The organism is Pseudoroseomonas sp. WGS1072, assembly GCF_049340465.1.
In the GTDB taxonomy this organism is placed as follows: Bacteria; Pseudomonadota; Alphaproteobacteria; order Acetobacterales; family Acetobacteraceae; genus Pseudoroseomonas.
Genome location: NZ_JBMPSU010000001.1, coordinates 2654952 through 2712622, shown reverse-complemented (window position 1 = coordinate 2712622; position 57671 = coordinate 2654952). Strand labels below are relative to the sequence as shown.

The 57671-nt window shown below is 70.7% G+C and carries 47 protein-coding genes (2 of these 47 cut by a window edge); 21 read left to right on the top strand and 26 right to left on the bottom strand.

Annotation, left to right across the window (positions count from 1 at the left end; genetic code table 11):
* Positions 1 to 203, top strand: partial view of a DUF1491 family protein gene (locus ACF3NH_RS12775; protein WP_198367432.1) — the 3' portion only. Its footprint begins 130 nt before the window's first position; 203 of the gene's 333 nt are visible here — the last part of the coding sequence; its start codon lies beyond the left edge, outside the window; the stop codon is at positions 201 to 203.
* A gap of 9 nt (positions 204 to 212) precedes the next feature.
* Here ACF3NH_RS12775 and ACF3NH_RS12770 read toward each other — a convergent pair whose 3' ends face one another.
* Both ACF3NH_RS12770 and ACF3NH_RS12765 read right to left on the bottom strand, forming a co-directional pair.
* Complete coding sequence (locus ACF3NH_RS12770; RefSeq protein WP_422923280.1) at positions 213 to 2720, bottom strand: cellulase family glycosylhydrolase; 2508 nt, start codon at positions 2718 to 2720, stop codon at positions 213 to 215.
* A 150-nt stretch (positions 2721 to 2870) separates the two neighbouring features.
* Positions 2871 to 4292, bottom strand: a complete 1422-nt coding sequence (locus ACF3NH_RS12765; RefSeq protein ID WP_422923278.1) for a M20 family metallopeptidase — start codon at positions 4290 to 4292, stop codon at positions 2871 to 2873.
* 156 nt (positions 4293 to 4448) lie between these two features.
* Between ACF3NH_RS12765 and ACF3NH_RS12760 the strand changes: the two genes are divergently transcribed.
* Both ACF3NH_RS12760 and ACF3NH_RS12755 read left to right on the top strand, forming a co-directional pair.
* Complete coding sequence (locus tag ACF3NH_RS12760) at positions 4449 to 5471, top strand: extracellular solute-binding protein (protein ID WP_422923276.1); 1023 nt, start codon at positions 4449 to 4451, stop codon at positions 5469 to 5471.
* A gap of 208 nt (positions 5472 to 5679) precedes the next feature.
* Entirely contained in the window at positions 5680 to 7341 is a 1662-nt protein-coding gene (locus ACF3NH_RS12755) for an ABC transporter permease (protein ID WP_422923274.1), read from the top strand.
* A 27-nt stretch (positions 7342 to 7368) separates the two neighbouring features.
* Here the strand turns inward: ACF3NH_RS12755 and mdoH are convergent, their stop codons facing one another.
* The 7 genes from mdoH to ACF3NH_RS12720 all read right to left on the bottom strand — a co-directional run bounded on the left by mdoH (position 7369) and on the right by ACF3NH_RS12720 (position 16814).
* On the bottom strand, positions 7369 to 9546 hold the full coding sequence (gene mdoH, locus ACF3NH_RS12750; RefSeq protein WP_422923272.1) for a glucans biosynthesis glucosyltransferase MdoH: 2178 nt from the start codon (positions 9544 to 9546) through the stop codon (positions 7369 to 7371).
* Positions 9534 to 11012: an OpgD/OpgG family glucan biosynthesis protein gene (locus tag ACF3NH_RS12745; protein WP_232477308.1), complete on the bottom strand. Its 1479-nt coding sequence runs from the start codon at positions 11010 to 11012 to the stop codon at positions 9534 to 9536. The genes mdoH and ACF3NH_RS12745 overlap by 13 nt, the downstream gene beginning before the upstream one ends.
* Before the next feature lie 251 nt (positions 11013 to 11263).
* On the bottom strand, positions 11264 to 11923 hold the full coding sequence (locus tag ACF3NH_RS12740; protein WP_198367439.1) for a carbonic anhydrase: 660 nt from the start codon (positions 11921 to 11923) through the stop codon (positions 11264 to 11266).
* An 85-nt stretch (positions 11924 to 12008) separates the two neighbouring features.
* Positions 12009 to 13106, bottom strand: a complete 1098-nt coding sequence (locus ACF3NH_RS12735; RefSeq protein WP_422923270.1) for a DUF1513 domain-containing protein — start codon at positions 13104 to 13106, stop codon at positions 12009 to 12011.
* On the bottom strand, positions 13106 to 14200 hold the full coding sequence (locus ACF3NH_RS12730) for an imelysin family protein (RefSeq protein WP_198367441.1): 1095 nt from the start codon (positions 14198 to 14200) through the stop codon (positions 13106 to 13108). The genes ACF3NH_RS12735 and ACF3NH_RS12730 overlap by 1 nt, the downstream gene beginning before the upstream one ends.
* Positions 14200 to 15546, bottom strand: coding sequence for a di-heme oxidoreductase family protein (locus ACF3NH_RS12725; RefSeq protein ID WP_422923268.1), 1347 nt, complete (start codon positions 15544 to 15546; stop codon positions 14200 to 14202). The genes ACF3NH_RS12730 and ACF3NH_RS12725 overlap by 1 nt, the downstream gene beginning before the upstream one ends.
* A complete protein-coding gene (locus ACF3NH_RS12720; protein ID WP_422923266.1) occupies positions 15543 to 16814 on the bottom strand; it encodes an imelysin family protein in 1272 nt (423 codons plus the stop codon). Before ACF3NH_RS12720 ends, ACF3NH_RS12725 begins: the two co-directional genes overlap by 4 nt.
* Before the next feature lie 194 nt (positions 16815 to 17008).
* On the opposite strand from ACF3NH_RS12720, the gene ACF3NH_RS12715 reads away from it, so the two are divergent.
* From ACF3NH_RS12715 to ACF3NH_RS12665, 11 genes are all read left to right on the top strand, one after another.
* A complete protein-coding gene (locus ACF3NH_RS12715; protein WP_422923264.1) occupies positions 17009 to 18622 on the top strand; it encodes a TonB-dependent receptor in 1614 nt (537 codons plus the stop codon).
* A gap of 46 nt (positions 18623 to 18668) precedes the next feature.
* Positions 18669 to 19745 carry an IS5 family transposase gene (locus ACF3NH_RS12710; protein ID WP_422922157.1) on the top strand — a complete coding sequence of 359 codons (1077 nt, stop codon included), beginning with the start codon at positions 18669 to 18671 and terminating at the stop codon, positions 19743 to 19745.
* A gap of 75 nt (positions 19746 to 19820) precedes the next feature.
* On the top strand, positions 19821 to 20468 hold the full coding sequence (locus tag ACF3NH_RS12705; RefSeq protein ID WP_422924792.1) for a TonB-dependent receptor domain-containing protein: 648 nt from the start codon (positions 19821 to 19823) through the stop codon (positions 20466 to 20468).
* A 92-nt stretch (positions 20469 to 20560) separates the two neighbouring features.
* Positions 20561 to 21244: a Fe2+-dependent dioxygenase gene (locus ACF3NH_RS12700; protein ID WP_422923262.1), complete on the top strand. Its 684-nt coding sequence runs from the start codon at positions 20561 to 20563 to the stop codon at positions 21242 to 21244.
* 171 nt (positions 21245 to 21415) lie between these two features.
* Positions 21416 to 23986 carry a hypothetical protein gene (locus ACF3NH_RS12695; protein WP_422923260.1) on the top strand — a complete coding sequence of 857 codons (2571 nt, stop codon included), beginning with the start codon at positions 21416 to 21418 and terminating at the stop codon, positions 23984 to 23986.
* A 120-nt stretch (positions 23987 to 24106) separates the two neighbouring features.
* The gene (gene rfbC / locus ACF3NH_RS12690; protein WP_422923258.1) at positions 24107 to 24703 is read left to right on the top strand and encodes a dTDP-4-dehydrorhamnose 3,5-epimerase; all 597 of its coding nucleotides are present in this window, start codon (positions 24107 to 24109) and stop codon (positions 24701 to 24703) included.
* A gap of 12 nt (positions 24704 to 24715) precedes the next feature.
* The gene (rfbB, locus tag ACF3NH_RS12685) at positions 24716 to 25786 is read left to right on the top strand and encodes a dTDP-glucose 4,6-dehydratase (RefSeq protein ID WP_422923256.1); all 1071 of its coding nucleotides are present in this window, start codon (positions 24716 to 24718) and stop codon (positions 25784 to 25786) included.
* 94 nt (positions 25787 to 25880) lie between these two features.
* Complete coding sequence (rfbA, locus tag ACF3NH_RS12680) at positions 25881 to 26780, top strand: glucose-1-phosphate thymidylyltransferase RfbA (protein ID WP_422923254.1); 900 nt, start codon at positions 25881 to 25883, stop codon at positions 26778 to 26780.
* 276 nt (positions 26781 to 27056) lie between these two features.
* Positions 27057 to 27263 (top strand): MoaD/ThiS family protein, encoded by a 207-nt coding sequence (locus ACF3NH_RS12675; RefSeq protein ID WP_370592051.1) that lies wholly within the window; start codon positions 27057 to 27059, stop codon positions 27261 to 27263.
* The gene (gene moeB, locus ACF3NH_RS12670) at positions 27260 to 28486 is read left to right on the top strand and encodes a molybdopterin-synthase adenylyltransferase MoeB (RefSeq protein ID WP_422923252.1); all 1227 of its coding nucleotides are present in this window, start codon (positions 27260 to 27262) and stop codon (positions 28484 to 28486) included. Before ACF3NH_RS12675 ends, moeB begins: the two co-directional genes overlap by 4 nt.
* 248 nt (positions 28487 to 28734) lie before the next feature.
* Positions 28735 to 30249: a polysaccharide biosynthesis protein gene (locus ACF3NH_RS12665; protein ID WP_422923250.1), complete on the top strand. Its 1515-nt coding sequence runs from the start codon at positions 28735 to 28737 to the stop codon at positions 30247 to 30249.
* Between the two features lie 32 nt (positions 30250 to 30281).
* Here ACF3NH_RS12665 and ACF3NH_RS12660 read toward each other — a convergent pair whose 3' ends face one another.
* The 5 genes from ACF3NH_RS12660 to ACF3NH_RS12640 all read right to left on the bottom strand — a co-directional run bounded on the left by ACF3NH_RS12660 (position 30282) and on the right by ACF3NH_RS12640 (position 37715).
* Positions 30282 to 31388 (bottom strand): ABC transporter permease, encoded by a 1107-nt coding sequence (locus ACF3NH_RS12660; protein ID WP_422923248.1) that lies wholly within the window; start codon positions 31386 to 31388, stop codon positions 30282 to 30284.
* A 5-nt stretch (positions 31389 to 31393) separates the two neighbouring features.
* Positions 31394 to 34141, bottom strand: coding sequence for a ribosome-associated ATPase/putative transporter RbbA (gene rbbA, locus ACF3NH_RS12655; RefSeq protein WP_422923246.1), 2748 nt, complete (start codon positions 34139 to 34141; stop codon positions 31394 to 31396).
* Entirely contained in the window at positions 34138 to 35124 is a 987-nt protein-coding gene (locus ACF3NH_RS12650) for an HlyD family secretion protein (RefSeq protein ID WP_422923244.1), read from the bottom strand. Before ACF3NH_RS12650 ends, rbbA begins: the two co-directional genes overlap by 4 nt.
* Before the next feature lie 96 nt (positions 35125 to 35220).
* Positions 35221 to 36258 carry an FUSC family protein gene (locus ACF3NH_RS12645; RefSeq protein WP_422923242.1) on the bottom strand — a complete coding sequence of 346 codons (1038 nt, stop codon included), beginning with the start codon at positions 36256 to 36258 and terminating at the stop codon, positions 35221 to 35223.
* A gap of 116 nt (positions 36259 to 36374) precedes the next feature.
* A complete protein-coding gene (locus tag ACF3NH_RS12640; protein ID WP_198367456.1) occupies positions 36375 to 37715 on the bottom strand; it encodes a dicarboxylate/amino acid:cation symporter in 1341 nt (446 codons plus the stop codon).
* Between the two features lie 281 nt (positions 37716 to 37996).
* On the opposite strand from ACF3NH_RS12640, the gene ACF3NH_RS12635 reads away from it, so the two are divergent.
* Positions 37997 to 39859: a sensor histidine kinase gene (locus ACF3NH_RS12635; RefSeq protein WP_422923239.1), complete on the top strand. Its 1863-nt coding sequence runs from the start codon at positions 37997 to 37999 to the stop codon at positions 39857 to 39859.
* Positions 39860 to 41197 (top strand): sigma-54-dependent transcriptional regulator, encoded by a 1338-nt coding sequence (locus ACF3NH_RS12630; protein WP_422923237.1) that lies wholly within the window; start codon positions 39860 to 39862, stop codon positions 41195 to 41197.
* A gap of 100 nt (positions 41198 to 41297) precedes the next feature.
* Here ACF3NH_RS12630 and ACF3NH_RS12625 read toward each other — a convergent pair whose 3' ends face one another.
* From ACF3NH_RS12625 to maiA, 8 genes are all read right to left on the bottom strand, one after another.
* Positions 41298 to 41762: an acyl-CoA thioesterase gene (locus tag ACF3NH_RS12625; RefSeq protein WP_422923235.1), complete on the bottom strand. Its 465-nt coding sequence runs from the start codon at positions 41760 to 41762 to the stop codon at positions 41298 to 41300.
* Positions 41763 to 42130: 368 nt separating this feature from the next.
* Positions 42131 to 43222 (bottom strand): MrcB family domain-containing protein, encoded by a 1092-nt coding sequence (locus ACF3NH_RS12620; RefSeq protein ID WP_422923233.1) that lies wholly within the window; start codon positions 43220 to 43222, stop codon positions 42131 to 42133.
* 7 nt (positions 43223 to 43229) lie between these two features.
* A complete protein-coding gene (locus ACF3NH_RS12615; RefSeq protein ID WP_422923231.1) occupies positions 43230 to 43646 on the bottom strand; it encodes a hypothetical protein in 417 nt (138 codons plus the stop codon).
* 2 nt (positions 43647 to 43648) lie between these two features.
* Positions 43649 to 44356, bottom strand: coding sequence for an RraA family protein (locus ACF3NH_RS12610; protein WP_198367461.1), 708 nt, complete (start codon positions 44354 to 44356; stop codon positions 43649 to 43651).
* Positions 44357 to 44534: 178 nt separating this feature from the next.
* Positions 44535 to 44897, bottom strand: coding sequence for a hypothetical protein (locus ACF3NH_RS12605; protein ID WP_422923229.1), 363 nt, complete (start codon positions 44895 to 44897; stop codon positions 44535 to 44537).
* Positions 44898 to 45032: 135 nt separating this feature from the next.
* A complete protein-coding gene (locus ACF3NH_RS12600; protein ID WP_422924790.1) occupies positions 45033 to 46436 on the bottom strand; it encodes a M20/M25/M40 family metallo-hydrolase in 1404 nt (467 codons plus the stop codon).
* Positions 46437 to 46608: 172 nt separating this feature from the next.
* The gene (locus ACF3NH_RS12595) at positions 46609 to 46941 is read right to left on the bottom strand and encodes a hypothetical protein (RefSeq protein ID WP_198367464.1); all 333 of its coding nucleotides are present in this window, start codon (positions 46939 to 46941) and stop codon (positions 46609 to 46611) included.
* A gap of 13 nt (positions 46942 to 46954) precedes the next feature.
* Positions 46955 to 47584 (bottom strand): maleylacetoacetate isomerase, encoded by a 630-nt coding sequence (maiA, locus tag ACF3NH_RS12590; protein WP_422923226.1) that lies wholly within the window; start codon positions 47582 to 47584, stop codon positions 46955 to 46957.
* 119 nt (positions 47585 to 47703) lie between these two features.
* On the opposite strand from maiA, the gene ACF3NH_RS12585 reads away from it, so the two are divergent.
* Complete coding sequence (locus ACF3NH_RS12585) at positions 47704 to 48156, top strand: Lrp/AsnC family transcriptional regulator (RefSeq protein WP_198367466.1); 453 nt, start codon at positions 47704 to 47706, stop codon at positions 48154 to 48156.
* A 24-nt stretch (positions 48157 to 48180) separates the two neighbouring features.
* Here the strand turns inward: ACF3NH_RS12585 and ACF3NH_RS12580 are convergent, their stop codons facing one another.
* Together ACF3NH_RS12580 and ACF3NH_RS12575 are read right to left on the bottom strand one after the other, a co-directional pair.
* Positions 48181 to 49104 carry a glycosyltransferase family 9 protein gene (locus ACF3NH_RS12580; RefSeq protein ID WP_422923224.1) on the bottom strand — a complete coding sequence of 308 codons (924 nt, stop codon included), beginning with the start codon at positions 49102 to 49104 and terminating at the stop codon, positions 48181 to 48183.
* Positions 49101 to 50243, bottom strand: coding sequence for a glycosyltransferase family 4 protein (locus ACF3NH_RS12575; RefSeq protein ID WP_422923222.1), 1143 nt, complete (start codon positions 50241 to 50243; stop codon positions 49101 to 49103). Before ACF3NH_RS12575 ends, ACF3NH_RS12580 begins: the two co-directional genes overlap by 4 nt.
* Before the next feature lie 209 nt (positions 50244 to 50452).
* Here ACF3NH_RS12575 and ACF3NH_RS12570 point away from each other — a divergent pair, with 209 nt between their 5' ends.
* Complete coding sequence (locus ACF3NH_RS12570; protein WP_422923220.1) at positions 50453 to 51637, top strand: acyltransferase family protein; 1185 nt, start codon at positions 50453 to 50455, stop codon at positions 51635 to 51637.
* A 7-nt stretch (positions 51638 to 51644) separates the two neighbouring features.
* Here ACF3NH_RS12570 and ACF3NH_RS12565 read toward each other — a convergent pair whose 3' ends face one another.
* Positions 51645 to 53108 carry a helix-turn-helix domain-containing protein gene (locus ACF3NH_RS12565; RefSeq protein WP_198367470.1) on the bottom strand — a complete coding sequence of 488 codons (1464 nt, stop codon included), beginning with the start codon at positions 53106 to 53108 and terminating at the stop codon, positions 51645 to 51647.
* 101 nt (positions 53109 to 53209) lie between these two features.
* Between ACF3NH_RS12565 and ACF3NH_RS12560 the strand changes: the two genes are divergently transcribed.
* The 3 genes from ACF3NH_RS12560 (at position 53210) to prpB (ending at position 56910) form a co-directional block, all read left to right on the top strand.
* Complete coding sequence (locus ACF3NH_RS12560; protein WP_422923217.1) at positions 53210 to 54724, top strand: MmgE/PrpD family protein; 1515 nt, start codon at positions 53210 to 53212, stop codon at positions 54722 to 54724.
* Positions 54725 to 54743: 19 nt separating this feature from the next.
* Positions 54744 to 55895, top strand: coding sequence for a bifunctional 2-methylcitrate synthase/citrate synthase (prpC, locus tag ACF3NH_RS12555; RefSeq protein ID WP_198367472.1), 1152 nt, complete (start codon positions 54744 to 54746; stop codon positions 55893 to 55895).
* 79 nt (positions 55896 to 55974) lie between these two features.
* Entirely contained in the window at positions 55975 to 56910 is a 936-nt protein-coding gene (gene prpB, locus ACF3NH_RS12550; RefSeq protein WP_422923215.1) for a methylisocitrate lyase, read from the top strand.
* 14 nt (positions 56911 to 56924) lie between these two features.
* Here prpB and ACF3NH_RS12545 read toward each other — a convergent pair whose 3' ends face one another.
* Positions 56925 to 57671, bottom strand: partial view of a carbohydrate ABC transporter permease gene (locus ACF3NH_RS12545; RefSeq protein WP_422923213.1) — the 3' portion only. It continues 72 nt past the right edge of the window; only the last 747 of its 819 coding nucleotides appear in the window; the start codon falls outside the window, past its right edge; the stop codon is at positions 56925 to 56927.

Below are 57671 nucleotides of genomic sequence, written 5' to 3'. Positions count from 1 at the left end.
GGCGCGAGGGCTGCGTCGTGCTCAGCCAGGCCCGCGACGGCGAGGGGCGCGCGGCCTGGATGCGCGGCTCCGGCCCCCGGCCGGTGCCGGAGGCGGAGGCGGATGCCTATGTGGCGCGGCAGGTGCAGCGCGATCCGGATCTCTGGGTCCTGGAATTCGACGCGCCGGACCTGTTGCCGCCCTTCGAGGCCCGGATCCTGTAGCGCCTCCGTTCAGAACAGGATGTCGATCTGGGTGGCATCCACCGTCCCGGCGCCGAGGAAGCCGAAGCTGACGGTGGCCTCGTCACCCAGGGCGCCGTTCCAGGCAACGTTGCGGATCACATAGCCCTCCGCATCGCGCGCGACGATCTCGGCATTCCAGATCTGCGTGATCTCGTAGGGCATGTCGAGGCGCAGCTGCCAGCCCTGCACCGCGGCCGGACCGTGATTGACCACGGCGACGCCACCCTGGAAGCCGGTGCTCCAGCTGCTGGTCAGGCTGAAGGCGGCCTCCAGCCCCCCCTCCCCGGGCGGCGGCGTCACGGGCGGTGTCACAGGGGGCGTCACGGGCGGGGTGGTGGTGCCATCGTCGTCCAGGATGGTCCCCGTCCCGCTCATATCGCCCGCGGTGGCGCCGCGCGGATTGGACAGGACGAGGGAGAGCGTCTCGTCCGCCTCGGCCAGGGTGTCGGCGGTGACGGCGACGGTGACGATCTTGCTGGTCTCGCCGGGCTCGAAGCGAAGCGTGCCGCTCGCCGGCGCGAAGTCGGCTGCGCCGGCGGTGCCGGCGACGGTGGCGTAATCCACCAGCACCGCGTTGTCGGACGCCGCCGAGAGGGTGACGGTGAAGCTCAGCCGGTTCGCATCGCCCGCCGTGCCGCCATCCTGCGGCAGGTCGCCCAGGTCGAACTGCAGGGGCTCCAGCCGCTCCACCTTGGCGGCGATCACCGTCGTCCAGTCGTCGGCGAGGATGCCGCCGGTATCGCCCGAATTCGGGTTCCAGGACCACCAGGTCCAGCTCATGCCCTGCTGCCCGGCGGGGATGTCGATGCTGCCGTCGGCGTCCAGATCGCCCGCGAGATAGGCGGTGATCCTGTCGAGCCAGGCGAGATCCTTGGCGTCCTGCAGCTTGCTGCCGAACTCGCCGAGGAAGACCGGCGCGATGCCCTCCCTGTAGATGTAGCCCCACATCTGGTCGAACTTGGCGGTCAGCTGCGCCTCCCAGCCGGCCTGCTGGAACCAGGGCTGGGCGAAGATCGAGTTCGGGTAGTCATGCGCGGAATAGACCAGCTTGTCCGCGACATCGAGCACGATCGGGCGGTCCCGCACCCCCATCAGATTGCCGCCCCACCAGTAGTTCTCGCCCTGGTGGCTGCCGACGCCCTCGACAAAGATCAGCCAGTCCGGATTGCTGGCCAGCACGGCGTTGCCGGCGCGCTCGGCCGCCGCCGCCCAGTCATTGGCGCCGCCGCCGCCCCAGCTTCCGTTGTACGGCTCGTTGTGCAGATCGGCGCCGATCACCGTGGCGTCGCCGGCATAGCGCGCGGCGAGCATCGTCCAGTCGGCGATCCACTGCGCCTCGGTATGGCTGCCCTCGTACCACAAGCCGCTGCCCGAGGTGCCGGCGCCGGCGCTGCTGCGGTGGTGGTCGAGGATGATGCGCAGCCCGATCTCGCCGGCGTAGTCGATGATCCGGTCCATCACCTGAAGACCGGACAGGCCCTGCAGATCGGCGTTCTTGGAGAAGTCGATGCCGTTCGGCGCCGCCGTGGTGTGCAGCAGCTCGGAGGAGAAGGGCAGGCGGATGGTGTTGAACCCCTCCGCCTTCATCTGGTCCATCATCTCCCTGTAGCCGCGCGCCCAGAGGCCATGCGGCGCGAAGTTCGTCGATTCCAGGCCGAACCAGTTGACCCCGGCGATCTTCACGGCCTGCCCCGCGGCATCGACGATCTGGTTGCCCGCGGTGCTGAGGAAGCCCTCCGCCGCGCCGCCGCCGCCAGGACCGCCATGGCCGGGATCGCCCTCGGCCACGCTGGCATCGCCCACGGAAAGGCTGGGCAGCGGCGCGGGCGGCGCCACGTCGTCGTTGCGGATCGTGCCGATCGCCTCGGCATCAGCCAGGGTGGCGCCCACCGGGGAGGAGAGGCGCAGCAGCAGGGCCTCGTCCGCCTCCACCGCCGCATCGCCGGTCACGGTGACGCGGATGGTCCGGCTGGTCTCGCCCGGCGCGAAGGTGAGTCGCCCTTGCGTCGCGACGTAATCCTGCCCGGCCAGGGCGGTGCCGTCGGCCGTCGCGTAGTCCACGGTCACGCTGCCGGCGGCGGGCCTGTCGAGCGTGACGGTGAAGACCAGCTCGCGCGTGCCCGCCTGCCCCTCCTCGATCGCGGCATCGGCCACCGTGATGGCCAGCGGCGTGGCGGGAGGCGCCGGCGGCTCGCCGCCCTGGGTCTCGCCGTTCAGCGCGAGGCCGCGCGCGGTGCTGTCCGCGCCTGCGGCCTGGAAGCCGAAGCTGGCCGTCCCGCCCGGCGGGACCGCGGCGTTCCAGCCCAGGTTGCGCAGCACGTAATGCGTGCCCACCCGGCTGACGATCTCGGCGCCCCAGAGATTGGTGATCTCGAAGCCGGCATCGAAGGCCACGGTCCAGCCGTTCAGGGCCGCGTCGTCGGCCAGCACGGCCATGTTGCCGATGAAGCCGCCATCCCAGCGGCTGGGCACGGCGTAGCTCAGGGTCGCAGGCACAATCGTCTCTCCGTGACGCCAGGGCGGTAGGGGAGACTAAGCAATTCCAAACCGTTTACGCAAAATATAAAAAGAAAATTCTACTTTTAGCTGAATTTCTTCGATGCCCCCGGGAGGAGGAGTTGCCCCGCCTCCCGGAAGGACACGGCATCAGGCCGAGGCCATCCTCACCGGCGGCACCAGATCGGCGGGCAGCGGGCAGACATAGGGCGTCTCGGCCGTACGGGCCGCCTGGTCGGCCTTGGCGCGCTCGACCAGGCCAGGATCCCGCAGGGCCTCCACGGCGACGCCGGCCATCACCTTGGCGACATGCACCATGCCCTTGTGCGCCAGGGGCGTCTTGCCCTGCGCCGTCAGCTGCCAGGAATGGCCCGGGGTGCCGATGGCATAGGTGGCGCCGCGCGCCTGCACCGTGGGCACCACCCAGGAGACATCCCCGACATCGGTCGAGCCGACCATCGCCGCGCCCTTGGCCTCCAGCGGGATGATCTCATCGGCCAGCGGCACGCCGCGGCGCACCGGCACGCCCATGCGGCGAAAGGCCGAGGCGATGTCCTCCTCCGACAGCGTCTTCTGGAACTCGGCGGCGAGCGCCCGGTCGGCCTCGTCGAAGGGCGGCGGCCCGAGGCGCTCCAGCTGGCTCTGCATCGCCCGCTCCAGCGGCAGGTTGCCGAGCAGGTTGGAGACGGCGGACACGACCCGCGTCGTCACCGTCGTCTCCGTCATCAGCGCCGCCCCGTCGGCGATCTTGCGCACGCGCGCCACCAGCGTCTGCAGCTCCGGCAGGTCGTTGGCGCGGATCAGGTAGCGCACCTTGGCCGTGCCCTGGACGACATTCGGCGCGATGCCGCCGGCATCCAGATAGGCGTAGTGGATGCGCGCGTCGCTCGGCATGTGCTCGCGCATGTAGTTGACGCCGACATTCATCAGCTCGACGGCATCGAGCGCGCTGCGGCCCAGATGCGGCGCGGCGGCGGCGTGGCTGGAACGGCCGGTGAAGCTGAAGTCGATGCGGGTATTGGCCAGCGAGCGGGCCTCGTTCACCGCCGCGAAGGGCGCGGGATGCCAGGAGATGGCGATATCGACGTCATCGAAGCAGCCCTCGCGGACCATGAAGGCCTTGGCCGCGCCACCCTCCTCGGCCGGGCAGCCGTAATAGCGCACGCGGCCCTGGATGCCCTGGGAGGCCAGCCAGTCCTTCACCGCCGTGGCCGCCAGCATGGCGCCGGCCCCAAGCAGGTTGTGGCCGCAGCCATGACCGGCGCCATCGCCCGGCAACGGCCGGTGCTCGGCCACGCCGGCTTCCTGGCTGAGGCCCGGCAGCGCGTCATACTCGCCCAGGATGGCGATGACCGGGCCGCCCTCCCCCGCCTCGCCCATCACGGCGGTCGGGATGCCGGCCAGCCGCTCGGTGACGCGGAAGCCGTGCGCCTCCAGCGCCGCCTTGTGCTCGGCGCAGGACCGCACCTCGGCATAGGCCAGTTCCGGCATCTCCCAGACCCGGTCGCTCAACGCGATGAAGGCCTGCTGGTGCTGCTCGACCAGGCGCCAGATCTCATCGGTGTTCTGCACGGACCATCCTCCATCAACAACCAGGGGCAACAACCAGGGGCGGCCAGGGTGCGGCGGCGGGGCGGAAATGTCGAGGCGAGGGTCCGGCGTCCTTGACCTGCTATTAAGTATCAGTAACGTCTCGCGCCAGAAGTTCAGGCCCGGAACCGTTAGATCATGCCCTTCCGCCCATTGCGCGCCGCCCTCGGCGCCCTGGTGCTCGCCCTCGCCGCTCCCGCAGCCCGGAGCGCGGAGGTGAACCTCTACACCACGCGCGAGCCCGGCCTGATCCGGCCGCTGCTGGACCGCTTCACCCAGGAGACCGGCACGACCGTCAACACGGTCTTCGTCCAGGGCGGCCTGGCCGAGCGGCTGGCGGCGGAAGGCGCGCGCTCCCCGGCCGACCTCGCCATGGTGGTCGATATCGGCAACCTGATGGAGCTGGTGGACCGGGATCTGGCGCAGCCGGTGCAGTCCGCCACCCTCGCGGCCGCCGTCCCCTCCGCGCTGCGGGGCGCGGACGGGCGCTGGTTCGCGCTCTCCACCCGCGCCCGCGCCCTCTATGTCTCGCGCGAGCGGGTGAGCGAGGCCGACGCGGCCAGCCTGACCTATGAGGATCTGGCCGATCCGCGCTTTCGCGGCAAGGTGTGCATCCGCTCCGGCCAGCACCCCTACAACACGGCCCTTTTCGCCGCCCTGCTGATCGAGCATGACGAAGCCTGGCTGCGCACCTACCTGACCGGCGTGAAGGCCAATCTGGCCCGCCGCGCCGCCGGCGGCGACCGCGAGGTGGCCCGCGACATCATGGCCGGCCTCTGCGACGTCGGCGTCGCCAACACCTACTACATGGGCCTGATGCTGGCCGGGCGCGGCGGCGACGAGCAGCGCCGGTGGGCGCAGGCCGTGCGGGTGGTGCTGCCGGCGGACGGTGCCATGGTGAACATCTCCGGCGCCGTGGTCGCCAGGCACGCGCCGAACCGCGCCGAGGCGGTGAAGCTGCTGGAGTTCCTGGTCTCGCCCGAGGCGCAGGCACTCTACGCCGAGATGAACTTCGAATACCCGGTCCGCGCCGACGCGCCGCTGCACCCCATCACCGCCGGCTTCGGCCCGCAGCAGGCCCTGGCCGTGTCGCTGCCCGAGATCGCGGCCAGGCGCGTGCAGGCCAGCCGCATCGTGGACGAGGTCGGCTTCGAACGCTAAGGCGGACCAGGCCCCGGCCCGCGGGGTCGTCCGGCGCGCCTGCTCGCCCGCCGGCCCTGCCGGGCCTCTCGTCCATGCGGCGGCATCGGCCCCGCTCTCCTGCTCCCTGGCGCGGACCATTCCTCGCCGTCTGGCTCCCGGTGCCGAATGCCGATCATGTCCAAGCCCGCCACCCGGCGCCACGCCTGACCATGCCGCGACTCTGACCATGCTGCGCGTCTGGGCCGCGCTGGCTGTCTCGCCCGTGCTGCTGGTGGTGATCGCGCTCGCGGTCGCCGCCGGCAGCGGCTCGGGGGATCTGTGGCCGCATCTCCTCCGCTTCGTGCTGCCGCAGGCCGTGTGGGAGACCTTGCTGCTGCTGGGCGGCATCGGCCTCTTCACCGTGGCGGCCGGCACGGGCACGGCCTGGCTCGTCACCTGCCACCGCTTCCCGCTGCGCGACCTGCTCTCCTGGGCCCTGCTGCTGCCGCTGGCGCTGCCGACCTATGTCGCCGCCTATGCCTGGCTGGATGTGATGCATCCGGCCGGCCCGGTGCAGATGGCCCTGCGTGGCGCGCTCGGCCTCACCGATCCGCGCGCCATCCCCCTGCCCGAGATCCGCTCGCTCGGCGGCTGCGTGCTGGTGATGGGGCTGGTGCTCTACCCCTATGTCTACATGGCGGCCCGCGTCGCCTTCCTGACCCAGGGGCGGGAGGTGCTGCGGGCCGGACAGGCGGCCGGCGCGGGCGGCCTGGCGCTGTTCCTGCGCATCGGCCTGCCGCTGGCGCGGCCCGCCATCGCCGCCGGTGCCGCCCTGGCCCTGATGGAGGCGCTGAACGATGTCGGCGCCAGCGAGTTCCTGGGTGTGCGCAGCCTGACCGTCTCGGTCTACGTCACCTGGATCACCCGCTCCTCATTGCCCGGCGCCGCGCAGATCGCGCTGCTGCTGCTACTGCTGGTCCTGGCCCTGCTGCTGCTGGAGCGCTGGGGGCGGCGCCACGCGGCGCATGCGGTCGCCGGCGCCGGTTCGCCGGAACTCACGCCGCTGGCGGGGCTCGCCGGGCTGTCGGCCTGTCTGGCCTGCGCCCTGCCGGTGCTGCTGGGCTTCGGCGTGCCCGCGGGCTATCTCGCCTGGGCCGCCGGGCATCGCCTCGCCGCCTTCGGCCTGCCGCCGGACTTGTGGCGCTGGATGGCGAACAGCGCCCTGCTGGCCGCCGCGGCCTGCGCCGTGGCGCTGCCCCTGGCGCTGCTGCTGGCCTTCACGGCCCGGCGGGACGGCAGCGGCCGCAAGCCCGGCTCCGCCCTGCTGAAGCTGAGCATGCTGGGCTATGCCCTGCCCGGCGGCGTGGCGGCGGTCGGCGTCATCATCGCGCTGGGCTGGCTGGATTCCCTGACCGCCGGGCTGGGGGCCCTGGCGCCGCCGCTGCTCTCGGGCAGCGCGGTGGCGGTGGTCGCGGCCTATGTCATCCGCTTCCTGGCCATTCCGGCGGGCGGGCTCGATGCGGCCTATGCCCGCCTGCCGCGCGAGGTGGACTGGTCGGCCCGCTCGCTGGGCTCGGCGGATCTGCGACTGCTGCTGCGGGTCCATCTGCCGCTGCTGCTGCCGGCGGCGGGGGGCGCGACGCTGCTGCTCTTCCTCGATGCCATGAAGGAGCTGCCGGCGACGCTGATGCTGCGGCCGATGAACATGGAGACGCTGGCGACGGCGCTCTATGCCGAGGCCTCTCGCGGGACCTACGAGGAAGGCGCCGTCGCCGCCCTGGCCCTGGCCGTCATCGGCCTGCCACCGATCCTGGTGCTGATGGCGGCGGGCCGCCGCGCGGAACGGCGGGCGGCGGCGCCGCGCGTCACGCCGGGCGGGGCCCTGGCGCCCGCGCTTCCCACCAGGTAGGGCGGATGGCGTCTTCCCGCCGCCCTCTCATCCACCGGCCAGGGCCGGCACCCCGCCGACCGCCGCGCCGCCGCCCGCCAGCCGCTGGAGCGCCGCGAGGCCCTTCGCATCCGCCAGCACCGCCGCCGTCTCGGCGGGGCTCAGCGCCGCCAGCGCCCCGTCCAGGCTTTCCGCCTCGTCGAGCTTCGCGAAACCGATGAGCAGGTTGGGGTCGAAGGGATCCTGGCGTGGCCGGCGGGGCGGCGGCAGCATGCGGCGATGCGCCTCCAGCAGCGCCGGCTCGGCCAGCAGGCGGGCCGCCCCGGACGCCGTGGCCGGCAGCGCCTGAAGCTCGGCCTGCAGGGCACGGGCGCGCAGCAGGATCGCCGGCGGCTCATGCTCCTCCGGCGTCAGCAGCAGGCCCATCCGGCGCAGCGCCACGCCCACATCCCGCCGCGCCGTCCAGGCGGCCAGCGGAATGGCGAGCGCCAGCCCCAGCACGACCGGCGACATCCAGAGCGCCAGATAGGGCGAGACGAGCCAGGCCAGGACGCCGAAGGCCAGGCCGAAGACCGTGTGCTTCCAGTAGAGGCGCGCCACCTGGCCGAAGGGCAGCGAGCCGTCGTCGCGCCGCTGGGCGTTCCAGCCGGAATCGCGCCCCATCAGGATGGCGGCGACATCCACCGACTGGGTCAGCATGGTCACCGGCGCCAGCAGGCCGGCCACCAGGGTCTCCACCAGCATGGACAGGAAGGCGCGGATGCCGCCCCCCGCGCCGCGCCGCTCCGGGCCGCGCAGCACCAGCGCGATCCAGGCCATCACCTTGGGGATCAGCAGCAGCGCCATGGTGCCGATGAAGACCCACATGGCGCGCACGGGATCGACCACCGGCCATTCGGGAAACAGGCTCGGCCCGGCGGGGAAGTATTCCGGCCGGATGAAACGGGCCTGCACCGCGAGCACCACGCCCATGGCCAGGAAGACCAGCCAGATCGGCGCGGTGATGTAGCTGCCGATGCCGGTCAGCAGGTGCAGCCGGCTGACCCAGTGCAGGCCGCGCGCCGGCAGCACGGCGGCGTGCTGGAGGTTGCCCTGGCACCAGCGGCGGTCGCGGATGGCGAGGTCCATCAGCGAGGGCGGGCTCTCCTCGTAGGTGCCGCGCAGCCAGGGCACCATGTGCACCGCCCAGCCGGCCCGGCGCAGCAGCGCGGCCTCCACGAAGTCGTGGCTCAGGATGTGGCCGCCGAACGGCTTGCGGCCGCGCAGCTCGGGCAGGCCGGCCGCCTCGGCGAAGGCCTGGGTGCGGATGATGGCGTTGTGGCCCCAGTAGTTGCCCTCCGAGCCGTGCCACCAGGCGATGCCCTCGGCGATCATCGGCCCGTAGACGCGCCCGGCGAACTGCTGCATCCGCGCGAAAAGCGTGTTGCCGCCGGCGATGATCGGCAGGGTCTGGATCAGCCCGACATCCGGGTGGCGCGCCATCGCGTCGGCCAGCCGCAGGATGGTATCGGCATCCATCACGCTGTCGGCGTCGAGCACCAGCATCTGCGGATAGGCGCCGCCCCAGCGCCGCACCCAGTCGGCGATGTTGCCGGCCTTGCGCTCGGTGTTCTTCGGGCGGCGGCGGTAGAAGATGTGCTCCTGGTCGCCGGTTCGCTCGCGCAACGCCAGGAAGGCCGCCTCCTCGGCGATCCAGGCGTCGACCCGGGTGGTGTCGCTGAGGATGAAGATGTCGAACCGGTCGAGCGCCCCGGCGGCGGCGAGGGATTCGTGGATCGCCTGCAGCCCCGCCATGACCCGCGCCGGATCCTCGTTGTAGGTCGGCATCAGCAGCGCCGTCCGCGCGCCCGGCATGGGCGGCGGCCCGTCGGGCGCGATGCCCAGACGCCGGTCCGGGCCGAGCAGCAGCCGGATGAAGCCGCAGGTTGCGCTGGTGAAGGAGAGCGCGATCCAGGCGAAGAGCACGACGAAGAGGATCAGCACCAGGGCCTGCAGCGGCGTCGGCTGGCCGCTGTTCAGCACCAGCCACATCTCCCGCGCGCCATAGGCGGTCAGCGCGATGGCGGTGCCGATCACCAGCAGCCGCCGCAGCCAGAGCGCCGCCGGGCGCGAGGGCATGCCGCCGCCCCGCCGCGCCGGCCGCTGGCGCAGCGACTGCACCGGCATCTCCAGCGGTGCCTCCGGCGGCAGGCCGCGCCAGCCGGAGGGCAGGCTCATGCCGTCCATCGGTAGAGCAGCGTCTCGGTCAGCGGCCGGCCGTCCAGGGTCAGCTCCGCGCGCAGCTCGACGAGGCGCGCGTCGCGCGGCAGCAGGTCGAAGCTGATGCGCCAGCCGCCCGTCTCGGGATTGCGCTGCGCGACGGGATTGCGGATCTCGCCGGCGCTCGCCGTCACCTTCAGCTCCGGCTTCGCCTCCGCCGGCAGCGCCGACAGCGCCTCGCCCGTCGCGTCGAAGACGAAGATCCGCGCGCCCTGCGTGAAGGAGGCGCCGGAGCGCGCCTCGCGGATGCGGCCGAGTTCCGGCGCGCCGGGCGGCTCGGCGCACCAGTGGAGGCGATAGGTGTAGCGGTACTCGCCCTTCGCCCGCAGCGGGTCGCGCGGCCGCCAGAAGGCGACGATATTGTCGTGGATCTCGCTGCTGGTCGGGATCTCGACCAGTTGCACCGCCCCCTCGCCCCAGTCGCCGATCGGCTCCACCCAGAGGCTCGGCCGCTTCTCGTAGCGCGCCTCCAGATCCTCGTAGCTGGCGTAGTCGCGCCGCCGCTGCACCAGGCCGAAGCCACGCGGATTGACATCGCCGAAGGCCGAGAGCTGCAGGTCGCGCGGGTTGTTCAGCGGCCGCCAGATGCGCTCCTCCCGCCCGGTGGAGAGCATCAGCCCGTCCGAATCATGCACCGCCGGCCGCCAGTCGTCGCGCCCGGTACGGTTGAGCGGCGAGAACCAGAACATGCTGGTCAGCGGCGCGATGCCGGCGGTCGGCATGTCGCTGCGCGGGAAGATCGTGCACTCGACGTCGAAGATCGTGGAGACGCCGGGGCGGATGCCGAAGCGGAAGGCGGCGCAGCAGGAGGGGCTGTCGAGCAGCGCGTGCAACGTGATGGCGTTCACCCCCTCGCGCGGGCGCTCGACCCAGAAGGCGCGGAAGACGGGGAATTCCTCGCCCTTCGGATCGGCCGTGCCGATGGCCAGGCCGCGCGCCGAGAGGCCGTAGATCTGGTCCTTGGCGATGGCGCGGAAGTAGCTGGCGCCGAGGAAGGCGCAGACCTCGTCGAAATAGTCCGGCCGGTTCATCGGCGCATGCAGGCGGAAGCCGGCGAAGCCCAGATCGGCGTTCTCCGGGCGTGGCAGGTTCTGGAAGGTGAAGAGGTCGGGGCTGTAGGGGATCGGCCGCGCCATGCCGCGCGCGACCTCGTAGAGATCGACCCGCGACTTGTAGAGGAAGCCGCGATGGAAGAGCTGCATCTGGAACGGCAGGCCCTCGGCCCGCCACAGCGCCTGATCGGGGCGGAAGCGGATGTCGCGGTACTGGTCGTAGGTGAGGTCGGTCAGGCCGGCGGGAAGCGTGTCGGGCGGCGGCTTGAAGGCCTCCTGCGCCAGCTTGCGGGCCGTCTCGCGCACGGTGCCGCCATCGAAGGGCGTCTCGCCGGCGGCGGCCGCCCGGGCCTCGGAAAGATGCGCCGTCTCCTGCGCCATGAAGACAGTGGAAAGGGACACGGCGGCGAGCAGGGCGTCGCGGCGGTTCACAGGCAGATTCTCCCTCAGCAGGCGGCCTCCTGCCAACGCCCCATGGCCAGCGGGGTTGCCGGCCAAGGCAAAGCCTCAGCCTCCCCTCTGGCTTCCCTAGGCCCGCCTTCCGGCGCACCTCTGGCGGGGCCGGTGGCCGCTCATGGTCTCATCGGCCGGCAATGCGGCCGAAGCGTGGCGTTCTGACGGCGCCCGCCCGTTCATGCAACCGGCGAGAACCGGCCGTTATCATCAAGGTAGGACAGGATGCCGTCGCGGATGTCGAAGTAGCCGCCGTGCAGGGTCAGCGTGCCGGCCGCGATCCGCGCGGCGATCCAGGGAAAGGTCGTCAGGTTGCGCAGCGACAGCTTCACCGTCTCCAGTTCGCATTCCCGTTCCGCCATCACCGCTTCGGGCCCAGGTGCGTCGCAGGCCAGGGCGCGGCGCCGCGCCTCGCTGGCCAGGCCGGTCAGCCAGGGCTCGACGAAGTCGCCGGTCTGCGGCGGGAAGCCGCGCAGCAGGGCGCGCACGCCGCCGCACATGGCATGGCCGAGGACGATGATGCGCGGCACCTGCAGCACGCAGACACCGAATTCGAGCGCGGCGCTGGTGCCGTGGTAGCTGCCGTCCGGCGCATAGGGCGGCACCAGATTGGCGACGTTGCGGACGATGAACAGCTCGCCGGGCGCCGCGTTGAAGATCATGCCCGGATCGACCCGGCTGTCGGAGCAGGCGATCACCAGGGCCCGGGGATGCTGCCCGTCCCGCGCCAGGGTCTCGAACAGCTTGCGGCGCTCGGGCCAGACCTCGCTGCGGAACCGCCGGTACCCCCCGATCAGCGCCTCGATCCCGTCCGCCGGCGTCGTCCGCTCGCCCGTCATGCCTCTCTCCCGCTCTGTCCCGGGCTGGCATCTAGGGAGGAAAGACGCCGGGCGCCAGAGCGCGCGCCGCGCGGGGAGGGCGCGCTCAGCCGAGACGGAGCAGATGATTGTCCCAGGCGCTGCGCGAATCGCTGCCCGGAGGCCCGGCGAGGGGTCGCATCCGGCCCCGCCGGGCATCGGCCTCGACCAGCCCGCCCTGGCCGCTGGCCAGGATGAAGCAGCCCGGCGCATCCCCCGGCGCCAGGCCACAGACATCCCCGAGCCGCGCCGGCTCCAGGGCGCGGCCCGCCGCCAGGTCCCAGAACAGGGTGAGGCCGCCACGCGGGCTGGTGGCTGCCAGGACGGTGCCCGAGGAATCGGCCGCGACGCTGCCCAGATAGTTGCGGCACGCGGCGCGCCAGGGATCGGGCAGGTCCAGCGGCGCCAGCCCGCCCTCGCCGCGCTGGATGGCCAGCAGCGGCACCTCCGCCGTCTCCTCCCCCTCGTACTGCATGGCGACGGCCGTGCCGCCGGGCACCGCCGCCATGTGGCGGATGGACAGGCGGTTCAGCGCCGGGTCGAAGCGGCGTTGCGCCAGCATGCGGCCTGTCCGCGCGTCGAGTTGCGCCAGGGAGGGGTCCATGCCCTCGGGGTCGAGATTGGCGCGCGGCGCGTCGGGATGGGTCAGGATGCCGCCATTGGCGACGATCAGCCGTCCGCCATCGGGCGAGAGGCGCATCTCGTGCGGGTCGCGCCCGCCGCTCGGGAACTCGGCGACGCGGACGAAATCCGCCGCGGCGTCATAGACCCCGATCAGCCCCTCGCCATCCTCCACCCGCGTCTCGGTGGCATAGAGCAGCCGGCCATCGGCCGAGAACAGCCCGTGGCCGTTGAGGTGCCGCCCCTCCGACGGGGCGAAGGCCTGGTTCAGCTCGCCGCGCGCCAGATCGGCCACCAGGGCCTCCCAGCCCGGGCGGCGGCCGAAGACCACCGCCAGCGGGCGCCGGGGATGCGCCGCGAAGCCATGGGCGCGGGCCTCGAGGCCCAGGCGCAGCGGCACCCGGCCGCCCGTGGAAAAGGCGGCGAGGCGGTCCCCCTCCCCCGGCTGCCGCCAGGCGCCGAGGATCAGCGCCTCGCGCGCCGCCGCGGGGCGGAAGGGCATCGCGGCCAGGGCGGCCCCCAGCAGCAGGTCGCGCCGCCGCATCAGTCGCCGTCCAGCGCGTTGAAGCCGAGCGGGATGCCGAGGGCCGGCGCCAGGCGCTGCGCCAGCAGCGCCTTCAGCGCCACCGCCTCCTGCCGCAGCCGCTCCACGGCGGGGCGGCGCGCCGCGTCGCCGATCGCCTCCTCCAGCGGCAGCGGAAGGGCCTCCGCGCTCGCCATCACCTGATCGAAGGCCCGGCCCAGCAGGGTGGCCAGCTCGCCCTCTCCCGCGCCCTCCAGGGTCTGGGCGAAGCCGGCCCGGTACATGGCGCGGGCGGCGGCCAGATTGGCCTGGATGTTCTGACCGGACAGGCCGCTGCGCCAGGATTCGAGCAGTTGCGGCCGTGCCGCGGGCGGGCCGGCGCCGAGCGCCCGCGTCAGCTTGCGGTCCGCCACCACCTCCACCGCCGCGTGGAGCATCTTGAACAGCTCCTGCGTCGCCTCCAGCGGCGTGGCGTAGGGCGTGGCCGGCTGGATCAGCGCGGCGGCGAAGGGCTGCTCGCCGCCGGTCCAGCCGGCGAGCATGTCCGCCGCCAGGGTGGAGAGATTCCCGCCGATGCTGCGCAGCAGGGCGATGCGGAAGGCGGCCTCGGCATCGCCGGCGCGGAGCCGCGCCACCGCCTCGTCGCCATGGATTAACCGCTCCAGCGCCGGCAGGCCCTGCAGGGTGACGTTGCGGAGCGCGTTTGGCCGCACCTCCAGCACGGCGGCATCGCGCTGGGCGATGGCCTCGGCGAGGTCGCGGCCGATGCTGTTGCGGGGATCGGGCCAGAACTGGATGCGGGCATGGCGGCTGAACAGGTCGGCCGGGCCGACCCGCACATGCTGGATGCCCTGCCAGGCCCGCATGGCCGCCGCGAAGCCGCCCCGGGCCGCCTCGAGCGCCGCCGCCTCGCCCGGCGTGCGCGCCAGCGTGTCCAGCCGCGCCGCCAGATTGGCGGCGGCCTCCAGGAAGGCGCGGTAGCCGGGCAGCAGCACCTGCTCCACCACGCCGCGGTTCAGCGCGCGGTAGGCGGCCTCGTCCGGCGCGGCATGCGGCGTCGCCGGCACCAGCAGCACGGCGGCGAACGGCAGGAGATGGCGGCGGGTCAGGCGCATCAGAGCGATTCCAGGAAAGCCAGCAGGGCGGCGCGGTCCGCGGCCGGAAGGCCGACGACCCGCTCGCGCGCGGGGCGCGCTTCGCCACCATGCCACAGGATGGCCTCCAGCGCCGAGCGCGCCCGGCCATCATGCAACAGGGCGGTCTCGCCGGATACCGCCCGCGTCAGGCCCAGGCCCCAGAGCGGCGGGGTGCGCCAGTCACGCCCGCCGGCCCGCCATTCCGGCCGGCCATCCGCCAGATCCTCGCCCATGTCATGCAGCAGCAGGTCGGTATAGGGGGCGATGGCGCGCCCATCGGCCAGGGTGAAGCGCGGATTGTGGCAGGCGGCGCAACCCAGCGCCGCGAACAGCGCCTCGCCCCGCCGCACCGCCGGCGCCGCCGTGTCGCGCCGGGGCGGCACCGCCAGATGGCGGGTGAAGTGGAGCAGCAGGTCGAACAGCGCCGGACCCAGCTCGGTCCGCTGTCCCGCCGCCAGGCCGTGCGGTGCCGCGCGGCAGGCGGGCTGGGCCGGGGTGCAGTCGCCCCAGGGCTCGGGGCGCGGCGGCGTGGAGAGGCCGAGATCGAGCGCCGCGGCGCTGGCGACCTGCCGGGGCAGATCCGGCTCCCCGGCCTTCCAGCCGAAGCGGCCGAGGACGGGGCGGCCCGCCGCCGCGCTCCAGACGGAATTGGGCCGGCCCCGGATGCCGTCGCCATCCGCATCCGCCGGATCGGCCAGGGCGAGGATCTGCGCCTCGGGCACCGTCTCGAGCAGGCCGAGGCCGATCATCGGCGGCGCCAGGCGGGGCGAGAGCATGGCGTCGGGATGCAGCGGCGGCATCCCCGGCGCGGCCTCGGTCCGGTGCAGCGGGCGGCGCAGCGGCACGGCGGTGCCATCGGCCAGCGTCACCGTCTCCTCCCGCCATTCGGTGACGAGGCGCGGCTCCCCGGCCAGGCCCTGCACGGCAAAAGGCTGCAGCTGCGCGCCGTAGCGCGGCTCGTCGATCCAGCCGAGGGTGCCCGTCGCGAGCCGCGCCGCAGCCTCCGCGCCGAAGGGCAGGACGGAGGGCGGGACGGAGATGCGCGCGACCAGCCCGGACGGCGCGCGGCCCCGCCCGTTGCCGATATGGCAGCCCTGGCAGGAACGGGCGTTGAACAGGGGGCCGAGGCCATCGGCATGGCGGGTCGAGGCCGGGGCGGAGACCCAGAGCCGGCGGAACACCGCCTCCCCGAGGCGGAAGCCGAACCGCTGCTCCGCCGTCAGCGCCGCCTCCGGCTGGCGGAAGGCGCCCTGCGCCAGCGCCGGTGCCGCCAGCAGGAGGGCACAGAGCAGGCCGGCGGCGCGCACCGCCGGCCGGGGGGTCATTTGAAGACCTTGGCCGGATCGTCCAGGCTCTCCGATCCCTCGACGGAGATCGCCGGCAGCTTCAGCGCCGCGACGACGCGCTCGATGCTCCGGGTCTGCGCCAGCAGCGCATCGATGCAGGCCTGGATGGCGGCATTGCCGGCCGGGTTGCCCTCGGCCAGCATCTGGTCATAGGCCTCGACCGTCTCGGCCCGCTGCTTCAGCGCATCGAAGGCGGCGCCGGTGGCGGCGAAGCGGGCGTCCATCTGCTCGCGCAGGCGGCGGTCGGTGCGGTCCACCAGGTTGCGCAGGCTGGCGCCCCGCAGCACCGCGCCGTCCGTCCGCGTGTACTCGCCGCGCCAGATGGCGATCATGCCCAGCACATTGCCACGATGGCTGTTGTGGGTGTTGTCGGAGAAGCAGTCGTGCTCCTCCTCCGGATCGTGCAGCATCAGGCCGAGCTTCATCCGCTCGCCGGCCAGCTCGCCGTAGGAGAGGCTGCCGAGGCCGGTCAGCATGGCGGCCAGGCCCTGCGGCGCCGGCCGGCCCGACAGGCGGCGGCGGATCTCGCCCTCCGGCCCCCATTTCGCGGCCATGTCGGCCAGATCCTTCACCAGCAGATCGGTGACGACACGCAGATACTGGCCGCGCCGGTCGGCATTCGCGGCGGTGGTGTAATCGGTGAAGGACCGTTCGCCGGCGCCCTTGCCCGTGCCGTGCAGGTCCTGGCCCCAGAGCAGGAACTCGATGGCATGGTAGCCGATGGTGACATTGGCCTCGACGCCGCCGGCCTCGTGCAACCCTTCCAGCGCCTCGGCCGTGATGGCGGAGAGATCGTGCGTCTCGTCGCCCAGCCTGAGACTGCGCGAGGCGATGATGTTGGCGGCGTAGAGGGGGTTCTCGTCGCTTTCCGTGCCGTAGGCGGGATCGACCGCGTCGATCAGCCCCTCGTCCAGCGGCCAGGCATTCACCCGGCCCTCCCACGCGTCCACCTCGGGATTGCCGAAGCGGAAGGCCTCGGTCTGCGCGTAGGGCGCGCGGGCGGCGATCCAGGCCTGCCGCGCCGCCGCCAGCCCTTCGGCCGTGGGCGCGGCCAGGAAGGCGCCGACCGCCTGCCGCAGCGCCTCGGCGCCGGCCAGGCTGTCGCCGTACATGGCATGGCCGAGATCGGCGTAGTGGCGCAGCACGGCCCGCTGGTCGGCCTGCACCTGGGCGCGCGCGGCGGGGCCGGACAGGGCGGCCAGAAGCAGGCCGGCGGGAAGGCCGAGGGCGAGGCTGCGACGCTGCATGGGCAAGGCTCCTGATTCCGCCAGCCCGTCGCTGTTATTGCAAGCGGTTCGCAGATTCAAGGGAGCCCCCTGCCCGGTTCATTGACGGGCCTCAGCACAGCAATTAAAGATGCGATATATTCTCATTCGCAGGATCAGCACGAGCCATGACCAGGCAGGGTGTTTCCAAGGGTAGCGCGTCGCAGGCGGCCTTGATGGCGGGAATCGCCATCAGCCTGCCGGGGGCCGCGCTGGCGCAGGGCAGCCAGGAGGCGGCCGGCGACACGGTGGCGCTGCCGCCGGTCGATGTCCGGGCGGCGGCGCCGGCCAATGCCCTGCAGCACCCGGCCCCGGTCAGCCGCCTGCCCGGCTCGGTCCAGGACACGCCGCAGACCATCAACACCATCTCGCGCGAGGTGCTGGAGCAGCAGAACGTCACCACGCTGGAGCAGGCGCTGCGCAACGTCCCCGGCATCACCGCCTCGATCGGCGAAGGCAACGGCGGCGTCAACGGCGACCAGTTCCGCATCCGCGGCTTCGCCGCGCAGAACGACATCTACGTCGACGGGCTGCGCGACTTCGGCGCCTATACGCGGGACGCCTTCACCTATGAGGAGGTCTCGGTCCTCAAGGGCCCCTCCGGCTTCGCCCTCGGCAACGGCACGGTGGGCGGCGCCATCGCGGTCGGCACCCGGCTGCCGCATCTCGGCAATTCCTACGGCTTCACGGCGACGGGCGGCATGGGCCCCTTCGCCCGCGGCACCATCGACCTGAACCAGCAGATCGGCGAGACCACCGCCCTCCGCCTGAACCTGATGGGACAGTCGAGCGAGCTGGTGGACCGCGACGGCGTCGACAGCCGGCGCTGGGGCATCGCCCCCTCGATCGCCTTCGGCCTCGGCACCGACACGACCCTCTCGCTGCACTACCAGCATTACGAGTACGACAACGCGACCGATTCCGGGATTCCGGTGATCGCCCCGCCGGGCGGGACCATCGCCCGGCCGATGACCGAGTTCGGCCTGCCGCGCTCCACCTGGTACGGGCTGGACAGCGACCGCGACGAGGTGACGGCCGATATCCTCACCGCCCGCCTCTCGCACAAGGTGAACGACTGGCTGACCCTGGCCAACGACACGCGGCTGAGCTTCATCGACCGCGACTATGTCACCTCCATCGTCAGCTGCGCCGCCGCGACCTGCGTCACGCCCTTCTTCCAGCGGCGGGGCGGCGTGGTCACGGCCAGCGGCGCCGGCAACCCGTACCACCAGGAAAGCTGGGGCATCCAGAACGTCGCGACCGCCACGGCGCGCTTCACCACCGGGCCGCTGCGGCATGAGCTGCTCGCCGGCTTCGACATCATGTACGAGGACTTCGAGCGCACCGGCTACAATCTGCTCGGCACCCGCCCGGCGATCCCGGTGTTCGGCGGCCAGGGCGACATCTCGCTCGACCGCGGCGCCGCCTCCTACAAGCGCAACGGCAACAACACGACCTATGCCGGCTTCATCAACGAGCGGCTCTGGCTGATCCCGGAACTGTCGGTGATCGGCGGCGTCCGCGTCAGCCACTTCGACGTGGACTACGACGCCGTCACCTACGCCACCGGCATCCGCACCGGCGCCTCGCCCAGCAAGACGGTGGTCGACCCGCGCGCCTCGCTGGTCTGGGAGCCGACACCGAGCCAGACCTACTACGCGACCTACTCGGTCTCGCACACGCCGCCGGGGCTGCTCTTCTCGACCCAGCCCGCGACGGCGGCGAACTTCAATTCCAACTTCGACCCGGAGCGCAACGAACTGGACGCCTCCAGAAACCCCTCGCCTTGATGCCGTTCGGCTGATTCACTGACGCGGATCAGCGCGAGGGAAGGCGATGGTTCGGCAGCCTGGGTTCTTCGATGTGGAGGAGCGTTTGCGGGAGCTGTCGGCCAAGGGCGATGACCTCGAGCGGATCGTCGCGCTGGTTGATTTCACGATGTTCCGCGCCGAGCTGGAGCAGGCCGTGCCGCGCGCGGACGGCACGAAGGGTGGCCGCCCCGCCTTCGATCACGTGCTGATGTTCAAGATCCTGCTGCTGCAGGCGATGCACGGGTTGTCCGACGAGCGCTGCGAGTACCTCATCAAGGACCGCCTGTCCTTCATGCGCTTCCTCGGCCTCGCGCTGGCCGACCCGGTGCCGGACGCCAACACGATCTGGGCGTTCCGCGAGGCGCTGAAGCGGGCCGGCGCGGTGGAGCGGCTGTTCGCGCGGTTCGACGCCACGCTGCGTGCCGCGGGTTACCTGGCGATGGGCGGGCAGATCGTGGATGCGACCATCGTCGCCGCACCGAAGCAGCGCAACACCGAGGCCGAGCGGGCGGCGATCAAGGCGGGCAAGATCCCTGAGGGCTGGGCGGAGATGCCTGCGAAGCTGCGCCAGAAGGACCGCGACGCGCGCTGGACGGTGAAGTTCTCCAAGGCCAGGCCGCGCGAGGATGGCACCCCGCAGGTCGATCTCGCGGTTCCGGCCTTCGGGTACAAGAACCACGTCGCGATCGATCGCCGGCACGGCCTGATCCGCGGCTGGACCGCGAGCCATGCGGCCGCCCATGACGGGGCGCGGCTGGCGGAGGTGGTCGATGCCGGCAACACCGCCAGCGATGTCTGGGCCGATACCGCCTATCGCTCAGCGAAGAACGAGGCCTGGCTGGCTGAGCGTGGCATGGTCTCGCGCATCCACCGCAAGAAGCCCCCGGGGCGGCCGATGGCGGCAAGGACGCGACGGGCCAATGCCCGCAAGTCGGCCGTGCGCTCCGCGGTCGAACACGTCTTTGCCCGGCAGAAGGGGCCGATGGCGCTGGTCGTGCGCACCATCGGCATCGCCAGGGCACGGGTGAAGATCGGCCTCGCCAATCTCGCCTATAACCTCAAGCGGTTCGTCTGGCTCAGCAGCAAGCCCGCGACGTCGTAGCGGCACGCAAGTAGGCAAGCCGCCGCCATCGACTGAGCGGCTCCGTCCACCAGATGGGCACGCGCATCCGCATCCCTGAAGCACCGGCAGCCTCAAACCAACATCATCCGCCGAAGCCGCAGGGTTTCTGGAGGTATCCAACTCTATGAGCTCGGCGCCAAGGTCGGCTTCCTGGAGAACAGGATCGGCGTCTACGGCTCGCTCTACCGCATCCTGAAGTCGAACTCGCTGGCGCCTTCGGAGACGGACCCGACCGCGCTGGTGCAGACCAGCGACAAGCAGCGCAACCAGGGCGTCGAGATCGGCGTGACCGGGCAGATCACCCCGGCCTGGACGCTGAACGCCAACTACACGGCGATGGACAGCGAGACCACCTCTTCGACCAACGCGGCCAATATCGGCCGGCGGGTGCAGTTCGTGCCGGAGCAGGCGGCCGCCCTCTGGAGCACCTACGAGTTCAACCGCGCCTCGCCCTGGAACCTGACCATAGGCGGCGGCGTGACCTGGCGCGACAAGGTCTACCTGAACGCCGGCAACACCGCCGAGGCCCCCGCCAACCTGGTCTTCGACGCGATGATCTCCCACCGCATCAACGACAACCTGCGGGTCCAGGTGAACGGCTACAACCTGGGCGACGCGCTGAACTACGACGGGCTCTGGGCCAACCGCATCGTCCCCTCGCCCGGGCGGACCGTGCTGTTCACCCTCGCCGCCGAGTTCTGACCACCGACCTTTGACCACCGGGCGCGGCGCGACGGGAAGGGCCCGCGCGCCCTTCCCCTTCTCCTTGGAACCGTCACAGCGGAAGCCGAGCCATGCTGGTGCATATCCCGAACCTTCTGACCGCCGAGGAGGTGGCGCATTGCCGCCGCGTGCTGGAGGCGGCCGAATGGGTCGACGGCAAGGTCACCGCCGGTGAGCAGTCGGGCAAGGCCAAGCACAATCTGCAGGTGCCGGAAGGCTCGCCGCAATCGCGCGAGCTGGGCGACATCGTTCTGCAGGCGCTGGGCCGCAACCCGCTTTTCACCACCGCCGCGCTGCCGCTCCGCGTCTTTCCGCCGCTGTTCAACCGCTACGATGTCGGCATGCAGTTCCACGCCCATGTGGACAATGCCATCCGCTTCCTGCCCGGTGCCCGGCAGCGCATCCGCACCGACGTCTCCTCCACCCTCTTCCTGACCCCGCCGGAGGCCTATGACGGGGGAGAGCTGGTGATCGAGGACACCTACGGCGCGCAGACGGTCAAGCTGCCGGCGGGCGACATGGTGCTCTATCCGGCCACCAGCCTGCACCGTGTCGAGCCGGTGACGCGCGGCAGCCGCTGGGCCTCCTTCTTCTGGACCCAGTCCATGGTGAAGGACGACGGCCGTCGCCGCCTGCTCTACGAGCTCGACATGTCGATCATGCGGACCCGCGCCGACCTGCCGGACCACCATCCGGGCGTGCTGGGGCTGACCGCGACCTATCACAATCTGTTACGCCAATGGGTGGAGATGTAAATTATACAATCAGAACGAGCATAATCGAAACTTTATGTAATTTTTTGTTGTCGAGATTTCCCCTTCCTGCTAGTTGAGATGTGTCGCTAGAAGATTATCTACCATTAGTAGATTTCCTATGGCGGCACAGCCTATTATTCTCAACGTGCAATAGAATGGAGGCGTGGCAAGGTGGCAGCACGCGAGGCAAACATCAAACTTCAAGAAGCATATCTATTAAACATAGAAGCTTCTGATCTTGAAAGCGCCAAGGCCAACATTCGATCCATTTCCGAAACGTCGCCTAGCGATGCAATCCGACTCATTCCGCGTCTGATCCAAAAATTCAGGTGGTCGAAAAACATTCCAGAGGCAAAATTCTCCATAGAATTTGCCGAACGAATTGTCGAACAGACAAAAATCCCGTATCCTGATTGGCTAGTTTCCGAAAGCTTAGAAGTACTTCTTGCTGAAGGCAATTGGAAAGATGCCTTCATTACTGCAACACTTGGTCTCGAGAAATCTCCCAGGCTGATTTTTCCTCTGATTAAATCTTTGGTTCTTGGACACAAAATTGATGCTGCAATCAGCAGGCTGCCTGATGCAGCAAATTTCGTTTTAGGAAATACGAATCAGGCGCCTGCCCTTGCCAACACTTGCCGCCTAGTCCTTCAATACAAATCAGACAGGGCAACACAAGATATAATTATCTCTATACTTTGTGACTGCAATAGCGGTCATTTTGATGTTACTCGGCTATTAGCCAAAATTTACTACGATTGCGGATACTGGCGTAAATGTGCTGACAGCTTCAAGCTTCTTCAGAAACATGGAAAGGATCTTACGTCTCAGGAATATAATCACTATGCTGTCTCAGCGATTCGCGGCGATCTGTCCGCGGATGAATTCGTACCTATCTTCGACTACTGCCTGAATAAGAATCCGAATGACCCGGAACTTGTTCGGATTTGGTCTGAAGAAGCAAAAAATCGTAAATTAAATTTAGTGAAAATTTTTACGGATATTCAAAATTCCTCTTCTCATATCATACCATCAGTCATTGTTTCTCTTCTAGATTATCACGATATTTCTTGGATTAAAGACTCTTTTAGCAGTAAAATCGAAAAGTTTTTTTCGACTCCAGAAATATCTAGCGCAAAAGCGTTTATTGATGGATGCGAGAACCTGTCTACAGACCTTTCGGGGAACGCCGCCACCTTCTCTCTTATTCCGAGCACAAAAATATTATGTTTGCTATACTTAATGAAGGACCGCCAAATTTCCTATCCTGTGTCTAGAAGCGCCCGGAGTTCTGCGTTACATTGTCTGAATTCTGACAGAATAGATCTCCTCATAAGAAAAATAGTCGGAGAACCGCGCTCATTCTGGAAAGCCTATCTTGATTCAGCAGAATATTCTTCACCCGCCGCGAAAAGACACGTGTATGAACTCGAACGATTTGTTTCTTATCAGGATTTGATTATGGAATCCGGAAACCTTGTGCTTCCGGACCCATTTGGCCCTGGGCAGGCAACAATAATTGATAGTTTTATTAGATACGGGCAAGTAATATATACATTTAGAGGAAAATACTTATTTTATATGGTAACATGCTCTGCTGGCAGCATGGCTTGCTATATATACGTCCCCTTCAAGAATCTGGTAATTGATCTTGGGCCACATGGAGCGTCTGAGAGAACTGAGAAAAAAATAGCATTCCTGTACGCTCTTTACTTGAACCGTTTGGCAAACCATTATTCTCTTTATAAATCTAAGGTTGAAGATCAGCGCAAATCAGTGCACAAGTTTAAGGTGATCGGTGTTGCAGGACGAATTGAGAACTATGCTCACCAAGTTTGGAATTTCCTAAGCGGGTTCGAGAGATTTATTATAAATAAAACTCAGAAAAGTATCGATAAAATCATCAGCGCTACAACTCAATACTATGGCAGCGCAAATGATATATTTGCAGAGTATGGTCACGCTTCGTCCATTCATGTAAAAAATACGCAATTTATTGACCCTTGCCCATTCTCCCATAGCCATGTTGTAATTCAAGCAGGTGGTTACTTCATACCAAGAATCCTAGTGGATAGAATCATAGAATATGCGCAGAAAAAATATCCAGAACTTGACAAGTTTCTATGCACTTCTTCTGTCAATGGAAAAAAAATTATTTGGATAGGGTTTCGCATAGGAGATAAATCTTGGGCGCAGCAGGAAGACGGCCTTCCTTGTTTAATGAAAATTCTTCATGAATCTCATCCTTCCGCACTTCTTGTTTTGGATAGCTTTACTTTCCCGGAATTCGCTGGTGAATTGCCGAAAGCTTGGTTAGATTTCTACAGAAAAATAGGCGATATATCTTCTTCTATAGTCGAGAAGTCTGGAATTTCCGAAGAACATTTGCACAGCATTTGTGGAAAATCGCTTTATGAAAGCGTTCTCTGGGCAAATTATGCCGATCTTTATATTACGCCTCTTGGAACGACGCAGCACAAGGTGGGATGGTTTACGAAAGGCGCAGGCTTGATTTATGCATCCAGCGAGCTAGCAGCACCTCCGGAACTCCGAGTTGGTGCTTGGGAGGCTGAAGGCATGAAGCTTCCAACATTTATAGACTGCGAGCCAATAGATGGGGGGACAAGAAGGGGATCTCAGGATATGAGAGCCAACTTAAGCAATATCAATGTAGATCCACGTGTCATCGCTGATGCGGCCGCTTTGGCGTTGCGTCTCGTTAAGACAAAAAGCAATCAATAAGCGATATATCAATGCTCTTGCGCGGCAACATTATTCTTGCTGTTAACGTCAGCGCATCTATAATCCTCATCGGATCTAGCCTGTTTTCTGGAATTCTTGGAGATGCAATGCAGGTTTTCTATGGCTGATCGTTGGAAGTCGACTTCCAGGTCCGGCAACTTCGAAGCCAGCCGCGCCGCGCTGGATGGTCCGGTGCTGGTGTCCGGGCGGCGCTTCGGCGACCACCGGGGCGCCTTCGCGGAGACCTACACGCTGCGCGACTTCGAGGCGATCGGCATCGCCGATGCCTTCGTGCAGGACAACTTCTCCTGGTCCGCCGGGGTCGGCACCCTGCGCGGCCTGCACTTCCAGACCCCGCCCCATGCCCAGGCCAAGCTTGTGCGGGTGCTGCGCGGCCGCATCCTGGACGTGGCGGTCGATCTCCGCGCCGGCTCGCCGACCTATGGCCAGCATGTGGCGGCCGAGCTCTCGGCCGAGAACGGGCTGCAGCTCTATGTGCCGGTCGGCTTCGCGCATGGCTTCTGCACGCTCGAGCCGGACACCGAGGTCGCCTACAAGGTGACGGACACCTATGCGCCCGATTGCGACAAGGGCCTGCTGTGGAACGACCCGGCGCTGGCGATCGAGTGGCCGGTCGGCCCTGATGCCGCCATCTTGTCGGAGAAGGATCAGCGCCAGCCCCTGCTGCGTGATCTGCCGCCCAACCTCTTCGCCTGAGGGATTGCCCCGTTGCGTATCCTCGTCACCGGCGGTGCCGGCTTCATCGGTTCCGCCCTGGTCCGCCACCTTGTCCTGGAACTCGGCGATGAGGTCCTGGTCGTCGACAAGCTGACCTATGCGGGCGACCGCCGCTCGATCCGCGATTGCGAGGGGAAGCCCGGCTTCGCCTTCCTCGAGGCCGATATCGCCGATGCCGAGGCGATGCGCGGGGCCTTCGCGGATTTCCGCCCGCAGGCGGTGATGCACCTGGCCGCCGAGAGCCATGTGGACCGCTCGATCGCCGGCGCGGCGCCCTTCGTGCAGACCAATGTCGTGGGCACCTTCACCCTGCTGGAGGCAGCGCGCGCCCACTGGTCCGCCCTGCCGCCGGCGGAGAAGGAGGCCTTCCGCTTCCTGCACGTCTCGACCGACGAGGTCTATGGCTCGCTCGGCCCGAATGACCCGGCCTTCAGCGAGACGACGCCCTACGACCCGCGCTCGCCCTACTCGGCGACCAAGGCGGCCTCGGACCATCTGGCCCGCGCCTGGCACGAGACCTACGGGCTGCCGACCATCGTCACCAACTGCTCGAACAACTACGGCCCCTATCACTTCCCCGAGAAGCTGATCCCGCTCATCATCCTCAACGCGCTGGAGGGCCGGCCGCTGCCGGTCTATGGCGACGGCGGCAACGTGCGCGACTGGCTCTTCGTCGAGGACCACGCCCGGGCGCTGGCCCTGGTGGTGCGGGAGGCGAGGCCCGGCGAGACCTACAACATCGGCGGCAAGGCGGAGAAGCGGAACCTGGAGGTGGTCGAGACCATCTGCGACCGGCTGGATGCGCTGCGTCCCGATGCGGCCGGGCCGCGCCGCCGGCTGATCACCTTCGTCACCGACCGTCCGGGGCACGACCGGCGCTATGCCATCGATCCGGTGAAGATCGGCCGCGACCTGGGCTGGTCGCCCCTTGAGACCTTCGAGAGCGGCATCGACAGGACGCTGCGCTGGTACCTCGACAACGAATGGTGGTGGCGCCCGCTGCGCGAGGGCCGTTACGACGGCCAGCGCCTGGGCCTGCTGCCCGAGGCCGGCAGGTCGTGAGACCGCCCGGCCCGGCCAGGGCGCCGGGCCGGCCGCCTGCGATTCCCCACAACGGGCCGCCCATCCCGCGGCCCCAGCTTCCGGGACGAGTGTCATGAAGGGTATCATCCTGGCCGGGGGCAGCGGCACCCGCCTGCATCCCGCCACCCTGGCGGTGTCGAAGCAGCTGCTGCCGGTCTATGACAAGCCGATGGTCTACTACCCGCTCTCGGTGCTGATGCTGGCCGGCATCACCGAGATCCTGGTGGTCTCCACCCCGCATGACCTGCCGCTGTTCCGCCGCCTGCTGGGCGACGGCGCGGCCTGGGGCGTGCAGCTCAGCTATGTCGAGCAGGACCTGCCGCGCGGCATCGCCCATGCTTTCGTGCTGGCCGAGAAGTTCCTCGACGGCCAGCCCTCGGCCCTGATCCTCGGCGACAACCTGTTCCACGGCCACGATCTGGAGAAGCAGCTTCGCATGGCCCGCGCCCCGCTCGATGCCGGGGAACGGGGCGCCGCCGTCTTCGCCTATCAGGTCTCCGATCCCGAGCGCTACGGCGTCGTCGACTTCGACCGGCAGGGCCAGGCGCTCTCGCTGGAGGAGAAGCCGGCGCAGCCGCGCTCGAACTGGGCGGTGACGGGGCTGTACTTCTACGATGGCCGGGCCGGTGCCCTGGCCAGCCAGTTGCAGCCCTCGGCGCGGGGCGAACTGGAGATCACCGACCTCAACCAGATCTATCTGGGCGAGGCCAGCCTGCGCGTCGCCCGCCTCGGCCGCGGCTATGCCTGGCTCGACACCGGCACGCATGACAGCATGCTGGAGGCCGGCGAGTTCGTCCGGGCGATCGAGAAACGGACCGGCCAGAAGATCGCCGCCCCCGAGGAGGTGGCCTGGCGCAATGGCTGGATCGACGACACGGCGCTGCATGCCCTGGCCAAGCCCCTCCGCAAGAGCGGCTACGGGCAGTATCTTGAGAACCTCGTCTTGCAACGTGAGACCAGCCACGAGGATTGAGCCGTTCCGGCTGGCGCCCGCCGGGGCGCCTGCCGCTGCCCTGATCGCGCCGGAAGGCGTCTCTCACAGAGGTTTGACACCGATTGGCGGCCATATTGCTCTTTGCTCATGGAAAGCACAGTCGCGCGAGATGCCTTCCCGCAAGGGATAAGTCTCTTTAAAGATAAGGGAGGATCAGTCTAGGCTTATCAGGCTGCCGTATTGGAGAAGCTGATGCCTGTAATCCTCGTTCCGAGTTCCTTGCGTCGTTATACGGATCAGCAGAGCCGTGTTGCCGTGACTGGCGAGACCGTGGCCGGGACGCTGGACAATTTCGTTGGCCAGTCGTCGGAACTGCGCAATCACATCTTCAACGCCGGCAACCTCCGCAGCTTCATCGTGGTCTGCAAGAACGGCCAGGACATCCGCCTGCTGGACGGGCTGGCGACGCCGGTCGCGGCCAATGACGAGATCCGCATCCTGGCGAGCATCGCCGGCGGATGAGCGCGCGCCTGACGGACCCTGCCCTGCCGGAACTGGGCGCGGCGGAGCTGCGCCGCTTCAGCCGCCATCTCATTCTTCCCGAATTCGGCCTCGAGGCGCAGCGGCGGCTTAAGGCGGGCAGCGCGCTGCTGATCGGCGCGGGCGGCCTCGGCAGCCCGACGGCCCTCTACCTGGCCGCGGCCGGCGTCGGCCGGATCGGCCTCGTCGATCCCGATGTGGTGGAGGAGACCAACCTGCAGCGGCAGGTGGCGCATGGCCACAGCACCCTCGGCCGGCCGAAGACCGAGAGCGCCGCGGCGCGCATGCGCGATCTTAACCCCGACGTGGTGATCGAGCGGCATGACGTCTTCCTGAATGTCGGCAACGCGCTGGACCTGATCGCCGGCTACGACGTCGTCATCGACGGCACCGACAACTTCCCGACGCGCTACCTGGTGAACGACGCCTGCGTGAAGCTCGGCAAGCCCAACGTCTATGGCGGCGTGCTGCGGTTCGACGGCCAGCTCAGCGTCTTCGACGCGCGCCGGGGCCCCTGCTACCGCTGTCTCTTCCCCGAGCCACCGCCGAGCGAGCTGGCGCCGAACTGCGCCGAGGCCGGCGTGCTGGGCGTGCTGCCCGGCGTGATCGGCGCCCTGCAGGCGACCGAGGCGATCAAGCTGCTGACCGGCATCGGCCAGCCGATGATCGGCCGCATGCTGGTCTATGACGGGCTGGACCTCAGCTTCACCTCGGTGGACATCGCCAGGGCGCCCGCCTGCCCCTGTTGCAGCGGCCCCCGGGACGAGATCGAACTGCGCGAGACGGTGATGGTCTGCTCGGCCCCGCAGGTCGGCCGCAGCATCGAGGCGGACGCGCTGCAGGCCCGGCTGGCCGGCGGCGAGGCGCTGACGCTGGTGGACGTGCGCAATCCCTCGGAATGGCTGGGCGGCACCATCCCGCAGGCGCTCTGCCTGTCCAGGCCGGCGCTGACGGAAGCCGTCGATCTGGTCCTCTCCGGCGGGCTCCGGCCCGAGAACACCCTGCTGGACGCCCTGCCGCGTGACCGGGAGATCGTGCTCTACTGCCAGTCCGGCCTGCGCTCGGCGGCGGTGATCCGTTCCCTGACCGCGGCGGGCTACGACCCCTCGCTGCTCTACAACCTGGAGAAGGGCTTCGCCGGCTGGACCGGCCCCAGGGCGGAGCCGGGCGAGGCCCGGCCGAGGCAGCCGGCGCCCGCGAACTGAGCCGGTGGACTGAGCCGGTGGACTGAGCCGGTGGACTGAGCCGGTGGACTGAGCCGGTGGACTGAGCCGGTGGACTGAGCCGGTGGACTGAGCCGGTGGACTGAGCCGGTGGACTGGGGAGGAAAGCGGAGGCGCCGGTTGCCGGCGCGCTCCGGGGCGCCGCGAAGCGGGTCCGTTATCTGAAAGAACCATCCGAAACTTCACCGCCGCGCGCGCCCGATGGCGCATGGGCGATCCGGGATAGAGAGATGCCTCCGCAAACCAGTGCCGAACTGATTCGCCATATTCAGGCCCTGGCGTCCAGCGGCGCCTCCGACCTGTCCCCTTCGGAGCTGGAGCCGCTGCGCGCGGCGACGCGGGCGCTGATCGCCGCCTTCAAGGCCGAGGGCCGGCTGCAGGAAGACCCGCTGCATCTCGCCATGACCCGCAATGTGGAGTTGCACCGCGAGGCCGCCGCCGCGCAGCTCGCCGGCCGCCGCATCCTGGTGACCGGCGGCGCGGGTTGCGTCGGCACGCGCCTGCGCGGACTGCTGGCGGAGTTCCGCCCGGCGGCGCTGGTCTGCCTCGACGTCGCGCCGCACGAGGGGCCCGGCGAGGCCTGTCCCGTCGATATCCGCGAGGCGGCGGCGCTGGACGAGGCCTTCGCCCGTCACCGCCCGGAGGTGGTCTTCCACCTGGCCAGCATCCGCGAGCCCGGCCGGGCCGAGGCGGTGGTGCGCGAGGCCATCGAGACCAATGTCTATGGCACGGGCCATGTCATCGCGGCCTGCCGGCGGCATGGCGTGGCGCGGGCGGTCTATTCCTCGACCGGCAAGTGCTTTGCCTACGTGACCGACCACGTCTACACCGGCAGCAAGAAGCTGGCCGAGTTCCAGTGGGCCGTGGCGGCACGCGGCGGCGGACCGACCCGCTTCGCCACCACCCGCTTCACCCATGTGCTGGAGAACGGCATCGTCGCCCGCGACATCGCCGAGGGCATCGAGGCGGGGCTGGTCGGGCTGCATGGCGCCGACAGGTTCTTCAACGTGCAGAACCTGCGCCAGGCGACGCATCTGCTGATCAATGCCCTCGCCCTGGCCGGCGAGCCGGTGGCGGACGGTTTCTGGAGCGCCGTCGATCTGGGCTGGCCGGTGAACACGCTCGAGATGGCGCTGTTCCAGATCGACCGCAGCGGCCGCGACGCCGCGGTCCGCTTCCTCGGCGTGCCGCGCGGCTACGACGAGCGCTTCTTCCGCGGCCAGTTCGACTGGAGCGGCGAGATCGAGTACCACCCCCTGCTCAACGCTCTCGAAGCCGTCGAGGGCTATGCCGACAGCACCGGCACGATGGTCGGCGCGCGCTTCCGCCCCTTCCCGCCGGACGCGCTGGATCATGAGCTGGCGCGGCTGCGCCAGGCGCTGGACGCGCCGGTGGCCGGCGGCGCCGAGACCCTGAAGTCCGCGCTGCTGCAGGCGGTCGCCGGCATGGCCGGCGCGATCTTCCGCCAGACCCCGGCCCGGCAGCTTCTCGACATCCTCTGGTGGGGGACGGCGCCGGCCTGGGCCGGTCCTGGCGCCGCGGAGGCCGCCCGCTACCGCACCGTCGCCGCCCTGCTGGCCGATGCCCTGCTGCCCTCGCTGATCGAGAACGCGGATTGGGCGGGCGATCCGGCTGTTCGCGGCAAGCTGCTCGACGTCGCCACCACCTTCGCCCTGATCCCCGGGATGGAGGCGCGCGGCGCGGCGTTCCGGCAGCAGGCCGAGGCGGCGGCCAGGGCGGCCTGAGGGGAGCGGCCTGAGGGAAGCGGCCTGGCGCCTCAGCCCGCCAGGCTGCGCCGCAGCCGCAGGAAGGTGACGCCGAGAAAGGCCGCGCCCAGCACGGCCAGGACGGCGAGGCGCGGCGCCACGACCTCCAGGCCGGCGCCCCGGTAGAGCACCGCCTGCGAGAGGGCGACGAACTGCGTGGTGGGCAGCAGCTGCACTGCCCATTGCAGCCAGGGCGGCATGCTCTCCAGCGGGGTCATGCTGCCTGAGAGCAGCATCATCAGGATGATCGACGGCAGGGCGAGCAGGCCGAACTGGCCTGTCGAGCTCGTCACCGTCGCCAGCAGGACCCCGAGCGCCGCCACCGAAAGCTGGAACAGCACCGTGCCGAGGACGAAAAGGGCGAGCGAGCCGGCGAGCGGCACGCCGAGCAGACCATGCACGACCAGCAGCAGGGAGAGCACGGCGGCGCCGACGATGACCAGCGCATTGGCGCCGATCTTGGCCAGCAGGATCTGCAGCGGCGTCACCGGCATGGCAAGCAGGTGCTCCAGCGTGCCGTGCTCGCGCTCGCGCAGCAGCGCCGCGCCGGGCAGGATGATGGAGAGGATCAGCGTCGAGTTCACCACCTGCATCACGGCGCTGAACCATTCCGGCGTGCTGTTCGGGTTGAAGCGCGTGCGCAGCACGAGATCGATCGGCGAGGCCGTGCCGCCGAGCCGGGCCGCCACTTCCTGCTGCACGATCTGCTGGATGAAGCCCGAGCCGTTGCCGGCCTGGGAGATCGCCGTGGCGTCGACATCGATGGCCAGGTTCACCGGACGGCGGGCCAGCAGGTCCGCCTCGAGGCGCGGCGGGATCTGCAGGGCGAAGGTGATGCGCCCGGCATCCAGTGCCCGCGCCACCTCGGCCGGCGTCATCGCCACGGCCGGGCGGAACTGCGGCGGCAGCAGGGCGGCCGCGATGGCGCGGGAGAGATCGGACCGGTCCTCGTCCACCACGGCGACGGCGGCGTTGCGCACCTCCGTCTTCATGCCCGTCGCCACCGTGTAGACCGCCACGGTGAAGGTGTAGAGCAGCAGGAGCAGCAGCACGGGGTCCGCCCGCAGCACGCGCAGCTCCTTGAGCCCGAGCCAGAGGATCGTGCCGAGGCCGCGCACCGGCCTCAGGCCTCCTGCTTGCGCAGCAGCAGCGCCGCCAGCGCGATGAACAGCAGCGCGAAGCCGGCCAGCATCGCGTGGTTCCACCAGAGCGCGTCGAGGCCCAGCCCCTTGCTCATCGTGCCTATGGTGATCTGCTGGAACCAGCTGGCGGGGAAGGCCAGGCCGATGACGCGCCCCGCCCCCGTCAGCGAGGCGGTGGGCACCAGCAGGCCGGAGAAGTTCACCGCCGGCACGATGGAGAGGATGGCGGTGGCGAAGATCGCCGCGACCTGGCTGCGGACGAAGGCCGAGACGAGCAGCCCGAATCCGGTCGAGGCCAGGACGTAGAGCAGCCCGCCCAGAGCCAGCGCCGGAGCCGAGCCGAGGACCGGCACGCCGAAGACAAGCCACGCCGCCGCCACCAGCATGGCGAAGCTGGTCAGCGCCACGGCGATGTAGGGCAGCTGCTTGCCGATCAGGAACTCCGGCGCCGTGACCGGCGTGGCGCGGAAGTTGGCGATGGCGCCGCTCTCCTTCTCGCGCACCACGCCGACGGCGGCGAGCATGGCCGGGACCAGCATCAGCATCAGCATGATGACGCCCGGCACGATGGCGACCACGCTGCGGAAGGCCTGGTTGAAGTGGAAGCGGGGCTCGATGGCCAGCAGCGCCGCGCCGCGCGGCAGCGGGGAGAGCGCCTGCCGGTCCTGCAGCCAGCTCTGCGCCAGGCCGAGCACATAGCCGCGCGCGGTCTCGGCGCGGAAGGGCATGGCGCCGTCGATCGCGACCGCCACCTCCGGCCGGTCGCCGCGCCGCAGGTCGTGGCCGAAGCCGGGCGGGATCTCGACCGCGACGGCGATCCGCGCCGCGCGCAGCCGCGCCTCGGCCGCCGCCGCGTCGGCCAGGGGCGGCCGCTCGGAGAAGTAGCGCGATCCGGCGAAGCTTTCGAGCAGGCCACGGCTCTCCGGCGTGCGGTCGCCATCCAGCGCGGCATAGGGCAGGTTCTCGACATCGAAGGAGATGCCGAAGCCGAAGGCCAGCGCCAGCAGCAGCGGTCCGAGCAGGGCGAAGGTCAGGCGGATCGGGTCGCGCAGCAGTTCGAGCGTCTCGCGCCAGGCGCAGGCGGCGAGCCGCGCCGCCTCGAAGCGGCGCGGCCGGCGCGCCGGGGCGGCCGGGCGCGGCGCGGGCGCCTCCGCGGCCTCCTCCGGCCCGGCCGCCTCCTCGAGCCAGCCGATGAAGGCCTCCTCCAGCGTGGCGGCGCCGCGCTCGGCCACCAGCGCGCGCGGCGCCCCCATGGCCAGGATGCGCCCGGCATGCTGCAGCGAGATCCGGTCGCAGCGCTCGGCCTCGTTCATGAAGTGGGTGGAGATGAAGATGGTGACGCCATCCTCGCGCGAGAGCCGCAGCAGGTGGCGCCAGAACAGGTCGCGCGCCACCGGATCGACGCCGGAGGTCGGCTCGTCCAGGATCAGCAGCGCCGGCTCATGCACCACGGCGGCGGCGAGCTGCAACCGCTGCCGTACGCCCAGCGGCAGGGATTCCGGCGCGGCATCGGCCACCGCCTCGAGGTCGAAGTCCCGCATCACGGCGGCGATGCGCGCCGCGCCCCGCGCCGCCGGAAGATGGAAGAGGCGCGCATGCAGCGTGAGGTTCTGCCGCACCGTCAGTTCGCCATAGAGCGAGAAGGCCTGCGACATGTAGCCGACCTGCCGCCGCGCGTCGCCGCCGGCACCGGGCCGCTGGCCCAGCACCCTCGCCTCCCCCTCGCTGGCCGGCAGCAGGCCGCAGAGCATGCGCATGGTCGTGCTCTTGCCCGAGCCGTTGGAGCCCAGGAAGCCGAAGATCTCGCCGCGATGGATGCGGAGGTCGACATGATCCACCGCGGTGAAGTCGCCGAAGCGCTTGGTCAGGCCGCGCGCCTCGATCACCGGCCCCTCCCCGGGCCGGGGCGGCGGCGGCGGGGTGATGACCACGGGGCGGTGGCCCTTCCGCCGGGCCTCCGGCAGCAGGGCGATGAAGGCCTCCTCCAGGCTGCGCGTCCCGGTGCGGGCGAGGATCCCGGCCGGGCTGCCGGTGGCGATGACCTTCCCGCCATCGAGCGCCGCCAGCCAGTCGAAGCGCTGGGCCTCGTCCATGTAGGCGGTGGCGACCAGCACGCTCATGCCCGGCCGGCGGGCGCGCAGCCGGCCGATCAGCGCCCAGAACTGGCGGCGGGACAGCGGATCGACGCCGGTGGTGGGCTCGTCCAGGATCAGCAGGTCCGGGTCGCGCACCAGGGCGCAGCAGAGCGAGAGCTTCTGCTTCATCCCGCCCGAGAGCTTGCCCGCCGGGCGGGCGGCGAAGCGCGCGAGGCCGGTGGCCTGCATCAGCTCCGCCGCGCGCTCGCGGCGTTCGGACGCGCCCTGGCCGAAAAGCCGGGCGAAGTAGTCGATGTTCTCGGCGATGGAGAGCACCGGATAGAGGTTCCGCCCCAGCCCCTGCGGCATGTAGGCGACGCGCCGCCGCAGGCCGGCCAGGGCGGCGCGGTCGCGCAGGTCGGCGCCGAGCGCCGAGATCTCCCCCTGTTGCGGCCGCCGCACCCCCGCCAGCAGGCCGAGCAGGGTGGACTTGCCGACGCCGTCGGGCCCGACCAGCCCGGCCATCACGCCGGCAGGCACCTCCAGGCCGATGTCATCCAGCGCCACCACCTCGCCGTATCGGTGCCGCACCCCGCGCAGCGCGGCGGCCGGCGGGAGAATGGAGGATGGTGGCGCCGCGCCCGCGCCGCTCACGGCAGGCGGACCTCCAGCCGGGGCGGCCAGGGTTGCGCCGGATCGAGCCGGACATAGCCGAGGCCGCGCACCCCGCCCTTCACCTGATCGACATGCGCCCTCAGCAGATCCGGCGGCAGGCGGAGCTTGACCCGGAACATCAGGTTGCCGCGCTCCTGCGCCGTCTCGACCTGGCGCGGCGTGAACTGCGCCTCAGGGGCGACGAAGCTGACGCTGGCCGGCAGCACGTAGTCCGGGACCGGGTCCAGCACCAGCCTGGCCTCGGCGCCATAGGTCAGGCGCCCGGCCTGGGCGGCGGGCAGGAAGATGATCATCGAGACATCGGTCGGGTCGATCAGGGTCGCCACACGCCCCCCGGCCGAGACCACCTCGCCGCTGCGCACCAGGCGGTAGAGCACGCGGCCGGTGCGCGGCGCGGTCAGGACGGTGTCGTCCAGCAGGGTGCGCACCTCGGCGGCATTGGCCTCGGTGGCGGCGAGATTGGCCTCGGCGCGGCGCCGGCCCGCCTCGGCGGTGGCGACGGTGGCCTCGGCCACCTCCAGCGTCGAGCGGCGCTGATCGAGCTGCTCGGCCGGCGCGAAGCCGCGGCGGGACAGCTCCTGGGTCCGGGCCAGCTCGGTCTGGGCAAGCTGGCGTGTGCTGGCGGCGCGCAGCTGCTCGGCCTCCGCCGCCGCCACCGCCTGCCGCGCCTCCAGGACCTGCGCCTCGGCGGCGAGCAGCCGGGCCCGCAGGGTGCGGTCATCGAGCCGCGCGACCACGGCGCCGGCTTCGACCATCTGGCCTTCCTCGACCGTGACCTCCAGCACCCGCCCGGCGATCTTGCTGGCGATGTCGATCTGCTCCGCCTCGATGCGGCCGTTGGTGGCGGCGATGAAGGAGGGCAGCGCGGGCTCGCGCAGGAGCAGCCGCCAGCCGAGATAGCCGCCGCCCGCCAGGACCACGGCGGCCAGTCCGATCGGCATCACCCAGCGTCGCAGCGGCATGTCTGTCTCCGGTTCCGGCTCCCCAAAGGCGCCGCCGGAAGGCAGTAGAGCAATCCGGCGCGGCGGCGCCAAGGCGGCCGCTCCCGGCCGCGCGTCTCAGCCGCGGGCGGGCGTGCTCGGCGTGCCCAGGACCGCCAGCACCTCCGCGACCGCCTGGAGCTGCTCGGCGCAGTGCCGCCAGCCCGGCGCGGCCGCCGTCGCCGCGGCGGCCGGGGCCGGCGGCACGGATTGCGCCACGCCGGCCGCGAAGCCGGCGCAGATCCGCGCGACCCGGTCGATCTCCTGGCCCAGCTCCGGTGGCGGCGGCGCCTCCTCCCGGCGCAGGGTATTGGCCAGCCCCTCCGCGAAGAGCAGGGCGGAGGCATAGAGGCGGATGCCGCGCCGGTCGTAGCGGGCGGCCATGTCGCGCACCTCGGGCGCTGTCAGCCGGCCGCGCAGGGACCAGCGCGCCGCGCCCTGTGCCGCGGCGATGCCGGCGTGCAGGCCGATCAGGCTGGCATGCGCGGCCGAGACGGCCTGCAGCCCGGCCCGCGCCCGCTCCAGCCCTTCCTCCGGCCGGCCGGCCGCCGCCGCCTCCACCGCCGCCCGGCAGCCCTGCAGCGCCTCCGCGAGGCGGCGCAGCAGGTCGCGCGCCGCGTCGTCGATCTGCCGCACCGGATCGGGCGTCATCAGGATCTGGCTGAACACGAGGCCGATGGTGGTGCCCACGGCCACATCGAGGTAGCGCACCAGCCCGGCCTGGGCCGGGCCCACGGCGAGGACCAGCACGGCCGAGACCCCGGCCTGGATCGGCACCACCGGCGGTTGCCCGTAGCCGGCGGCGATGAGGATGGCGAGGAAGCTGCCGAGGCCGACCCGCAGCAGCGGATAGGTGTCGGGCAGCAGCAGGGCCAGCTCACCGACGACGATGCCGGTGGTGACGCCGAGCATCAGCCCGACCGCCTGCCGCCCGTGGCTCGGCAGCCCCGGCGCCAGGCAGACCAGCGCGGTGACCGCCGCGAAGACCGGGTGCGAATGGCCGAAGGCGGCCACCGAGACCATCCAGGCCAGCGCCGCCGCCAGCGAGGCGGCGAAGGCGTCGCGCCAGGCCAGGCCCAGCCGCCCGAGCCATCGCGCCCCGATGGAGGCCGGCATGCCTTCTCCCTTTCTCGGCCGGAGTCGCTCCGGCCAGTCTGCCGCCTCCGCGCCGCCCGGGGAATGGCGGGCGTCGCGGCGCCCCCCCGCGCGGGGGGGGGGGAAAGCCCTTGCCCTTACTCGGCGGGCTGCAGCGCCAGATCCTCCTCCACCGGCAGGGGCGCGCCCTTCAGCGCGGACTGCAGGCGGACGGTGTCCAGTTCGCCCTCCCACCGGGCGACGACGATGGTGGCCACCGCGTTGCCGACCAGGTTGGTGAGCGCGCGGCACTCGGACATGAAGCGGTCGATGCCCAGGATCAGCGCCATGCCGGCGACGGGGACGGAGGGAACCACGGAGAGCGTCGCCGCCAGGGTGATGAAGCCCGCGCCGGTGATGCCCGCCGCGCCCTTGGAGGAGAGCATGGCGACCAGCAGCAGCAGCACCTGGTCCCAGATCGACAGCTCGATGCCGCAGGCCTGGGCGATGAACAGCGCCGCCATGGTCATGTAGATGTTGGTGCCGTCGAGGTTGAAGCTGTAGCCGGTGGGCACCACCAGCCCGACCACGGACTTCCTGCAGCCGGCGCGCTCGAGCTTCTCCATCAGCGTCGGCAGCGCCGCCTCGGAGGAGGAGGTGCCGAGCACCAGCAGCAGCTCCTCCTTGATGTAGCGGATCAGCGCCAGGATGGAGAAGCCGTTGTAGCGCGCGACGGCGCCCAGGACCACGAGCACGAAGAGCAGCGCGGTGACGTAGAAGGTGGCGATCAGCAGCGCCAGGTTGGCGATCGAGCCGATGCCGTACTTGCCGATGGTGAAGGCCATCGCGCCGAAGGCACCGATGGGCGCGGCCTTCATCAGGATGGCGACCAGCTTGAACATCGCCGCCGAGGCCGAGTGCAGCAGGTTCATCACCGGCTCGGCATGGTCGCCGATGGCGGAGAGCGCGATGCCGAAGAGCACGGCGAAGAACAGCACCTGCAGGATGTCGCCGGAGGCGAGGGCGGCCACCGGCGAGGCCGGGATGATGTTCATCAGGAAGCCGGTGATGGTGCTCTCATGCGCCTTGGCCGCATAGCCGGAGACGGCGCTGGCATCGAGCGAGGCGGGGTTGATGTTCAGCCCCGCGCCCGGCTGGACGATATTGGCGATGATCAGGCCGATGATCAGCGCCAGGGTGGAGAAGGTGAGGAAGTAGAGCATGGCCTTGCCGGCGACCCGCCCGACCTTGCCGACATCCCGCACGCCGGCGATGCCGACCACCACGGTCAGGAAGATGACCGGGGCGATGACCATCTTCACCAGCTTGATGAAGGCATCGCCCAGCGGCTTCATCTCGGCGCCGGTCTGCGGATAGAAATGCCCGAGCAGGATGCCGACCGTGATGGCGGCCAGCACCTGGACATAGAGATGCCGGTAGAAGCGCCTGGGCTTGACGGGCGGTGCCTTGCCGGCGACGGCGTGTTCCACGAAGGCCATGGTTGTTTCCTCCACCTTGGGGGCCCGCCATCGCCCTGCTCGGGATGTCGGGATGACAGCTGGATCAGGCCGCCCGGGGACACGGTCCGCGGATCGGCATGCCCCCCTCCATGGCAAGCCCGATGCCAGACCGCCGCGGCGGTTGGCATCCGGCCCAGATCATTGATCTTATACATGTTTAGAATGTGCCACCCCGCCGCCTCCGCCGCCGCCCGTGCGGATTTCCGCCCGCTTGACGCGGTCCCTGTGCGGAGATCCGCACGGATCCGTCCGGGCCTCCCGTGCTGACCTCCCCGCCGCGCGGGGTCCGGCGCGCCGCGCTGGCGCTCGCCGCCCTGACCCTCCTGGTGGCCGCGGACCGGCTCGCCGGGCGCCTTGCCACGCGCTTCGTCCTGGCCGAGATGGAGGCGGGCGCGCGCGCCGCCGCCGAGCTTCGCGCCACCGTGCTGCGGGCCGAGATCGAGAAGCAGCGCAGCCTGCCGGTGATCCTGGCGCAGGACCCGGACCTGATCCGCGCCCTCGATCGGCCGGAGCCCGGCCGCCTGGCGGCGCTGAACGTCAAGCTGGAGCGGCTGGCGGAAGGCACGCGCACCGCCGTCATCTATGCGCTGGACCGGGAGGGGCGCACCGTCGCGGCCAGCAACTGGCGCAGCGACACGAGCTTCGTCGGCCAGGACTACGCCTTCCGGCCCTATTTCCAGGAGGCGCTCGGGAGCGGCGCGGCCGAGCATTTCGCCCTCGGCACCGTCAGCCAGCGGCCGGGCCTCTACCTCACGCGCCGGCTGGAGGATGCCGGCGGGCCGCTCGGCGTCATCGTGGTCAAGGCCGAGTTCGCGGAGGTGGAGGAGGCGTGGCGGCGCCTGCGCGAACCGGTGCTGACGACCGACGACCGCGGCATCGTCACCGTCACCAGCGTGCCGGAATGGCATTTCCTGGCCACCCGGCCGCTGGAGCCCGCCGCCCGGGAGGCGATCCGCGGCAGCCTGCAGTTCGGCGAGACGCCGCTGCGCGACCTGGCCTTCACCCCCCATCAGGCGAGCGACGGCCACGGCCTGCTGCGGCTCGACGAGCCGGCGGCGCGCGGCCTCTTCCTCCCCGTCTCCACCCCCGTGCCGGGCACCGGCTGGAGCCTGACCCTGCTGGCTCCCACCGCGCCCACGCTGGAGGCGGCCCGCGCGGCCGCCCGGGCCTGGGCCCTGCTGCTCGGCCTGGCGCTGATGGCGCTGCTCGGCCTCACCCTGCGGCGACGGCGGCGCATGGCGCGGGAGCGGCGGCGCGAGGCGGAGCGGCGCCGGGCGCTGGAGGCCGAGGTCGGCCAGCGCACCGCCGAGCTCAGCGCCGCCAATGCCAGCCTTCGCGCCGAGGCCGAGGAGCGGCAGCGGGCCGAGGCGGCGCTGCACCGCATGCGCGACGAGCTGGGCCAGGCCAACCGGCTCGCCATCCTCGGCCAGATCACCGCCAGCGTGGCGCACGAGATCAATCAGCCGGTCGCCGCCATCCGCAGCTTCGCCGACAATGCCGCCGAGTTCGTGGCGCGCGGCGAGGCCGCCATGGCCGGCCGCGGGCTGGCCACCATCGCCGCCCTCACCGAGCGCATCGGCACCATCACCGCCGGGCTGCGCGGATTCGCCCGCAAGGCCACCGGCGAGGTGGAGCCGATGCCGATCCGCACCGCCATCGAGGGCGCCCTGCTGCTCCTCGGTCACCGCCTGCGCCACGAGGGCATCGCGGTCTCGCTGGCGATCGAGGGCGAGCCGTGCGTGCGGGCCGAGCGCGTGCGGCTGGAGCAGGTGCTGGTGAACCTGATCCAGAACGCCATCGAGGCGCTGCACGGCGCGGCGGCGCCCCGCATCGCCATCTCCGCCGCCGCCACGGGCGGGCGGGTCCGCGTCCGCGTCGCCGATAACGGGCCGGGACTGCCGCCCGAGGTCCGGCGTTCCTTGTTCATGCCGTTCACGACCACCAAATCCGCCGGGCTCGGACTGGGGCTGGTGATCTCGCGCGGGATCCTGGCCGATCTGGGCGGCACGCTGGAGGCGCCGGAGACGCCGGGCGGCGCCAGCTTCGTCATCACGCTGGACGAGGCCGGCCCAGGGATGAGCGAGGGGATGAGCCGGGAGACGGGCCAGCGAGGGAGCGGCTGAATGGATGTCGTGTTCGTCGATGATGACGACACTCTGCGCGAGGCCAACCTGCAGAGCTTCGCCCTGGCCGGACTGGAGGCCATGGCCGTCGCCTCGGCGCCGCGCGCGCTCGAGGTGGTGGACGCGGAGTTTCCCGGCGTCGTCGTCACCGATGTGCGGATGCCCGGCATGGACGGGATCGCCCTGTTCCACGAGCTGCGCCGCCGCGACCCGGACCTGCCGGTGATCCTGGTCACGGGTCATGGCGACATCCCGATGGCGGTCGCGGCGATGCGCGAGGGTGCCTATCACTTCCTGCCCAAGCCCTACGCGGTGGCCGAGCTGGTGTCGGCGGTGCGGCATGCCCTCGAGAAGCGGCGGCTGGTGCTGGAGAACCGCCGCCTGGCCCGCGCGGTCGAGGCCGGGGCCGATACCAGCCTGCTCGGCGACGCGCCGGCCATGCAGGCGCTGCGCCAGCGGCTGCGGCAGATCGCCGATACCGGTGTCGACGTGCTGATCGAGGGCGAGACCGGCAGCGGAAAGGATGTCGTCGCCTCCGCCCTGCACCGCTGGAGCCGCCGCGCGCACCGGCCCTTCGTCGCCCTCAACTGCGGTGCCCTGCCGGAGAGCGTGATCGAGAGCGAGCTGTTCGGCCACGAGGCCGGCGCCTTCACCGGCGCGCAGAAGCGCCGCATCGGCCGCATCGAGCATGCCGATGGCGGCACGCTCTTCCTCGACGAGATCGAGGCCATGTCGCCCGCCGTCCAGGTGAAGCTGCTGCGCGTGCTGGAGAGCCGCGAGATCGCGCCGCTCGGCACGAACGAGGTGCGGCGGCTCGACCTGCGCGTCGTCGCCGCCACCAAGGTCTCGCTGCTCGATCTGGCGCGGCGCGGCCGGTTCCGCGAGGATCTCTACTACCGCCTGCACGTGGTGACGCTGCGGGTCCCGCCCCTGCGGGAGCGGCGCGCCGACATCCCGCTGCTCTTCGCGCATTTCCTGGAGCGCGCGGCGGCACGCTTCGGCCGCGCGGCGCCGCCGCCCGGCGAGGCGGTGCGGCGGCACCTCGCCACGCATGACTGGCCGGGCAATGTGCGCGAGCTGACGCACTACGCCGAACGCGTCGCCCTCGGGCTGGCCGAGGACACGCCCCTGCCCGGCGGCGGCAGGGAGGATGACGCGGCCCCGCTGCCGCAGCGCGTCGATGCCTTCGAGGCGGCGGCCATCACGGAGGCGCTCGCGGCGCATCAGGGCGATGTGCGGGCCGTGGTGGAGGCGCTCGGCCTGCCGCGCAAGACCTTCTACGACAAGCTGAAACGCCACGGCATCGACCCGAACGACCACCGTCCGGGCCGCCGCTAGAGCAGATCCCGATCACCGGATCGGGTGAAGATGCCCGCGAGAACAGGTGGCTGGAGCGTCTGCCGTGGGCCAGGGCGAACGGACGACGCTCCAGGCGGCCTCAGCGCTTCAGGGCGAGGCGCCGGGCCGGCGGTCCCACGGGCGCGGCCGCGAAGGCGGCGCGCACATCCTCCGGCCATTCCGCCACCTTGCGCCGCCCTAGATCGACGCAGAGGAACAGCAACTCGCATTCCGCGCTCTCCCAGCCCTCCTCGGCATGGAACAGGCGGTGGCGCAGCAGCAGGCGCTTGGCGTCATGCGCGATGATCTCGGTGCTGGCGGCGAGCGGCATGCCGAGCGTCACCTCGCGCCGGTAGGCGATCCAGTTCTCGGCCGCGAAGGTGCCGAGGTCGCGCTCGCGGAAGCCGGGGCCGAGACGAAGGGCGGGCCAGACGACATCGGTCGCCATGTCGAAGGCCACGACATAGTAGGCCAGGTTCATATGGCCGTAGTGATCCACCCATTCCGGGCGGACGGCGCCGACGGCGAAGCGTTCCGCCCAGGGTTGCACCGTCACGTCGCTCATGGCCAGGCGGCCTCCTCTCTCCTTCGCCGCTTCGGGGAAGCGGTTCGCACCCGGCCGGTTAAATCGGGCCGGGCTGGGCGGCACAAGGGGCCGCAGGCGGTGCGCCGCCGGTGGCGGGACGCATCCCCGCACGGGCTGTGCGTGAAAAAGGCCCCGGATGTCGCCATCCGGGGCCTCCTAGCATTGCCTGCGGGCGGCTGGCGCCCACCGCACGGGCCTTCTCAGGCCGGCACGGCCTCCCGCGATCCGGAGAGCCGGGACGGGGCGTGGCACGCCGACATCAAACAATGAGACACCGGATCACCTCCTTTCATGCTGTTGCTGGGACAGATGACATGGGCCGCCGGCCGGCTGGCCGCAAGCCTTCCTCAGCCGGGATCGGGAGGCGCGTATTCGCTGACCAGGGGCCGCAGCCGCTCCGGTCCGGGGTCGAAGGGGGCGAGCAGGCGGACCTCGCCACCCTGCGCCAGGACCTCCTCACCCGTCTCGTCCAGCCGGACGCCCCTGACCAGCAGCAGCGCCGTCTCCGGCTGCCGTTCGGCCAGGGCCATGAGTTCGGCGCGGCCGAGCGGCACCGGTGCCGCGGTGGCAGTGCTGGCGCGGACCAGGACATGCAGCCGGGCGCCCCGGCGGCGGGCCACCAGATCCAGTGGCTGGCCACGCGGTGCCGGTCGTACCGTCCAGCCGAGCGCCTCGAGATGCGCCCGCGCCACCGCCAGGCCATGCGCCACCACGGCGGCCCGCGCGCGCGGCGGCAGCCCGCCGCCCTGCCCGCCCAGGCCGCGGCCGGGGCGGCCGGCGGCGGCATTCTCCACCTCGATGCGTTCCGGCGGCGGAGCGGGTGGCATGGCGCCGGCATCCTCGGCGGCATGGATGCGGCCGAGCAGGGCGGCGAAGCGCCCGGCATCCTCCAGGAAGCCCGCATCCGACGGCAGCGCCGCCGCCGGATAGCGGCGGGCCGCCACCGCCGCCCCCTCATAGGACCGGCCCAGCGCGCCGCCGCCCAGATCGAAGGGAAGCGTCAGGCCGGGCTCGGCGGCGAGGTCCGCGGCGAGGACGGCCCGCCCCGCCGCGACCAGCCGCGCCATCATCGCCGCCGGGCGCGGCCGGAAGGCGCCATCCTCGTAGAAGGTCGAGCCATGGGCGAGGGAGAGATAGGCCGCCTCCCCCGCCGCGTCGAAGAGATAGACGCAGTACCAGCCCTGCCGCGCGCTGGGTGAGCGGGTCCGCGAATGGAAGCGCGTCCAGGGCAGGCGCGCCTTCGAGCCCAGGCCGTCGCGCCCCTCGGCGCGGAGATCCTCGCCATGGGCGCCCAGCGCCCGGACCAGCCGCGCCCGCCCGCGCATCAGCGCCGCCGGCAGGAGGCGGCGCACCAGCAGGCCGCGCCGCTGCATCGCCGGGGTCGGCAGGGCGCTGTACTGGCGCTGCAGCCGCAGGATCTCGGCGATCTCGTCCCGCACGCCGGCGTCAGCCGCAGCCTTCGGGATTGAGCCAGCCGGCGGGCTGCCCGGCCTCGTCGCGCACGCCCGCGGCGCCCGCGCAGAGCGGATGCAGCGTGAAACGGCGCCCGTCCTCCCCGGGCCAGGGCGGCTCGACGCCGACCGGGCGGAGCGTCTCGCGCCGGGCCGGCCGGCCCGGCGGGCCGAGCTCGGCCACGCATTCCAGCCGCTCCCCACCGGGGCGTTGCAGGCGGACCAGCACGCGGCCGTGGTTCATCGGCATGGCGGCGGTGACGACGCCCCCCGCCTCGCCCTCCAGGCAGGCCACCAGGCCGGGCGCCATGGCCGGCAGGAAGCGGGTCCAGCCCTCGTCCTGCTGCGCCGCGGCCGGCAGGGTCGCCAGCGCGAGCCCGAAGGCCATGAAGGGGGCGAGGCGGGGGCGCACGGTCAGTGGATCTCCTTGGACCTGGCGAGCGCCTCCTTCAGCGCCGCCACCGAGAATTGGCCGGAGGCGCAGAGATCCAGGATCGGCTTCTCGCGCCGCGTGCAGAGATCGATCGCCGCCGGCAGACGGCGCACGGCGTCCTGCGGGATGACCACCGCGCCGTGCCGGTCGGCATGCACCACCGCGTCGTGGTCGCAGGCCATGCCGTGCACCGAGACATCCAGCCCGTAGGCCACCATGTGGACATGCGCGTGGCTCGGATTGATCACGCCGCCCAGGATCTGGAACTCGGGCGCCAGCATGTCGATGTCGCGGTAGGAGCCGTTGGTGACGCAGCCCTGGGCACCCAGCGCCTTGTGCACCGCCGAATGCACCTCGCCCCAGAAGGCGCCGTAGCCCGGCGTGTCGTCGAGATCCTGCAGGACCACCACGGTCGGCATGGCGGCATCGGCCACGTATTCGTACCAGCCGGTGCGGATGGACTGCTCCTTCGCCGCCTCGCGGCCGGAGGGGGCGGCGGCACGGATGGCGCCGGTGCGGGCCAGGCCGCAGATCGGGCGGAGCGTCACGTCGGCCGGCACCAGCGGGCGGACGGTGTAGCCATAGCCGCGCCGCTCGGGCGAGGTGATCTCCAGCGCGTTGCAGATGGTGGGCGTGTCCCAGGCGCGCAGCGCTTCCAGGTCGGCGGCGGTGAAGGGGTAGTCGGTCATGCGGGTCTCCTCCGGGCTTCTGACGGCCGGGAGAGGATCGGACGGAAGCGGAGCCGCGTCAAAGGGGCGCGGCGCGCCCGCCGGGACTTCGGGGGGCGTGCCGGGGGGGCGTGCCGGAGGCCCATGCCGATGTCAGGGCCCTGTCCGCCGGCGGGTGCTTCCTCCCCCGCCCCTCACCTCAGCCCGGGTGGCGGTGCCGCCGGGCCTCCTGGCGCATCCGCTCCGCGCGGCGGCGCTCCTCCTCGGCGCGGCGGGCGGCCTCGCGCTGCCGCTCCTCGAAGCGCCGGCGTTCCTCGTCGCGGTGCCGGCGCTCCTCCTCCTCGCGGCGGCGGGCCTCGCGGTGGCGCTCCTCCAGCTGGCGGCGCTCCGCCTCCCAGTGCCGCTGCTCCCGCTCGGCATGGCGCCGCGCCTCGATCTCCCGGCGGCGCGCCTCCTCCTCACGCAGGCGGCGCCATTCATCCGGGCGCTGCGCGGCGGCCGCCAGGGGCGTGCCCGCCGCCAGGGACACCAGGCCAAGTCCCAGCAGGTCACGTCGTCGCATCGCGCCGCCTCCCTTACCGCCGGCCGGCGGGATCGCCGGACCGACAGGGGGAGGCTCGCCCCGCCGCGTGGCGCGGGCGCGGCGGCGGCGCGGCGAAACCGGGGCAGCCCTCACCGGGGCAGCCCGGAGGCGGGCTCAGCCGCGCGGCGTGCCCGCCTCGCCGAGATCCCACCACATCCCGGCGAAGGCCAGCAGCCCCTCGCGCGCCGGCGCGGTCAGCAGATGTTCGTCGGGCCCGTGCTGCTTGCAGCCGTTGTAGCTGTGCGGCACCCAGACCAGAGGCACGCCGAGATGATCGACGAAGACATCGCCCGGCAGGCCGCCGCTGCTGTTGGGGATGATCTGCACCCGCTTGCCCAGGCTGCGCTGCATGCTCTCCTGCGCCCAGCGCACCCAGGGGTGGTCCGGCGCGGTTCGGCTGGCCGGCATGCGCAGCCCCGCATTCTCGATGCGCACCAGCTCCAGCCCGGCCGCGTCCAGGTGGCGGCGCAGCGCCGGCTCGAAGCCGGAGGGATTGCTGTCCACGGTGTAGCGGATCTGGCAATGCGCCCGCGCCCAGGGGGCCACGGCATTGACCGGATTCTCCGGCCGGCCGCTCAGCATGGCCAGCACGATGAAGCTGTTCCAGCCATAGATCTTCTCGGCATCGCTCAGCCCCGGCTCGCCCCAGCCGGCATCGATGCTCGCCGCGCCGTCGCCACCGCCGACCGGGCAGTCCCGCAGCACGGCGCGCACCGCCTCCGGCACGCCGGCCCCGCCGCCCGGCAGCCAGTCGCGCAGCCGCACGCGCCCGTCCTTGTCGGCGATGCTGGCGATGGCGTGGGCGAGCAGGATGGCCGGATCGCGCGTCAGCCCGCCCCAGTGGCCGGAATGCACGCCGCCCTCGCGCAGCGACACGGCGAGGTCACAATGCCAGGTGCCGCGCGTGCCGGTGGCGATGGTCGGCAGGCCGGGCTCGACGCGCGGCCCGTCGGAGGCGATCAGCGCGTCGGCGGCCAGTTCCTCCGCATGGGCGGCGACGAAGTCGCGCAGGCCCTTGCTGCCGCGCTCCTCGGCCATTTCCAGCACCAGCTTCACATTGGCGCCGAGCCGGCCGCCCCGCTCCTGCAGCACCGCCTCCAGGGCCGCCAGATTGATGGCGTGCTGGCCCTTGTTGTCGGCGGTGCCGCGGCCGTACCAGCGGTCGCCGCGATCGGTCAGGCGCCAGGGCTCGAGCCCCTCGGACCATTGCTCGTCCAGCCCGGCCACGGTGTCGCCATGACCATAGAGCAGCACGGTCGGGCGCGCGGGGTCCTCGATGCGCAGGGCGGTGAGGATCGGGCCGAAGCCCTCCTCGGGATTGGGATGCAGCGTGACGGTGAAGCCGAGCCGCTCCAGCCAGGGCTGGATCAGCCCGGTCAGGTAGCGCTCCATCTCCCCCACCCGCCCGGCCTCCTGCGAGCTGGAGGGCACCGAGACCAGATCGCCCAGCAGGGTACGGAAATGGCCCTCGTCGAAGAAACGCCCCGCCCTGGCCAATGCCTCGTCGCGTGTGCCCATCATCATCTCCTCATTCCGGCTCCCGCGCGGGTGTCGCGCGGGCCCGCCGGCGGGAAGCCGCCCCGCCGGGCCACCCGCGTCCATGGACCCGAGCCGCGCCGGCCGCAAGGCGGGGCGCGGCCCTTTGGCGCTCAGCGCCGGTTTCGGAATCCCGTCGGCCCGGCGCGGGCCGTCAGCGCGTGCGGACCGGCGCCGCGCCGCCCGAGCCCTGCCCCGCCGCGCCGACACCGAGCAGAGCGCCGGCCACCAGCGGCAGCACGATGCCGACAGGCCCCGCCAGGCCAAGGCCACCCGGCTCCAGCTGCACCGGCGCCGGCTCCTCGGCCATGGCCGGCGCCGCCACGGCGGCGGGCGGCGCCACCAGGCGGGGCTGCGACTGGCCGCGCGCCGCCACGACCAGGCCGGCCTCGGCCGGCACCGCCAGGCTGCGAAGCTGGGCCTGCGCCACGCCCGGGGGGAGCGCCAGCAGGGCAGCCGGGACCAGCGCCGCCAGCCGTGGCATCACGCCCCGAGGGCGTTCAGAGCATGGCATTCGGCTTCTCCGGCATGGTCTCGATGAAGGATGGCAGGGTCATGCAGGCGGCCTCGGCCCCCAGCAGCCGCGGATAGGGCAGGTGCACGCCGAAGCGGCGCGCGGCATAGAGCTGCGGCACCAGGCAGATATCGGCAAGATTGGGCGAATCGCCGAAGCAGAAGGGGCCGGGCGAACTGTCCAGCAGGGTCTCGCAGGCATCCAGGCCCTGGGCGATGCATTGCCGGGCCCAGCCCTGCACATCCCCCTCCGAAAGCCCGCCGCTCAGCATGTGGGTCAGCACGCGCTGCGTGTGCAGCGGCTGGATATCGGCCACGATGGCCAGGGCGAAGCTGCGGACCTTGCAGCGCAGCTGCGGATCGGGTGGCAGCAGCGGCGGGCTGGGCCAGATCTCCTCCAGCCATTCCAGAATGGCCACGGACTGGCTGAGCACGGTGCCGTCGTCCAGCTCGATGGCCGGCAGCAGGCCCTGGCGGTTGAGGCGCAGCGTCCCGGCGCCACGCGGGCCACCGTCGGGGGTGTCATGCCATACGGAACCGGCGGCGACGCCCTTCAATGCGAGGGCTATCCTGACCCGCCACGTGGCCGACGATGTCCGGTAGCCGTGAAGACGCATGCCTACCCTTTCCGCTCGCGTCAACGTGAGGATATGGCCGGGTTCTGTCAACCTTTTGATGAATTCGGGCCTTGCGCGCGTCATGTCCGGCCCGTTCGGCCGTGGAGGAGGACAGCCGAATGGACCAGACCGATCGACGCATCCTGCGGGCCCTGGCGCGCAACGCCCGGCTGACCAATGCCGAGCTGGCCGAGGAGGTCGGCCTCTCGCCCTCCCCCTGCTGGACCCGGGTGCGGCGGCTGGAGCAGGCGGGGGTGATCGAGGGCTATGTGGCCCTGCTGAACCAGTCGATGCTCGGCCTGCCGGACACCGTCTTCGTCGAGGTCATGGTCGAGAAGCATGACGAGGCCGCGCTCTCCCGCTTCGAGCAGGCGGTGCTGGACATGCCCGAGGTGCTGGAATGCCACCTCACCACCGGTGAGTACGACTATCTGCTGAAGGCCGCCGTCGGCGGCACCGCGGGCTACGAGGCCCTGCTGCGGGAGAAGCTCTACCGCCTGCCCGGCGTCCGCCACACCCGCACGGCCTTCGCGCTGCGCTGCCTCAAGCGCAGCCTCTCCCCCGCGCCCTGAGCGGCCGGCGAGGGATTCGGGCCGTCAGGACGGGCGCCTGAGCCGCGCCAGCGCCTCCGCCACCGTTGCCACCGGCAAGCTGTCCAGGGGCTGGTGGCGCAGCACCGAGACCGCGGGGCCGCGCGGGGCGCAGAGGGCCGGGTCGCTGTCGGCGCCGAACAGCGCCACGGTCGGGCAGCCCGAGGCCGCCACCAGATGCGTCGGTCCGGTGTCGTTGCCGACGGCGAAGGCGGCGCGCCGCCCCAGGGCGCCGATCTGCTCCAGCGTGGTGCGGCCGGTCAGGTCGATGGCGCCGGGCGCCCCGGCGCGGATGGCGGCGGCCAGCTCCCTCTCGCCCGGCCCGCCCAGCACCGCCACCGGCAGATCGAGCCCGGCCGCCAGGGCGGCATAGGCGGCGGCCGGCCAGCGCTTGCCGGGCCGGCCCGGCGAGGCGCCGGGAATCAGCAGGCCGAAGCGCGGCGGCAGGTCGAGGCCGGAGACATCCCCCGCCATCCAGCTCATGTCCGGCGCCGGGACGTGGTGGATCCCGGCCAGCGCCAGCTGCTCGCGCTGGCGCTCCAGCGTGTGCATCCGGTCACGCTGCGGATTGGCGTGCGGATGGCTGGCGCCGCGGGCGATGCCGGACCATTCCGGCGCCGGCCCGGTGAACCAGCGGTAGCGCGAGGATCGGCCCGAGGTCTGCAGGTCGTAGACCCGGTCGAAGCCCGCCCGGCGCAGCCGCAGCGCCAGCCGCGTCACGGCGCGCAGGTCGCTCCAGGCCGGCCGGCCGTCGGACCAGACCTCGTCGAACCACGGGGCGCGGCGCAGCAGCGGGGCGAAGGGCGGCGTGGTCAGCAGGACGATGCGGGCGGCAGGGTGGTGCGCGCGGATGGCCGCGAAGGCCGGGAAGGCCTGCACCACGTCGCCCAGCGCCGCCAGCTTGATCACCAGGATGCTGGCGGGCTTCACAGCAGCTCCCGGTAGACGGCCAGGGTCGCCCGCTGCATGGCCGCGGTGGTGTAGGTCCGGCGCACCATGGCCTGGGCCCGGGCGCCGATGGCGGCGCGTGCCTCCGCCGGCATGGCCAGGACACGGGCGATGCCGCGGGCCAGCGCGGCCGGCTCCCCGGGCGGCACGCGCCAGCCCGTCTCGCCCTCTTGCACCGTCTCGCGCGGGCCGCCGAGATCGCTGGCGATCACCGGCCGGGCCATGGCCTGGGCCTCGATCACGCTGCGCCCGAAGGCCTCGGCATCGGTCGAGCAATGCAGCACCAGATCGGCCAGCAGCAGCGCCGCCGGCATGTCCTCGCCATGCCCGGCCAGCGTGAAATCGCCGCCGAGGCCGAGCGCCGTGCCGTAGCGCAGCAGCTCCTCGGCATACAGGCCGCGCCCGAAGTCGCCGAGCAGCACCGCGAAGGGGCGCGGCGGCGGCAGCATGGCCAGCGCCTCGAGCAGCACCTTCTGGCCCTTCCAGCGGCTGATCCTGGCCGGCAGCAGCAGCACCGGCCGGCGCGACGGCAGGCGCCAGGCGGCGCGCAACGCCTCCAGCCGGCCGGGCTCCACCGCCGCCGGGTCGAAGCGGCGCGGATCGACGCCGCGCGGGATGACGCGCAGCCGCGACGGATCGATGCGATGCCGCTCGGCGATCAGCCCGGCGATGAAATGGCTGATGGCGATGACCCGCTCGCCCCGCGCCATCACCGAGTTGTACAGCCGCTTGCCGGGGAAATCCTCGTTGTAGGTGCCGTGATAGGTGGTGACGAAACGCGCCCCGCTCCGGCGCGCCGCCATCAGCCCGGCCCAGGCGGGCGCCCGGCTGCGCGCATGCAGGAGCGACACCCCCTCGCGGCGGACGAGCCCGTCCAGGTCGGCGGCATTGCGCCAGAGCGCCAGCGGCGACTTGTCCGCCAGGGACGGCATGGTGACATGGCGTGCGCCGACCGCCTCCAGCTCCGGTACCATCCTGCCGCCCGCCGAGGCCACCAGGGCCCGGAATCCCGCCGCCGCCAGGGCCTCGGCGATCTCCACCGTGCCGCGCTCGACCCCGCCCGAGGCCATCGAGGGCAGGATCTGCAGGATGGCGGGCGCGCTGGAACCGGGATCGATCATGCGGCGGCCCGAATAGAACAGATACGGGCGCAGGAAAATGCCCCGGGGATCCGCCGGGCGGCCGGACCCGCAACCCTGGCGAGTATTCGATGATGGAATGAAGTTATTGTGAAGCCAATCCAGGCCTTGCCGAAAGCATGGCCTCAGAAAACCGGCTAACAGTTTCTCATCTTTGAGATCCTCCAGACGATAAGTGCAGGAAAAGCGGGATGCAGCAGCGGATGCCGGAAGTCAGGGGAGAGCGGCTGCATTATCTGGATCAGTTGCGCGCGTTCCTGATGTTTCTGGGCATCCCCTATCACACCGCGCTGGCCTTCTCGGTACACCAGCCCTGGATCGTCGATGCCGCCGCGGACTCACCGCTGCTGAGCTGGCTGGCCCAGTTGAGCCACACCTTCCGCATGCCGGTCTTCTTCGTCATCGCCGGCTATTTCGCCGTGATGATGCTGCGCCGGCGCGGCCCCCTGCCCTGGTGGCGGGACCGGCTGTGGCGGCTGGGGCTGCCCCTTCTCACCGTCGGCCTGCTGCTCAATCCGCTGCAGATGCTGGCCGGAAGCATGACCGATCCGGCCGATACCATGACCGAGTGGCGGGCCCGCCTCGCCATGCCGGGCGAGCACTGGGTCGCGCATCTGTGGTTCCTGATCGACCTGCTGGCCTATTGCTCCCTGCTCGCCGGCCTGGCCTGGATCGGGCGCCGGCGGCCCGGTCTTCGCGCCGCCACCGCGCGGGCGGCCGGCTGGCTGGAGCGGCACCGGATGCTGCGCCATGCCCTGCTGCCGCTGACCGGCGCGTTCGTGGTGGCCGCGGTGATCGCGCTGCACCTGATCGGGGTCAACAACCTGCTCAACAATGCCCTGGTGGTCGCGCGCACCGTCACCCACCTGCCGGTCTTCCTGCTCGGCGCCGCCCTGGCCTGGAAGCCGGACTGGCTCGCCCGTTTCCTGCGCGCCGACGCGCGGGCCTGGCTGCTGGCCCTGGCGCTGGTGCCGGTGCTGGCGGCGATCCAGTGGCGCGAGCCGCTGTCGATGCGTGCCGCCACCTACTTCCTCTCCCCCATCGTCGGCATCCTGATGGCCCATGTCCTGATGTCGGCGGCGCGGCGCTGGTTCAACCAGGCCAGCCCGCTGACACGCCATCTCGTGGACTCCTCCCTGACGGTCTACCTCTTCCACCAGGTCTTCATCGTCTTCGGCGTGGTGCTGCTGATGGAGAGCGGCCTGCCGCCCCTGGCGCAGTTCCTCCTCATCGTCGCCGCCACGGTGCCGCTCTGCCTGCTGGTGCACGCGGTGATCCGCCGCAGCGGCACGCTGTCCCTGCTGTTCAACGGCGCCCGGCCCCGCGCCCGCATCGCCGTGCCGGCCCCGGTCTCGCCGCCCCTGGCGCCCGGCTGACGCAGCCTCACCCCGGCGGGCGGATGCGGTAGGGCACGACGCCCCGCTGCAGGCTGCCGACATCGAGGGACTGGCTGGCCGGCGGCACGGCGCGGTGGCGGCAGTCGGTGCGCTCGCAGGCCCGGCAGCCGGGCCCGATCGGGTCGAAGAAGCCGGGCTCGCTGAGGTCGAGACCGGTGGCATAGACCGTCTGCCCCGCATAGGCCGTCTCGCAGCCGATGACGATGGCGACGTTGCGCGGCCGGCTGAGATAGGCGCCGCCGCCCCGCCCCACCGTGCGGGCAATGCTCAGATAGCTCACCCCGTCCGGCGTCTGCGCCACCTGCACCAGCACGCGGCCGGGCTGGGCGAAAGCGCGATAGACGTTCCACAAGGGGCAGGGCCCGCCGAAGCGGGCGAAGCGGAAGCGCGTGGCGCTGCTGCGCTTCAGCACGTTGCCGGCGATGTCGGTCTTGACCAGGAAGAAGGGAATGCCCGGCCGCCCCGGCCGCTGCAACGTGCTGAGCCGGTGGCAGACCTGCTCGAAACTGGCGCCGAAGCGGCCCTGCAGCCGCTCCACGTCGTAGCGCAGCAGCTCGGCCTCGGCCAGGAAGCGCTCATAGGGCATCAGCAGCGCGCCGGCGAAGTAGTTGGCGAGGCCGATGCGGGCGAGCGAGCGGGCCTCGGCGCTGGACAGCCGCGCCGCGCGCACCTCGGAGAGGATGGCGCGGCGCTGCTCCAGCAGCCCGATGACATGGGCCATCCAGAACAGGCGGCTGGCCGGCGCCGCCTCCTGCGCCAGGGCCAGGACCCGCTCCACCCGCTGCAGCCGCCAGACCGTGCCCTGCGCCAGCAGGGAGGGATCGTCGGCCACCGCGATGCCGTGCCGGTCCAGCAGATGGCGGGCAAGGTCGTCCTGGGTCGGCGCGCCCCCGCGGCCGATGCGCCCGGCCAGGGCCTCGGCGGCGCGGTCGAGCCGGTCGAAATGGTTCTGCCGCGACTGCACCCAGTCGCGTACCTCGTCATAGGGGAAGTGCGGCACGCCGGCGAAATCCTCGCCCGCCATGCCGCGCGCGCGCAGCGCCTGGTGCTGCTCGTCCAGCGCCAGATAGGCACGGTAGAGTTCGAGGAAACGCTCGGCCAGCTCGGGCGCGGCGCGGACGGCGGCGCGCGCCTCCTCGGCCGGGACGGTGGCGCGGCCGAAGAGCGGATCGCCCGTGGCCTCGCGCAGGCTGCCGGCCAGCCGCTCGTCATCCGCATCGGCGAAGAGGCTCTCGGGCACGCCGAGCCAGGCGGCGGCGCGGCCGCGCAGCGCGGCGGGCATGGGGCGGAGATCGGCCTCGATCTGGCTGAGATAGCTGGGCGAAATGCCGAGGCCGCGCGCCATCGCGCCCTGGCCGAGCCCCCGCCCCCGCCGCAGGCGGCGCAGCCGGTCGCCCGCGAAGATCTTGGGTTCCTTTCCGCTCTGGGATTGGCTCTTCACAATCTTCACAAAATCCGCCGCCTCCTTGGCATGAATATGCAAGGCGACGGGCTGACACCAGCGCGGATCATGGCAAAATTGGCAAAATCTCGAGGGAGTATGCGCGAGCCATGATCACCCATGACGTGAAGGTCCATCCCGAGGCCGACCGGCTGCCCCGCCAGGGGCAGCTGGCCTGGAAGATCGCCGAGGTGGCGGCCGATCCGGTGGCGGTCGAGCCCGAGGTCAGCGAGATGATCATCAACCGGGTCATCGACAACGCTTCCGTCGCCATCGCCGCCATCAACCGTCATCCCGTCGTCACCGCCCGCGCCCAGGCCCTGGCCCATGCCCGGCCGGGCGGCGCCACGGTCTTCGGCTGCGGCCCGGATGTGCGCGTGCACGCCGAATGGGCCGCCTGGGCGAACGGCACGGCGGTGCGCGAGCTCGACTACCACGACACCTTCCTGGCCGCCGACTACTCCCATCCGGGCGACAACATCCCGCCGCTGCTCGCCGTCGCGCAGCAATGCGGCAGCGACGGCGCGGCGCTGATCCGCGGCCTCGCCACCGGCTACGAGATCCAGGTCGACCTGGTGCGGGCGATCTGCCTGCACGAGCACAAGATCGACCACGTGGCGCATCTCGGCCCCTCGGCCGCCGCCGGCATCGGCACCATGCTCGGCCTGCCGACCGAGGCGATCTACCAGGCGATCCAGCAGGCGCTGCACGTCACCACCGCCACGCGCCAGAGCCGCAAGGGCGAGATCAGCTCCTGGAAGGCCTTCGCGCCGAGCCACGCCGGCAAGCTGGCGATCGAGGCGGTGGATCGCGCCATGCTGGGCGAGGGCGCGCCGAGCCCGATCTACGAGGGCGAGGACAGCGTCATCGCCCGCATGCTGGATGGCAAGGACGCGCATTACCGCGTGCCGCTGCCCGCGCCGGGCGAGGCGAAGCGCGCCATCCTCGACACCTACACCAAGGAGCATTCGGCCGAGTACCAGTCCCAGGCGCTGATCGACCTCGCCTTCCGCATGGGCAAGAAGGTCACGAACTGGGACGACGTGAAGGAGATCGTGGTGCAGACCAGCCACCACACCCATTACGTCATCGGCACCGGCGCCAACGACCCGCAGAAGATGGACCCCAAGGCCTCGCGCGAGACGCTGGACCATTCCATCATGTACATCCTGGCCGTGGCCTTGCAGGACGGCGAATGGCACCACGTCCGCTCCTACCTGCCGGAGCGCGCGGCACGGCCCGACACGGTGCGGCTCTGGCACAGGATCCGCACCGTCGAGGACCCGAAGTGGACGGAGCGCTACCACTCGCGCGACCCGAACGTGAAGGCCTTCGGCGGCAAGGTCGAGATCGTCCTGAACGACGGCACGGTGATCGCCGACGAGCTGGCGGTGGCCAATGCGCACACGCTGGGCGCGACGCCCTGGACGCGGCCGGACTATATCCGCAAGTTCGAGACGCTGACCGAGGGGCTGATCGAACCCTCGGAATCGCGCCGCTTCCTCGACCTGGTGCAGCGCCTGCCGGAGCTGAAGGCGGCCGACCTGCTCGGGCTCACCGTGGCGCTGCCGCAGGGCCGGCTCACCCGCAACGACCGCGCCGGCATCTTCAACCACACGGCCTGAGGCCGGGAGGGAGAACACGATGAGCGAGACGACAGCCAACGCGCCGAAGCCCAAGAAGTCGGTCGCGCTGTCGGGCGTGCCGGCGGGCAACACGGCGCTCTGCACCGTGGGCCGCACCGGCAACGACCTGCACTACCGCGGCTATGACATCCTCGACGTGGCCGAGGCCGCCGAGTTCGAGGAGATCGCCTATCTTCTCGTGCACGGCAAGCTGCCGGACGTGGCGGAGCTCGCGGCCTACAAGCGCAAGCTGAAGGCGCTGCGCGGCCTGCCCGCCAGCCTGCGCACGGTGCTGGAGGCGCTTCCCGCCGCCTCCCACCCGATGGACGTGATGCGGACCGCCGTCTCGGTGCTGGGTTGCGTGCAGCCGGAGAAGGAGGACCACAACCACCCCGGCGCGCGCGACATCGCCGATCGGCTGATGGCCTGCCTCGGCCCGGCGCTGCTCTACTGGTACCACTTCTCGCACAACGGCCGGCGCATCGAGGTGGAAACCGATGACGACAGCATCGGCGGCCATTTCCTGCACCTGCTGCACGGCGAGGCGCCGCCGGCCGAATGGGTGCGGGCCATGCACACCTCGCTGATCCTCTATGCCGAGCACGAGTTCAACGCCTCGACCTTCACCTGCCGCGTCGTCGCCGGCACCGGCTCGGACCTGTACTCCGCCATCGCCGCCGGCATCGGCGCGCTGCGCGGGCCGAAGCACGGCGGCGCCAACGAGGTCGCGCTGGAGGTGCAGCAGCGCTACGCGACGCCCGAGGAGGCCGAGGCGGATATCCGCCGCCGCGTCGAGGCGAAGGAGGTGGTGATCGGCTTCGGCCATCCGGTCTACACCGTCTCCGATCCGCGCAACGTGGTCATCAAGGAGGTGGCGCGGCGGCTCTGCAAGGCGCAGGGCACGCTGGCGCGCTTCGAGATCGCCGACCGGATCGAGGCCGTGATGGCCGAAACCAAGCGGATGTTCGCCAATCTCGACTGGTTCTCGGCCGTCTCCTACCAGGCGATGGGCGTGCCGACCGCGATGTTCACGCCGCTCTTCGTCATCGCCCGCACCTCGGGCTGGAGCGCGCATGTCATCGAGCAGCGCATCGACGGCAAGATCATCCGCCCGACCGCGAACTACACGGGGCCGGAGAATCTCGAATTCGTGCCGCTGAAGAAGCGCTGACGCCGCCGCCTCACGGCCTTCCCGCCCGGTCCGGCCACCATGCCAGGCCGGGCGTCGTTCTTGCCAAGGAGCCCGCACCATGCCCTATGTGATCGCCGACGACCTGCCTGAGGCACCCGCCGGCCAGCGCTTCCGCGCCCTGCTCGACCGGCCGCAGATCCTGCGCATGCCGGGCGCGCATCTCGGCATCGCCGCGCTGCTGGCACGGAAGGCCGGCTTCGAGGCGCTGTACATGTCGGGCGCCGCCATGTCGGCCACCATGGGGCTTCCCGATCTCGGCATGATCACGGTCGATGACGTCGCCTGGCACATCCGCCAGGTCTCGCGCGCCGGCGGCCTGCCGGTGCTTGTCGATGGCGACACCGGCTATGGCGAGGCGCTGAACGTCATGCACATGGTGCGTGCCTTCGAGGAGGCCGGCGCCGGCGCCGTGCACCTCGAGGACCAGCTCCTGCCGAAGAAGTGCGGCCACCTCAACGACAAGAAGCTGGCCGATGCGCGCGACATGGCCGCCAAGGTCGCCGCGGCCCGCAAGGCCCGGCGCCATCTCTACCTGATCGCCCGCACCGACGCGGCGGCGAGCGAGGGCATCGACGGCGCCGTGGCGCGGGCGAAGCTCTACCTGGAGGCCGGGGCGGACGCGATCTTCCCCGAGGCGCTGACCACCCGCGAGATGTTCGAGGAGTTCGCCCGCCGCATGCCGGGCGTGAAGCTGCTCGCCAACATGACCGAGTTCGGCCGCACGCCCTTCTTCACCGCCGCCGAGTTCGAGGCCATGGGCTACGCCATGGTGATCTGGCCGGTGAGCCACCTGCGCGTCGCGGCCAAGGGGATGGAGGAGCTTTACGCCGCCATCACGCGGGATGGCGGCACGCAGAACATGCTGCAGCGCATGCAGACCCGGCAGGAGCTCTACGAAACCATCGACTACCACGCCTATGAGTCGCTGGATTCGACGCTGATCCGCACCGTTGTCCCCCAGGGCATGCCGCAGGGTAAGTCGCAGGATCGGTGAGGGGGGCGCGCCCCTCACCCACCCTTCACGCCGCCCGCCGTCAGCCCGGCGATGATCTGCTTCTGCGCCAGCAGCGTCAGCAGCAGCACCGGCAGCGTCACCAGCAGCGCCGCCGCCGCCAGCGGGCCCCAGGAGATCTGCTCGAAGGTCAGCATGTTGTTGACCGCGACGGGCAGCGTCCGTGTCTCCCGGCCCGCCAGCACCATGGCGAAGATGAAGTTGTTCCAGGAGAAGATGAAGGAGAGGATCACCGCGACGGTGATGCCCGGCATGGCCAGCGGCAGCGCGACATGGCGGAAGGCCTGCCAGATCGTCGCGCCATCGACCAGCGCCGCCTCCTCCAGCTCCGCCGGCAGCCCCTCGAAGAAGCCGATCATCACCCAGACCACGATCGGCACGGTGATGACGAGATGCGTGATGACGATCGGCGTCAGTGTGCCGGTCAGGCCCAGCCACTGGAACAGCAGGAAGAGCGGGATCAGGTAGGAAAGGCCGGGCGTGATGCGGGCGATCAGGATCAGCATCGCCGCCCGGGTCGCCTGCATCTTGGCGATGCCGTAGCCCGCCGGAACGCCGATCAGGATGGCGAGGCCGGTGGCGCTGAAGGAGACCAGGATCGAGTTCCAGGTGTACTTCAGGAAGTCGTTCCGCGAGAAGACCTCGATGAAGTTGTCCCAGACCAGCGGGTTCGGGATGAAGACCGGCGGGAAGGCGGTGTTGTCCAGTTCGGTCTTCATCGACAGCGACAGCATCCAGAGGAA

Excerpts from the sequence above, each read along its gene's own strand:
- ACF3NH_RS12760 (WP_422923276.1), top strand. The coding sequence starts at position 4,449 with ATGCCCTTCCGCCCATTGCGCGCCGCCCTCGGCGCCCTGGTGCTCGCC.
- ACF3NH_RS12755 (WP_422923274.1), top strand. The coding sequence starts at position 5,680 with ATGCTGCGCGTCTGGGCCGCGCTGGCTGTCTCGCCCGTGCTGCTGGTG.
- mdoH (WP_422923272.1), bottom strand. The coding sequence starts at position 9,546 with ATGGACGGCATGAGCCTGCCCTCCGGCTGGCGCGGCCTGCCGCCGGAG.
- ACF3NH_RS12745 (WP_232477308.1), bottom strand. The coding sequence starts at position 11,012 with ATGGCGCAGGAGACGGCGCATCTTTCCGAGGCCCGGGCGGCCGCCGCC.
- ACF3NH_RS12740 (WP_198367439.1), bottom strand. The coding sequence starts at position 11,923 with ATGACGGGCGAGCGGACGACGCCGGCGGACGGGATCGAGGCGCTGATC.
- ACF3NH_RS12735 (WP_422923270.1), bottom strand. The coding sequence starts at position 13,106 with ATGCGGCGGCGCGACCTGCTGCTGGGGGCCGCCCTGGCCGCGATGCCC.
- ACF3NH_RS12730 (WP_198367441.1), bottom strand. The coding sequence starts at position 14,200 with ATGCGCCTGACCCGCCGCCATCTCCTGCCGTTCGCCGCCGTGCTGCTG.
- ACF3NH_RS12725 (WP_422923268.1), bottom strand. The coding sequence starts at position 15,546 with ATGACCCCCCGGCCGGCGGTGCGCGCCGCCGGCCTGCTCTGTGCCCTC.
- ACF3NH_RS12720 (WP_422923266.1), bottom strand. The coding sequence starts at position 16,814 with ATGCAGCGTCGCAGCCTCGCCCTCGGCCTTCCCGCCGGCCTGCTTCTG.
- ACF3NH_RS12715 (WP_422923264.1), top strand. The coding sequence starts at position 17,009 with ATGGCGGGAATCGCCATCAGCCTGCCGGGGGCCGCGCTGGCGCAGGGC.
- ACF3NH_RS12710 (WP_422922157.1), top strand. The coding sequence starts at position 18,669 with ATGGTTCGGCAGCCTGGGTTCTTCGATGTGGAGGAGCGTTTGCGGGAG.
- ACF3NH_RS12700 (WP_422923262.1), top strand. The coding sequence starts at position 20,561 with ATGCTGGTGCATATCCCGAACCTTCTGACCGCCGAGGAGGTGGCGCAT.
- rfbC (WP_422923258.1), top strand. The coding sequence starts at position 24,107 with ATGGCTGATCGTTGGAAGTCGACTTCCAGGTCCGGCAACTTCGAAGCC.
- rfbA (WP_422923254.1), top strand. The coding sequence starts at position 25,881 with ATGAAGGGTATCATCCTGGCCGGGGGCAGCGGCACCCGCCTGCATCCC.
- moeB (WP_422923252.1), top strand. The coding sequence starts at position 27,260 with ATGAGCGCGCGCCTGACGGACCCTGCCCTGCCGGAACTGGGCGCGGCG.
- ACF3NH_RS12665 (WP_422923250.1), top strand. The coding sequence starts at position 28,735 with ATGCCTCCGCAAACCAGTGCCGAACTGATTCGCCATATTCAGGCCCTG.
- ACF3NH_RS12650 (WP_422923244.1), bottom strand. The coding sequence starts at position 35,124 with ATGCCGCTGCGACGCTGGGTGATGCCGATCGGACTGGCCGCCGTGGTC.
- ACF3NH_RS12645 (WP_422923242.1), bottom strand. The coding sequence starts at position 36,258 with ATGCCGGCCTCCATCGGGGCGCGATGGCTCGGGCGGCTGGGCCTGGCC.
- ACF3NH_RS12640 (WP_198367456.1), bottom strand. The coding sequence starts at position 37,715 with ATGGCCTTCGTGGAACACGCCGTCGCCGGCAAGGCACCGCCCGTCAAG.
- ACF3NH_RS12630 (WP_422923237.1), top strand. The coding sequence starts at position 39,860 with ATGGATGTCGTGTTCGTCGATGATGACGACACTCTGCGCGAGGCCAAC.
- ACF3NH_RS12625 (WP_422923235.1), bottom strand. The coding sequence starts at position 41,762 with ATGAGCGACGTGACGGTGCAACCCTGGGCGGAACGCTTCGCCGTCGGC.
- ACF3NH_RS12610 (WP_198367461.1), bottom strand. The coding sequence starts at position 44,356 with ATGACCGACTACCCCTTCACCGCCGCCGACCTGGAAGCGCTGCGCGCC.
- ACF3NH_RS12605 (WP_422923229.1), bottom strand. The coding sequence starts at position 44,897 with ATGCGACGACGTGACCTGCTGGGACTTGGCCTGGTGTCCCTGGCGGCG.
- ACF3NH_RS12600 (WP_422924790.1), bottom strand. The coding sequence starts at position 46,436 with ATGGGCACACGCGACGAGGCATTGGCCAGGGCGGGGCGTTTCTTCGAC.
- maiA (WP_422923226.1), bottom strand. The coding sequence starts at position 47,584 with ATGCGTCTTCACGGCTACCGGACATCGTCGGCCACGTGGCGGGTCAGG.
- ACF3NH_RS12585 (WP_198367466.1), top strand. The coding sequence starts at position 47,704 with ATGGACCAGACCGATCGACGCATCCTGCGGGCCCTGGCGCGCAACGCC.
- ACF3NH_RS12575 (WP_422923222.1), bottom strand. The coding sequence starts at position 50,243 with ATGATCGATCCCGGTTCCAGCGCGCCCGCCATCCTGCAGATCCTGCCC.
- ACF3NH_RS12570 (WP_422923220.1), top strand. The coding sequence starts at position 50,453 with ATGCAGCAGCGGATGCCGGAAGTCAGGGGAGAGCGGCTGCATTATCTG.
- ACF3NH_RS12560 (WP_422923217.1), top strand. The coding sequence starts at position 53,210 with ATGATCACCCATGACGTGAAGGTCCATCCCGAGGCCGACCGGCTGCCC.
- prpC (WP_198367472.1), top strand. The coding sequence starts at position 54,744 with ATGAGCGAGACGACAGCCAACGCGCCGAAGCCCAAGAAGTCGGTCGCG.
- prpB (WP_422923215.1), top strand. The coding sequence starts at position 55,975 with ATGCCCTATGTGATCGCCGACGACCTGCCTGAGGCACCCGCCGGCCAG.